The organism is Dokdonella sp. (genome assembly GCF_019634775.1).
In the GTDB taxonomy this organism is placed as follows: Bacteria; Pseudomonadota; Gammaproteobacteria; order Xanthomonadales; family Rhodanobacteraceae; genus Dokdonella.
Window position 1 is genome coordinate 115,344 of record NZ_JAHCAS010000003.1, and the last position, 57,671, is coordinate 173,014.

General features: G+C 67.2%; 51 protein-coding genes (2 of these 51 cut by a window edge). 20 read left to right on the forward strand and 31 right to left on the reverse strand.

The annotated features are described in order from the left end of the window. The 3 genes from KF907_RS14340 to KF907_RS14350 all read left to right on the forward strand — a co-directional run. Window positions 1-1,619 carry the 3' portion of an acyltransferase family protein gene (locus KF907_RS14340; RefSeq protein ID WP_291221451.1) on the forward strand. It extends 457 nt beyond the left edge of the window, so the window shows 1,619 of its 2,076 coding nt (coding positions 458-2,076); the start codon falls outside the window, past its left edge; it ends in the stop codon at window positions 1,617-1,619. Between the two features lie 176 nt (window positions 1,620-1,795). Further along, entirely contained in the window at window positions 1,796-2,713 is a 918-nt protein-coding gene (locus KF907_RS14345; protein WP_291221452.1) for an aldo/keto reductase, read from the forward strand. Between the two features lie 10 nt (window positions 2,714-2,723). Beyond that, complete coding sequence (locus KF907_RS14350; RefSeq protein ID WP_291221453.1) at window positions 2,724-4,028, forward strand: NTP/NDP exchange transporter; 1,305 nt, start codon at window positions 2,724-2,726, stop codon at window positions 4,026-4,028. 129 nt (window positions 4,029-4,157) lie between these two features. Here the strand turns inward: KF907_RS14350 and KF907_RS14355 are convergent, their stop codons facing one another. Together KF907_RS14355 and KF907_RS14360 are read right to left on the reverse strand one after the other, a co-directional pair. Next, entirely contained in the window at window positions 4,158-4,571 is a 414-nt protein-coding gene (locus KF907_RS14355; RefSeq protein WP_291221456.1) for an RNA-binding S4 domain-containing protein, read from the reverse strand. Next, a complete protein-coding gene (locus KF907_RS14360; RefSeq protein WP_291221458.1) occupies window positions 4,561-5,619 on the reverse strand; it encodes an NADH:flavin oxidoreductase/NADH oxidase in 1,059 nt (352 codons plus the stop codon). The genes KF907_RS14355 and KF907_RS14360 overlap by 11 nt, the downstream gene beginning before the upstream one ends. 137 nt (window positions 5,620-5,756) lie before the next feature. Here KF907_RS14360 and KF907_RS14365 point away from each other — a divergent pair, with 137 nt between their 5' ends. The 3 genes from KF907_RS14365 to KF907_RS14375 all read left to right on the forward strand — a co-directional run bounded on the left by KF907_RS14365 (window position 5,757) and on the right by KF907_RS14375 (window position 8,283). Beyond that, window positions 5,757-6,446 (forward strand): c-type cytochrome, encoded by a 690-nt coding sequence (locus tag KF907_RS14365; RefSeq protein ID WP_291221460.1) that lies wholly within the window; start codon window positions 5,757-5,759, stop codon window positions 6,444-6,446. Beyond that, entirely contained in the window at window positions 6,443-7,717 is a 1,275-nt protein-coding gene (locus KF907_RS14370) for a c-type cytochrome (protein WP_291221462.1), read from the forward strand. Before KF907_RS14365 ends, KF907_RS14370 begins: the two co-directional genes overlap by 4 nt. 266 nt (window positions 7,718-7,983) lie before the next feature. Then, entirely contained in the window at window positions 7,984-8,283 is a 300-nt protein-coding gene (locus KF907_RS14375) for a hypothetical protein (RefSeq protein WP_291221464.1), read from the forward strand. Window positions 8,284-8,404: 121 nt separating this feature from the next. On the opposite strand, the gene KF907_RS14380 is transcribed toward KF907_RS14375, so the two are convergent. Continuing rightward, entirely contained in the window at window positions 8,405-8,614 is a 210-nt protein-coding gene (locus tag KF907_RS14380) for a cold-shock protein (RefSeq protein WP_291221466.1), read from the reverse strand. A 235-nt stretch (window positions 8,615-8,849) separates the two neighbouring features. Then, the gene (locus KF907_RS14385) at window positions 8,850-9,185 is read right to left on the reverse strand and encodes a HesB/IscA family protein (protein ID WP_291221468.1); all 336 of its coding nucleotides are present in this window, start codon (window positions 9,183-9,185) and stop codon (window positions 8,850-8,852) included. Between the two features lie 165 nt (window positions 9,186-9,350). Between KF907_RS14385 and asnS the strand changes: the two genes are divergently transcribed. From asnS to KF907_RS14405, 4 genes are read left to right on the forward strand one after another with little or no spacing between them, the layout of a single operon-like run. Then, the gene (gene asnS, locus KF907_RS14390; RefSeq protein ID WP_291221470.1) at window positions 9,351-10,751 is read left to right on the forward strand and encodes an asparagine--tRNA ligase; all 1,401 of its coding nucleotides are present in this window, start codon (window positions 9,351-9,353) and stop codon (window positions 10,749-10,751) included. Continuing rightward, window positions 10,751-11,059 (forward strand): hypothetical protein, encoded by a 309-nt coding sequence (locus KF907_RS14395; RefSeq protein ID WP_291221472.1) that lies wholly within the window; start codon window positions 10,751-10,753, stop codon window positions 11,057-11,059. The genes asnS and KF907_RS14395 overlap by 1 nt, the downstream gene beginning before the upstream one ends. Continuing rightward, entirely contained in the window at window positions 11,056-11,397 is a 342-nt protein-coding gene (locus KF907_RS14400) for a hypothetical protein (protein ID WP_291221474.1), read from the forward strand. The genes KF907_RS14395 and KF907_RS14400 overlap by 4 nt, the downstream gene beginning before the upstream one ends. Window positions 11,398-11,428: 31 nt before the next feature. Further along, window positions 11,429-12,214 (forward strand): SDR family oxidoreductase, encoded by a 786-nt coding sequence (locus KF907_RS14405; protein ID WP_291221476.1) that lies wholly within the window; start codon window positions 11,429-11,431, stop codon window positions 12,212-12,214. A gap of 329 nt (window positions 12,215-12,543) precedes the next feature. Here KF907_RS14405 and KF907_RS14410 read toward each other — a convergent pair whose 3' ends face one another. Continuing rightward, complete coding sequence (locus tag KF907_RS14410) at window positions 12,544-13,341, reverse strand: gamma-glutamyl-gamma-aminobutyrate hydrolase family protein (RefSeq protein WP_291221478.1); 798 nt, start codon at window positions 13,339-13,341, stop codon at window positions 12,544-12,546. Window positions 13,342-13,405: 64 nt separating this feature from the next. Next, window positions 13,406-14,311, reverse strand: coding sequence for a DUF2785 domain-containing protein (locus KF907_RS14415; protein WP_291221480.1), 906 nt, complete (start codon window positions 14,309-14,311; stop codon window positions 13,406-13,408). 264 nt (window positions 14,312-14,575) lie between these two features. Here KF907_RS14415 and KF907_RS14420 point away from each other — a divergent pair, with 264 nt between their 5' ends. Beyond that, window positions 14,576-17,161 (forward strand): NHL repeat-containing protein, encoded by a 2,586-nt coding sequence (locus tag KF907_RS14420; protein WP_291221482.1) that lies wholly within the window; start codon window positions 14,576-14,578, stop codon window positions 17,159-17,161. 207 nt (window positions 17,162-17,368) lie between these two features. Further along, complete coding sequence (locus tag KF907_RS14425; protein ID WP_291221483.1) at window positions 17,369-18,034, forward strand: PDZ domain-containing protein; 666 nt, start codon at window positions 17,369-17,371, stop codon at window positions 18,032-18,034. A 62-nt stretch (window positions 18,035-18,096) separates the two neighbouring features. Here the strand turns inward: KF907_RS14425 and ilvN are convergent, their stop codons facing one another. From ilvN to KF907_RS14495, 14 genes are all read right to left on the reverse strand, one after another. Beyond that, entirely contained in the window at window positions 18,097-18,606 is a 510-nt protein-coding gene (ilvN, locus tag KF907_RS14430) for an acetolactate synthase small subunit (RefSeq protein ID WP_291221486.1), read from the reverse strand. Then, window positions 18,606-20,471, reverse strand: coding sequence for a biosynthetic-type acetolactate synthase large subunit (gene ilvB, locus KF907_RS14435; RefSeq protein ID WP_291221488.1), 1,866 nt, complete (start codon window positions 20,469-20,471; stop codon window positions 18,606-18,608). The genes ilvN and ilvB overlap by 1 nt, the downstream gene beginning before the upstream one ends. A 138-nt stretch (window positions 20,472-20,609) precedes the next feature. Continuing rightward, window positions 20,610-21,593 carry a ketol-acid reductoisomerase gene (ilvC, locus tag KF907_RS14440; protein WP_291221489.1) on the reverse strand — a complete coding sequence of 328 codons (984 nt, stop codon included), beginning with the start codon at window positions 21,591-21,593 and terminating at the stop codon, window positions 20,610-20,612. 53 nt (window positions 21,594-21,646) lie between these two features. Beyond that, the gene (gene ilvD / locus KF907_RS14445; protein ID WP_291221490.1) at window positions 21,647-23,326 is read right to left on the reverse strand and encodes a dihydroxy-acid dehydratase; all 1,680 of its coding nucleotides are present in this window, start codon (window positions 23,324-23,326) and stop codon (window positions 21,647-21,649) included. Next, window positions 23,323-24,390, reverse strand: a complete 1,068-nt coding sequence (gene leuB, locus KF907_RS14450) for a 3-isopropylmalate dehydrogenase (RefSeq protein ID WP_291221492.1) — start codon at window positions 24,388-24,390, stop codon at window positions 23,323-23,325. Before leuB ends, ilvD begins: the two co-directional genes overlap by 4 nt. Next, window positions 24,387-24,986 (reverse strand): 3-isopropylmalate dehydratase small subunit, encoded by a 600-nt coding sequence (gene leuD, locus KF907_RS14455; RefSeq protein WP_291221494.1) that lies wholly within the window; start codon window positions 24,984-24,986, stop codon window positions 24,387-24,389. Before leuD ends, leuB begins: the two co-directional genes overlap by 4 nt. After that, the gene (gene leuC, locus KF907_RS14460; protein WP_291221496.1) at window positions 24,983-26,392 is read right to left on the reverse strand and encodes a 3-isopropylmalate dehydratase large subunit; all 1,410 of its coding nucleotides are present in this window, start codon (window positions 26,390-26,392) and stop codon (window positions 24,983-24,985) included. Before leuC ends, leuD begins: the two co-directional genes overlap by 4 nt. After that, a complete protein-coding gene (locus tag KF907_RS14465) occupies window positions 26,389-27,339 on the reverse strand; it encodes a branched-chain amino acid transaminase (RefSeq protein WP_291221499.1) in 951 nt (316 codons plus the stop codon). Before KF907_RS14465 ends, leuC begins: the two co-directional genes overlap by 4 nt. A gap of 8 nt (window positions 27,340-27,347) precedes the next feature. Then, window positions 27,348-28,946, reverse strand: a complete 1,599-nt coding sequence (locus tag KF907_RS14470; RefSeq protein ID WP_291221500.1) for a 2-isopropylmalate synthase — start codon at window positions 28,944-28,946, stop codon at window positions 27,348-27,350. Between the two features lie 391 nt (window positions 28,947-29,337). Next, on the reverse strand, window positions 29,338-30,336 hold the full coding sequence (lpxK, locus tag KF907_RS14475; protein WP_291221502.1) for a tetraacyldisaccharide 4'-kinase: 999 nt from the start codon (window positions 30,334-30,336) through the stop codon (window positions 29,338-29,340). Beyond that, window positions 30,333-32,099, reverse strand: a complete 1,767-nt coding sequence (gene msbA, locus KF907_RS14480) for a lipid A export permease/ATP-binding protein MsbA (RefSeq protein ID WP_291221504.1) — start codon at window positions 32,097-32,099, stop codon at window positions 30,333-30,335. The genes lpxK and msbA overlap by 4 nt, the downstream gene beginning before the upstream one ends. Window positions 32,100-32,136: 37 nt before the next feature. Beyond that, window positions 32,137-32,565: an ExbD/TolR family protein gene (locus KF907_RS14485; protein ID WP_291221506.1), complete on the reverse strand. Its 429-nt coding sequence runs from the start codon at window positions 32,563-32,565 to the stop codon at window positions 32,137-32,139. 10 nt (window positions 32,566-32,575) lie between these two features. Further along, the gene (locus KF907_RS14490) at window positions 32,576-33,199 is read right to left on the reverse strand and encodes a MotA/TolQ/ExbB proton channel family protein (protein WP_291221508.1); all 624 of its coding nucleotides are present in this window, start codon (window positions 33,197-33,199) and stop codon (window positions 32,576-32,578) included. Window positions 33,200-33,430: 231 nt separating this feature from the next. Continuing rightward, window positions 33,431-35,755, reverse strand: a complete 2,325-nt coding sequence (locus KF907_RS14495) for a DNA internalization-related competence protein ComEC/Rec2 (protein WP_291221510.1) — start codon at window positions 35,753-35,755, stop codon at window positions 33,431-33,433. Between the two features lie 173 nt (window positions 35,756-35,928). Between KF907_RS14495 and KF907_RS14500 the strand changes: the two genes are divergently transcribed. Together KF907_RS14500 and KF907_RS14505 are read left to right on the forward strand one after the other, a co-directional pair. After that, window positions 35,929-37,569 (forward strand): acetolactate synthase large subunit, encoded by a 1,641-nt coding sequence (locus KF907_RS14500; protein WP_291221512.1) that lies wholly within the window; start codon window positions 35,929-35,931, stop codon window positions 37,567-37,569. Between the two features lie 125 nt (window positions 37,570-37,694). Then, window positions 37,695-39,128 carry an aldehyde dehydrogenase family protein gene (locus KF907_RS14505; protein WP_291221513.1) on the forward strand — a complete coding sequence of 478 codons (1,434 nt, stop codon included), beginning with the start codon at window positions 37,695-37,697 and terminating at the stop codon, window positions 39,126-39,128. Between the two features lie 141 nt (window positions 39,129-39,269). Here the strand turns inward: KF907_RS14505 and KF907_RS14510 are convergent, their stop codons facing one another. Then, entirely contained in the window at window positions 39,270-41,609 is a 2,340-nt protein-coding gene (locus KF907_RS14510) for a tetratricopeptide repeat protein (protein WP_291221516.1), read from the reverse strand. Between the two features lie 187 nt (window positions 41,610-41,796). Further along, window positions 41,797-41,964 carry a hypothetical protein gene (locus KF907_RS14515; RefSeq protein WP_291221517.1) on the reverse strand — a complete coding sequence of 56 codons (168 nt, stop codon included), beginning with the start codon at window positions 41,962-41,964 and terminating at the stop codon, window positions 41,797-41,799. Between KF907_RS14515 and KF907_RS14520 the strand changes: the two genes are divergently transcribed. Genes KF907_RS14520 through KF907_RS14530 form a run of 3 tightly spaced genes read left to right on the forward strand, consistent with a single transcriptional unit; the run spans window position 41,963 to window position 45,969 of the window. Further along, complete coding sequence (locus KF907_RS14520; RefSeq protein ID WP_291221519.1) at window positions 41,963-43,894, forward strand: Calx-beta domain-containing protein; 1,932 nt, start codon at window positions 41,963-41,965, stop codon at window positions 43,892-43,894. The genes KF907_RS14515 and KF907_RS14520 overlap by 2 nt on opposite strands. A 3-nt stretch (window positions 43,895-43,897) precedes the next feature. Then, complete coding sequence (locus tag KF907_RS14525; RefSeq protein ID WP_291221521.1) at window positions 43,898-44,227, forward strand: hypothetical protein; 330 nt, start codon at window positions 43,898-43,900, stop codon at window positions 44,225-44,227. After that, a complete protein-coding gene (locus KF907_RS14530) occupies window positions 44,224-45,969 on the forward strand; it encodes a hypothetical protein (RefSeq protein ID WP_291221523.1) in 1,746 nt (581 codons plus the stop codon). Before KF907_RS14525 ends, KF907_RS14530 begins: the two co-directional genes overlap by 4 nt. Before the next feature lie 101 nt (window positions 45,970-46,070). On the opposite strand, the gene KF907_RS14535 is transcribed toward KF907_RS14530, so the two are convergent. Together KF907_RS14535 and KF907_RS14540 are read right to left on the reverse strand one after the other, a co-directional pair. Continuing rightward, window positions 46,071-47,318 (reverse strand): NAD(P)/FAD-dependent oxidoreductase, encoded by a 1,248-nt coding sequence (locus KF907_RS14535; RefSeq protein ID WP_343214763.1) that lies wholly within the window; start codon window positions 47,316-47,318, stop codon window positions 46,071-46,073. A gap of 23 nt (window positions 47,319-47,341) precedes the next feature. Continuing rightward, a complete protein-coding gene (locus KF907_RS14540) occupies window positions 47,342-49,303 on the reverse strand; it encodes a serine hydrolase domain-containing protein (protein WP_291221527.1) in 1,962 nt (653 codons plus the stop codon). Window positions 49,304-49,444: 141 nt separating this feature from the next. On the opposite strand from KF907_RS14540, the gene KF907_RS14545 reads away from it, so the two are divergent. After that, entirely contained in the window at window positions 49,445-49,747 is a 303-nt protein-coding gene (locus KF907_RS14545; protein WP_291221529.1) for a hypothetical protein, read from the forward strand. Between the two features lie 146 nt (window positions 49,748-49,893). Next, window positions 49,894-50,394, forward strand: a complete 501-nt coding sequence (locus tag KF907_RS14550) for a C40 family peptidase (RefSeq protein WP_291221531.1) — start codon at window positions 49,894-49,896, stop codon at window positions 50,392-50,394. 14 nt (window positions 50,395-50,408) lie between these two features. Here the strand turns inward: KF907_RS14550 and KF907_RS14555 are convergent, their stop codons facing one another. Then, window positions 50,409-50,897: an FKBP-type peptidyl-prolyl cis-trans isomerase gene (locus KF907_RS14555; RefSeq protein ID WP_291221533.1), complete on the reverse strand. Its 489-nt coding sequence runs from the start codon at window positions 50,895-50,897 to the stop codon at window positions 50,409-50,411. A gap of 41 nt (window positions 50,898-50,938) precedes the next feature. Continuing rightward, window positions 50,939-51,475: a YkvA family protein gene (locus KF907_RS14560; RefSeq protein ID WP_291221534.1), complete on the reverse strand. Its 537-nt coding sequence runs from the start codon at window positions 51,473-51,475 to the stop codon at window positions 50,939-50,941. Window positions 51,476-51,757: 282 nt separating this feature from the next. Between KF907_RS14560 and KF907_RS14565 the strand changes: the two genes are divergently transcribed. Then, window positions 51,758-53,074 (forward strand): DEAD/DEAH box helicase, encoded by a 1,317-nt coding sequence (locus tag KF907_RS14565; RefSeq protein ID WP_291221536.1) that lies wholly within the window; start codon window positions 51,758-51,760, stop codon window positions 53,072-53,074. An 82-nt stretch (window positions 53,075-53,156) separates the two neighbouring features. Here KF907_RS14565 and moeB read toward each other — a convergent pair whose 3' ends face one another. From moeB to bamB, 5 genes are all read right to left on the reverse strand, one after another. Next, window positions 53,157-54,293, reverse strand: a complete 1,137-nt coding sequence (gene moeB, locus KF907_RS14570) for a molybdopterin-synthase adenylyltransferase MoeB (RefSeq protein WP_291221538.1) — start codon at window positions 54,291-54,293, stop codon at window positions 53,157-53,159. Between the two features lie 4 nt (window positions 54,294-54,297). Continuing rightward, window positions 54,298-55,545: a molybdopterin molybdotransferase MoeA gene (locus KF907_RS14575; RefSeq protein ID WP_291221540.1), complete on the reverse strand. Its 1,248-nt coding sequence runs from the start codon at window positions 55,543-55,545 to the stop codon at window positions 54,298-54,300. Beyond that, complete coding sequence (mobA, locus tag KF907_RS14580; protein WP_291221542.1) at window positions 55,538-56,143, reverse strand: molybdenum cofactor guanylyltransferase MobA; 606 nt, start codon at window positions 56,141-56,143, stop codon at window positions 55,538-55,540. The genes KF907_RS14575 and mobA overlap by 8 nt, the downstream gene beginning before the upstream one ends. A 16-nt stretch (window positions 56,144-56,159) precedes the next feature. Beyond that, on the reverse strand, window positions 56,160-57,560 hold the full coding sequence (der, locus tag KF907_RS14585; RefSeq protein ID WP_291221543.1) for a ribosome biogenesis GTPase Der: 1,401 nt from the start codon (window positions 57,558-57,560) through the stop codon (window positions 56,160-56,162). Window positions 57,561-57,652: 92 nt separating this feature from the next. Beyond that, window positions 57,653-57,671: the 3' portion of an outer membrane protein assembly factor BamB gene (bamB, locus tag KF907_RS14590; protein ID WP_291221545.1), read on the reverse strand. It continues 1,148 nt past the right edge of the window; the window shows 19 of its 1,167 coding nt (coding positions 1,149-1,167); its start codon lies beyond the right edge, outside the window; its stop codon occupies window positions 57,653-57,655.

Sequence of the window (57,671 nt, forward strand, 5' to 3'; positions counted from 1 at the left end):
TGCATACCTGGTCGCTCGGCGTCGAGGAGCAGTTCTACCTGTTGTTCCCACTGCTGTTCTTCGCCTGGCTGCGCGGCGGGCGGTGGCGTCTGCTGTCCGTGGCAGCCTTCGCCGTCGTCTTCGCTGGTTCGCTCGCCGACGCCTGCTGGCGTTCGGCCCGCGATGCGAACGCGGCGTTCTATCTCACCACTTCACGTCTGTGGGAAATCGCAGCCGGCGTACTGCTCCATCAGGGCGCCAGGCGGCTGCGCTGGAAGCGAGGAGCGTGGGGCGCGTTTGCCGAAACGGGGGCCTGGCTGGCCTTGATCGCGCTCGTCGCGGTTTTGTGGTTGCCATCACGTGGCGTCGCCTCGATCGTCCCGCTCGTCGCGGCTGCAGTGGTGCTGCTGGTGACCCTGCATGGACGCGACGCGCAATCGCCCCTCGCACGCCTGCTCGGGTTGCCACCGCTGCTCGCACTCGGCCGTCGTTCGTACTCGCTGTATCTGTGGCATTGGCCGGTCTTCGTGCTGATGCGTTGGACGATCGGGCTCGAAGGACCGACGCGGATGGTCCTGGCCGTGCTGCTGACCGCCATGCTCGCCGAGGCCTCATGGCGATGGATCGAGCAACCATTGCGCCACTCGACGCCATTGCGACGTGCACCGGCATGGCGCGTCGTGGCAGGCGGCATCCTCGCCTTGTTCATGGCGGCGATCCTCGGCTACGGCGTGCGCAAATCGGCACCCTGGGCGTCGCTCAGCACGGTCACGCGCGATCGCATGGACTGGCAGGTGAGCGAACACGTCGGCTTGGCCGACGAGCCAGACTGCCGCCTGTCGATGCGTTCGCTCAACGATCCATCGCGTGGCGAGTATGCCGCCCGTGGATGCCAGGGGCGCACGCACGAAGGCCGCACATTGTTCGTGTTCGGTGATTCGCACGCGATGGCCTATACCGGCATGGTCACCGAATACGTCCTGCGCAACGGGGCCAAGGGCGTGCTCTATCGCAACCCGGGCTGCTCGTTCGCCTCGTTGCGCCCGGACGGCATGGGCGACGCCTGCCGCGGCCAGGCTGAACGCGTGCTCGCCGACATCACCGCTCGAGCGCGACGTGGCGACATCCTGCTGCTCGCCTCATTGCGTGTTCAGCGCCTGGGCGACCAGTGGGCACGTTTCGACGTTGGCATCGGCAGCGACCGCGACGATCCTGCGCGACGCGAAGTCGAAGCCGATCTCGTGCGCCGGCTCGCGCCGCTTGCCGCACGCGGCATCCATCTGGTCTTCGATGCACCGAAACCCGTGTTCCGTGCACCGGCGTTTCGCTGCAGCGATGCTTTCAACGTGATGAATCCCGTCTGCGCCGGCGGCCTTTCGATTTCCCGAGCCGATGTGGAGCGGCATCGCGCGGTGGCCCTCGCCAGCCTGGAGCGCGTGGCAGCCGCCCTGCCCGGCGCGGACATCTTCGATGCGACACCTCTGCTCTGCGATGTCGTTCTTTGCGAGGCCGTACGCGACGGTCGTCCGCTGTTTTTCGACGGCGACCACCTAAGCGGCCATGCCAACACGGTGCTCTATCCGGCCTTCGTCGCGCACCTCGAAGGCGGCGCGCGGGCGCACGACGACCGAACGCGGTAGCCGGAAAGCGGCTGCACCGGCACCACCCGGCGGCTGCCCGCGCGCGATCCGGGCATGCCTTTGGCAACTTCCCTGCGGCCATGCGCTCGTGCTTGCATGCGAACACGGCCGCCGCCGCACCCGCCAGCATCCCAGCGCCGAAGCCGTGCACTTCGTCTGCCCAGAGGAGAACTCCGATGTTGAACCGACGCCAGTTCCTCGCCACCGGCCTCACCGCCGCCGGCATCAGCCTGGTCGCCAGCCGCGGCCTGTTGGCCGCCTCGCCGTCGCCGATGCTGACCCGGCCGATCCCATCGACCGGCGAGCGCATTCCGGTCATCGGCGCCGGCACATCGGGCAGCTTCGAGGCCATACCCGGCAGCGGGAAATACGAGCAACTCAAGGACGTGCTCAAGGTGTTCTTCGAAGGCGGTGGCAGCGTGATCGACACCTCACCGAACTATTCCGGCGCCGACGAGGTGCTCGGCACCCTGCTCGCCGACGGCGGCTGGCGCGCGAAGACCTTCCTCGCCACCAAGATCGCCGCTGACTCACGCGCCGACGCCGAAGCGCAGTGGGCCGGGTCGCTGCGGCGTCTGCGTACCGACAAGGTCGAACTGCTGCAGGTTCACAACCTGCGCGAGTGGAAAACCCAGTTGCCGTATGCGCGCGAGCTCAAGGAGCAGGGCAAGACCCGCTACGTCGGCATCACCCACTACGTCGACCGTGGCCTGCCCGAACTCGAACAGCTCATGCGCAACGAGAAGCTCGACTTCATCCAGATCCACTACTCGGTGAACGCAGCGAACGCCGCGAAAACCGTGCTGCCGCTCGCCCAGGACAAGGGCATCGCCGTGCTGGTCAACCGCGCTTTCGATGACGGCAGGCTGTTCGCCAGGGTGAAGGAGCGTCCGCTGCCCGGCTGGGCGGCGGAAATCGGCGTGACTTCGTGGTCACAGATGTTCCTCAAGTTCGCGATCAGCCACCCGGCGGTCACCGCGGTCATTCCGGCGACCAGCAAGCCCGAGCGTCAGGCCGACCAGCTCAAGGCCGGGCATGGCCCATTGCTGAGTTCGGCCTGGCAGCGCGAACTCGTCGACACCTTCGCCTCCTGAGGTCTTGCCCATGCCGGCCGCGACGGCGTTCGCGCGTGCAATGTCGCGCCTGTTCGGCACCCGACCAGGCGAGGCGCCTGCGGTTGCCGCTGGTCTCGCCCTGTTCTTCCTCCTGTTCGCCGGTTACTTCATGCTGCGACCGGTGCGCGAGACGATGGGCATCGCCGGCGGCATCGACAAGCTGCAATGGCTGTTCACCGGAACCTTCCTCGCCACGCTCGCCGCAGTTCCGCTGTTCGGCTGGATCGCCTCGAAGGTCCCGCGACGCCGGATTCTGGCCTGGACCTATGGGTTCTTCACCCTGAACCTCCTTGCCTTCGCCGCGGGCCTCGCCCTGCGTCCGGGTGATCTCACCGTCGCACGCACGTTCTACATCTGGCTGTCGGTGTTCAACCTGCTGACGATCTCGCTGGCCTGGAGCACGCTTGCCGACGTCTTCGCGACCGCGCAGGCCAGGCGCCTGTTCGCGCTGATGGCCGGCGGCGCCAGCCTCGGCGGGCTCGTCGGCCCCGTGCTCGGCACCCTCCTGGTCGCTCCGCTCGGTCATGCCGGCCTGCTCGTGCTCTCAGCCATCTTCCTCGCCGCGGCCATCGCGGCGGCGGCAGTCATGCACCGTTGGCGCGACGGCCAGCCGGCCCCTGCACGAAGCGATGTCGACGCGGACCGTTCGCGTGCGCTCGGCGGCAATCCATTCGCCGGCGCAACCGCGGTGCTGCGTTCTCCGTACCTGCTCGGCATCGGCCTGTTCGTGATCCTGCTTGCCACGGCCAACACCTTTCTCTATTTCGAGCAGGCGCGCCTCGTCGCCGAAACCTTCCCGGATCGCACGCGCCAGACCCAGGTCTTCGGCATGATCGATGCGGTGGTCCAGACACTGGCGATCCTGACCCAGGCATTCCTGACCGGACACATCGCCCGCCGCCTCGGGGTTGGCGTGCTGCTCGTCGCCGTGCCGCTGGTTGTCGCCGGTGGCTTCCTCTGGCTGGCGCTGGCACCGGTGTTCGGCGTGTTCGTGGTGGTCATGGTGATTCGTCGCGCCGGCGAATACGCCCTCGCCCGCCCGGGTCGCGAGATGCTCTACACGGTCGTTCCGGCCGAGCAGAAGTACAAGGCGAAAAACTTCATCGACACCGTTTTCTACCGTGGGGGTGACGCGGTCAGCGCTTGGGCCAAGCACGGCCTCGCCCAGCTCGGTGAGCACCCCTCACTGGCCATGCTCATCGGCGCGATGCTTGCGCTGCTCTGGGCGGCAACCGGCGGCTGGCTGGCTCGGCACTATCGGCTACACGAGCGGCCACCGATAAATGTTAGTTAAAACAATGTGTTGAATGATTTTATTGATGTCATATCGAGGCCGTGCTTCCGCTTGGGATGTTCCGATCAATCGAGATTGATCGGAGCATTGCTTGGTCCAGAGCTGAAACGCCCGGCTTTCCACCATTCCCTATTCCCCATTCCCCGCTTCTTCCTTCAACGCACGCAACAGACGCCGGGCATGCTTGCCGGGCCGTGCGGGGGGATGGTCGAAGGCGGCACCAGTCAGCCGGTGCCGTTCCGCAATCTGCGCGCGCGCGGCGAGGCTGGCGGCGGTTTCGACGTATAGCGTGCGCGCCACCGGCGCCGGCCCGCGCTGTTCCGACAGTGCAGCGACATGCACGATGTAGCGCTCGTCACCGCGCCGGATCGCCAGTTCGTCGCCGACATGGATCGCCTTCGCCGGCTTCGCGCCGGCGCCATTGACGTCGACCTTGCCGCCGTCGATGGCCTGGCGCGCAAGGCTGCGCGTCTTGAAGAACCGCGCCGCCCACAACCAGATGTCAAGGCGAACGCTGCCCGTGGTTTCGCGCTCACCACGCACGCGCGTACTGCTCCGGCACGGCAATGTCCGCACCCAGTTCGCGTGCCGCACGCCGCGGCCAATACGGGTCGCGCAGCAACTCGCGGCCGAGCAGGACGAGGTCGGCCTCACCGCGGGCAAGGATCGCCTCGGCCTGCGCAGGCTCGGTGATCAGGCCGACCGCGCCGGTGGCGATGCCGGCTTCGGCACGAATACGTGCCGCGAACGGCACCTGATACCCGGGAGCGACCCGCAATTGCTGATGTGTGACCAGCCCACCACTCGACACATCGACCAGGTCGACGCCTTCGCCGGCGAGCACCCGCGAGAGCGCGATGCTCTGCTCGAGGTCCCAGCCACCATCGGCCCAGTCGGTGGCCGACAGGCGCACGAACAAGGGCAGGCGTTCCGGCCATACCGCGCGTACCGCTGCAACGACCGCGCGGGTCAGGCGGATGCGATTGTCGAACGTGCCGCCAAAGGCATCCTCGCGCCGGTTGGTCAGCGGCGACAGGAATTCGTGCAGCAGGTAACCGTGTGCGGCATGTACTTCGAGCAGTTCGAAACCGGCATCGAGCGCACGCTGCGCAGCATCGGCAAAGGCCCGCACGATCGCTTCGATGCCGGCCTCGTCGAGCGCCATCGGTGCTGGCTCACCCTGTGCGTAGGCGAGCGCCGACGGTGCCACCGGCATCCAGCCACCGGCACCGGCTTCGAGGCGCGCGCCGCCCCGCCAGGGCACGTCGACACTGGCCTTGCGTCCGGCATGCGCAAGCTGGATGCCGGCGACCGCGCCCTGTTCGTGGATGAAACGCGAGATCGGCAGCCAGGCTTCCACGTGCGCGTCGTTCCACAGGCCGGTGTCGGCCGGCGAGATGCGCCCGCGCGCTTCGATCGCCGTGGCCTCGGCGATGACGAGGGCGGCGCCGCCAACCGCACGCGAGCCGAGATGGACCAGATGCCACGATTGCGGCACGCCATCGACGGCTGAGTATTCGCACATCGGCGAAACCGCAATGCGATTGCGCAGGGTGATGCCGCGAAGGCGCAGCGGTTCGAACAGGCTCATGGGCGGGCTCCTTGCTCAGTGGGCGCGTACATGAGGTCGGCATCATCAGCCGGCAAGGCTTGCCGGGGCACATCGCCATCGAACTGTTCGCCGCCACGCATCCGCCTTATCCTGCCCGCATGATTCGATTCCCCTGGATGCACCTCGCCGCCTGCCTCGCCAGCGCCACGGCGATGGCCAGCGAACCGGCACCTCCCGACCTGCACGAACGCCTCGCCGCCTGTGCCGCCTGCCACGGCGACCAAGGCCAGGGCATGACCGGCAACGAGTACTACCCGCACCTGGCCGGCAAGCCGGCAGGCTACCTGTTGGCGCAGTTGCGGGCATTCCGCGATGGACGACGGGCATACGCGTCGATGAATTGGCTGATGCGCAACATGGACGACGCCTACCTCGCGCGCATCGCCGAGCACTACGCACGACTGCCGCCACGCTCGTCAGCGATCCCCATGCCGATCAGCGACGCCGACGCGACCCGCGCACGCCGGCTCGTCGAGAATGGTGATCCGGTACGCGGCGTTCCGGCGTGCACGGCCTGCCATGGCGAGAACCTTGCCGGCCAGGAACCAGGCATCCCGGCCCTGATCGGACTTCCACCCGACTACATCGTCGCCCAACTCGGCGCCTGGCGGACCGGCGCGCGCCATGCGACCGCACCGGACTGCATGGCCAATGTGGCCAAGGCGCTTGATCCGCGCGATCTGCGCCGCCTCGGCGACTGGCTGGCCACACGCGGTGCCGACCATTCGATTGCCGCAGCCCCAGCCGGAAGCTTCGATCTGCCGATTGCCTGCGGCTCGATGCCGGTTGCCGGGGGCTCGCGATGATCCGTCGCCTGTTCGTGGTCATGGCTGCCCTGTTGCTGCCTCTGATACTTGCCCTTGTCGCCGCAATCGCCGTCCTGCTGCCGCGTCAGGGTGGACTCGCGCCATTCCGGGTGCCCATGACCGGGTCGATTCCGGCGAGTTCGCCCGCCCTGATCGAACACGGCCGCTATCTCGCCACCGTCGGCAACTGCGCGGGCTGCCACACTGCACCCGACGGTGAATCACTGGCTGGGGGGCGCGCGTTCAACACGCGCTACGGCGTCGTCTACAGCAGCAACATCACGCCGGATCCGGAGCACGGAATCGGCGACTGGTCCAGCGAGGAATTCCGTCACGCCATGCGCCACGGCATCAGCCGCAACGGCGTACTGTCGCCGGCGTTCCCGTACACGAGTTTCCGGCGCCTGGATGACGGCGATCTCGATGCCCTGCTCGCCTGGCTGCGCAGCAGGCCGCCGTCCACGGCGGCACGACGTCCGCCGGTCTATGCATTCCCGGCCAACCTGCCGGGCGCAATGATTGCGTGGCGCCTGATTTACCTGCGCCGCGCACCGGAAATGCACTGGAGCGACGCACACGTGGCGCGTGGCGCGTATCTGGTCGAAGGCATCGGCCATTGCGCTGTCTGCCACGGCTCACGCGGCACCTTCGCGTCCCAATCCACCGGCCCGCAGTTGTGGGGCGCGCGCAATGCGGGCTGGTTCGCCCCGGCTCTGCACGGCACGGCGCTGGCACGTTTTGCCGACGGCGACCTCGCCCGCTACCTGAAGGGCGGCGCACCGGATGCCATCGCGAGCTACGGGTTGATGGCCAACGTGATCGCCGGCAACCTGCAATACCTCACGGATGACGACGCAGGTGCGATCGAAGCCTATCTGCGCCTGCTTCCCGCACCACCAGCCGAACCCGAGCCGCCGATGCGCGTGCGCGCCAATGATGAATCACTGGCCCTCGGCAGAAAGGTGTATGCCGAGCGCTGCGCGGACTGCCATGGCGAGCGCGGTGAAGGGGTCGCCGGCAAGTATCCGCCGCTGCAGGGCTCGAGCGCGATCGCCGCGCCGGATCCGGTCAACCTGGTGAAACTCGTCGCACTCGGCGCCATCGCCCCGAGCACGCCCACCCATCCGATGCCCTACACCATGCCGCCCTTCGCCCATTCGTTGAGCGCGCGGGACATCGCCGGCGTCGTCAACTTCCTGCGCGCACAGGAAAACCGCGACGCCGTGCCGGTGTCGGAGGAGGATGTGGGCGTTATGGGCGGGGTCGAGTAGGCGGTTTGATTCAGGTTTTCGGAACCCTGGAGGCTCCATGCGAATGACCTCACGCATCCTTTCGTTCGATGGAACCACATTCCGCTCGGAACCCGTCGGTTCGATGTACAAGGGATGCTCTGATCAATCCCGTTCGGGATTGGTCAGAGCATCCCAAGGAAGCGGCAGTCGAGTCTTCATGCGAGCGCCTCAAGCAGAATGAATCCATCGATTCAAACCGACGCCGCCCAGCAATACGGTTCGACCCGAATATCGGGCAAGCCAGGATGAACCCCGTCATCGAGCTCAACCTTTCGCTGATCCTGCTGCTGCCGTGGTATCTGGTGCTCGGCTGGCTCTACTGGCGCGTGACCGCGCGGGGCCGCGGTGCACGACGGAGCGCGCTGGCGCTTGGCGTGCTGGCTGCCGCCATCGCGGCGGCGACATGGGCCGGCGCCTGGGCGTTCGCTCATGCCGACCCGGCGGCCGCTGCGATCTGGAAGCAGGTGCTCGCTTCGGCGCTCGGCTATGGCGCGTTCCTTGGCGTGCTTGCGATCGGTTTCCTGGTCACACGTCTGAAGCGGTGACGCCGCCTTCATCGGACAATCCCCTCGTGTCGGAGGATGATTCGGCAGCGTCGGAAAGCCGCAAACGAAAAGGCCGCGGCTTGCGCCGCGGCCCCGGGTGTTTTCGCGAGCCGGATCGGGATCAGGCCGAGGTGACGTCTTCGGCCTGCAGGCCCTTCTGTCCCTGAACGACCTTGAAACTGACCTTCTGCCCTTCCTGCAGCGTGCGGAATCCCGTGCCGTTGATGGCGCGGAAATGCACGAAGACATCGGGGCCGCCCTCGCGGCTGATGAAGCCGAAACCCTTGCTCTCGTTGAACCACTTGACGGTGCCGACCTGACGATCCGACATTGAAACTCTCCGCAACTTGACTTGATACGCCCATACCCCGTGAAGGGCCTCCCAGTGCCATGCGTGCGTCGGAAGGGGGGCGAGCAAGCGGATCGCAATGGATCGTCCGGCATCGGCCCACGACCGCAACGACCGCGCAGGCATGACGGCCGCGAGTCTATATCAAAAAAATCAACCTTGCGACAGGGCCGAAAGTACCGGATTGCGGAGGTGCGTCAACCGATCCCGTGGCGACTCAGACAGCCGGTTCGACCGTGAAACTCTCGCCACAACCGCACTCGCCGGTCGCGTTCGGGTTGTGGAACACGAAGGCGGCGTTGAGGCCCTGGCGGCGGAAGTCGATCTCGGTACCGTCGACGAACGGCAGGGCCTTGGCGTCGACAAGCACACGCACGCCGTCCTGGTCGAATACGGTGTCGTTGTCGGCGACGCGGTCGGCGACGTCGACGGTGTAGGCGAAACCCGAGCAGCCGGTGCGCTTGATGCCGAAACGGACGCCCACGGCATCGGGCGCGCGGGCGAGAAAGTCCTGCATGCGCTTGAGGGCAGCGGCGGTGAGCTGGATGGCCATGGGGCGGTTCCCGGGATGACAGGGCGATGTTACATCGTAGCCAGCCGAGATCGTGGCGGCGTGCGCGGATTCAAGCCATCCGCACGCGTGGCGCGCGGCGCTTCCGCTATCATGTGCGGCTCCGCGCAACCATCCCGCTCCACATCGTCCCTGGAGTCCTCCCGCATGTCCGTCGTCAGTGTCAAACAGGCCCTTTCCGGCAGCATCGCCGCCGGCTCCCGCATTCGCGTGCGCGGTTGGGTGCGCACGCGCCGCGATTCAAAAGCCGGCCTGTCCTTCGTCAACGTCAGCGACGGCTCGTGCTTCGACGCGATCCAGGTGGTCGCCCCGGAATCGCTGCCGAACTACGCGAGCGAGGTGCTGCACCTGAGCGCCGGCTGCTCGGTCATCGCCGAGGGCGAACTGGTGCCTTCACAGGGCAAGGGCCAGGGCTTCGAACTGGCCGCCACGCACATCGAGGTGGTCGGCTTCGTCGACGATCCGGAAACCTACCCGATCCAGCCGAAGCCGCATTCGCTCGAGTTCCTGCGCGAAGTCGCACACCTGCGTCCTCGCACGAACCTGTTCGGCGCGGTCACGCGTGTGCGCCATACGCTCGCCGCTGCCGTGCACCGGTTCTTCCACGAACACGGTTACTACTGGGTCAATACCCCGATCATCACGACCTCGGACGCCGAAGGGGCCGGACAGATGTTCCGCGTCTCCACGCTGGACCTCATGAACCTGCCGCGCACCGACAAGGGCGGTATCGACTACCGCAAGGATTTCTTCGGCAAGGAAGCGTTCCTGACCGTCTCCGGCCAGCTCAATGTCGAGGCCTATTGCCTGGCCCTGAGCAAGGTCTACACCTTCGGCCCGACCTTCCGCGCCGAGAACTCGCATACCGCGCGTCACCTCGCCGAGTTCTGGATGATCGAGCCGGAGATCGCCTTCGCCGATCTCGACGAGGATGCGCGCGTGGCCGAGGCACTGCTCAAGTACGTGTTCAAGGCCGTGCTCGACGAGCGTGCCGACGACATGGCCTTCTTCGCCGAGCGCGTCGAGAAAACCGCGATCTCTCGCCTCGAAAACCTGGTCGATGCGCCATTCGAGCGCGTCGACTACACCGATGCGGTCGAGATCCTGAAGAAGTCGGGCAGGAAGTTCGAGTACGCGGTGGATTGGGGTGCCGACCTGCAGACCGAACATGAGCGCTTCCTCACCGAGGAACACATCGGTCGCCCGGTCGTGGTGACGAATTACCCGGAGAAGATCAAGGCGTTCTACATGCGCCTCAACGACGATGGCCGCACGGTCGCCGCGATGGACGTGCTCGCGCCGGGCATCGGCGAGATCATCGGCGGCTCGCAGCGCGAGGAACGCCTCGACGTGCTCGATGCGCGCATGCAGCAGTTCGGCCTCGATCCCGTCCACTACGGCTGGTACCGCGATTTCCGCCGTTACGGCACGGTGCCGCATGCCGGCTTCGGGCTCGGCTTCGAGCGCCTGGTCGTCTACGTCTGTGGCCTGGCCAACATCCGCGACGCGATTCCCTACCCGCGCGCGCCCGGACAGGCCGAGTTCTGATGCTCGCCACGCGCGAATTCCTGCTCGTCATGGGCCTTGGCTTCATCGTCGCCGGGCTTTCGACCTACATCATGACCTGGGTGCTGGTGACCGTGCACCTGCGCGACAAGCACCCGGCCGAGCGCGCACGCATCGGCGCCTTCCTGTTCACGCCGCGCGCCTTCGGCTGGTACCTGTGGCGGCGCTACCGCCGGCTCGGCGACCGTCTGCTCGACGGCATCGCACGCATGGGTTTCGCCGGCGCCTGGGGCATCGTTTTCGGCGCCGCCGCCACCTTCGTTTCCAACGCGCTCGGATGGCTTCCATGAGCGACGAAACCCTTTCCGCCGACGACGAAGCGGGTGCCGTCATCGAAACGCAATGGTGGTGTGTCGCCGTTGGCGACCTGCTGGTTTGGGCGCGCCTGCAGGTGTTCGGGTCGGGGCTGGCCGAGGTGCTCGATTCGAGTGGCGGCTACCTGCGCTATGACGATGCGACAGCCGCGCGCATGGCCCTGCTGGACGCCGAGTTCCGCGCATTCGACGGCCTCGACGAGGACGATGCTGCCGCCTTCGGCTTCGACCTAGGCAGCGTCGAGCCGCCCCGTGCCGGCAGCGACGAAGACCTGCTGCCGTTGATGACACTCAAGCTGTTGCGCCTGCAGTAGGCTGCATCGGCCACTACCCGAGGACTGCACGATGGATCTCGACCTGACCGGCAAGCATGCCCTCGTGCTCGGCGCCTCGCAGGGCATCGGCCGTGCCGCCGCGCATGAACTGGCCACGCTCGGCGCCGATGTCACCGTGCTCGCACGCTCGAATGACGCGCTCGAAGCCATCGTCGCGGCATTGCCACGACGCAGCGGGCAGAACCACGGCTTCGTTGCGGCCGACATGAACGAGCACGCGGCGCTGCGCGCCCGTGTCGAGGCGTTGGTCAACGTCACGCCGGTGCAGATCCTGGTAAACAATACGGGCGGCCCACCCGGCGGGCCGGCGCACACGGCCACGCTCGATGAGTTCCGCATCGCCTTCAATCAGCACCTGATGGCTGCACAGATCGTCGTGCAGGCCATCCTGCCCGGCATGCGCGCAGCGGGCTACGGACGCATCATCAACGTGATCTCGACTTCGGTGAAGGAACCGATCCGCAACCTCGGCGTGTCGAACTCGATCCGCGGTGCGGTGGCCAGCTGGGCGAAGACGCTGGCCGGCGAACTCGGCCCGGCCGGGATCACCGTCAACAACGTTCTGCCCGGCTACACGAAGACCCAACGGCTCGAACAGATCCTTGCCGACCGCGCGCAGGCGAGTGGCGAGAGCAAGGAGACCGTCAGCGCACGCATGCTCGCCAGTGTTCCGCTCGATCGATTCGCCGAGCCCCACGAAGTCGCTGCCGCAATCGCCTTCCTCGCCTCCCCCGCAGCGGCTTATGTCAATGGCATCAACCTGCCCGTCGATGGGGGGCGGACGTTGTCGCTTTGACCGCGCGCTTGCGCGAATCGCAGGCAAGGGATGCTCTGATCGATCCCGCAATGGCGTCATCACATCCACAAGATTCGCAGCGGGGTGGGCGTGGCGAAGTGCAGGCTGGTTGCCTGGGCGAGCCGCGCCCGCACAGGACGGTGACGCCGTCGCGGGATTGATCAGAGCATCCCAAAGGGTCCAAACACCCGCCGCACCACCGCCAACGATGCCGGCATGCGCCGCACATGCCGTGGATCGCCACACGCGACGCTGACACCGTTGAGGGATGGTTGGGAGCGCCCCGGACTTCGCGCGAGCGACGAAAGTCGCCCATGCATCGACGCAGATCACCCGCGGTTCGCACGCCGTGCCCGCGCGGCATCCAGAAACGCCCGCATCAGCGGATCGGCTGCCAGCAAGCCGGGGTCACGGCCGTCGTGGAATTCAGGGTGCCATTGCACGCCGACGATGAAACCCGCGCCCTCGCCACGGATAGCCTCGATCACGCCATCATCGGACCAGGCATCGACACGCAGACCTGCACCGAGGCGCTTGATGCCCTGGTGGTGGATCGAGTTGACGCGCGCGGCACGGATCCCAGGATGGACCGCCGCCAGCAGGCCGTCTTCGGCGAAGCGCAGGCCATGGCCGTGCTCGTCGTAGGCCTCGGCCTGCACGTGCCGTTCACGGGTGGCACCATCGGCGCACAGATCCTGATACAGGGTTCCACCGAAGGCGACATTGATGAGCTGGTGGCCGCGGCAAATGCCGAACACCGGCTTGCCGGCGCCGGCAAAGCCGCGCACGAGCTCGAGTTCGAAACGGTCGCGCACGGCATCGATTGCGCCGAGCGTGTGCGTCGGCTCCTCGCCATAGCTGCGTGGATCGATGTCGGCACCCCCCTGCAGGATCAGGCCATCGAGCGAGGCGACGATGTCATGCATGTCGATGTGGGCAGGCCGGATGAGGCTCTCGCGCTCGACCGTCGGCAGCATGACCACCATGGCCCCAAGCGACATCACCCAATGCGCGACCGATTGCTCCAGGTACTGCAGGGTCTTGCCACGGAAGCCGAGTTCGGTCGGCACCTGACGCAGGATGCGCGGCGACACGCCGATCAACAGTTTCGAAGTCTCGTCGCTCATGGGTTCAGGATCGCCGCGAGCCGATCCATGATCGGCGGATGCAACTCGTTCAATGACACCCGGATCACTGCAGGCTGCGCAAGGCCTCGAGCACCGCCGGTCGCAATGTCGCCCGCAGCGCTTCGTCTTGCGATTCGCTCGCATTGACGTAGAGCACAAGCAGCAAAGCCTGCAGATTGTGCCGGCGCGCGAGGGTGATCCGTGAGCCAAACAGATTGCCGTCCTCGGGCAGGGCAGCGATGCCGGCGAACCAGTCACGCCATTGCTCGGTGGTGTATCGATGGTGTCCGGCGATGTAGAGCAGCGGCAGCGCCAGACGTTCCGGCTCACCGTAGACATAGAAGTGACCGCTTGCCGGCGCGACCTGGCTGGCGAGCGCATCGACGATGCGGTCGATGCCGTCTGCGGAAACGTGAGGATGCACGGCCAGTTGCGCCAGCAGGTCGGCACCGTGCGCAACCGCATGGCGCCAACCGGCGCGTGCATCGAAGCCGCGGTAGTCGCGGATCGACTCGAACCAGTCTGCGGTGGTATCGACGAGGCCACTGATCGCGGCAGCGTCGAGCAACGGCTTGTGTCGATCCGAACCAACCAGTGCGGCGAGCACGAGGGCCGAAAACGAGGCGCGAAAACCGACCGTGTCGGCCGGTGTGGGCGACAGCTCGCGGGTCAGGCGCGCGAGCAGAGACGTGCGCGTCTCGGCACCGAGCCGAGCATCGCGCAGCCAAGTACTGATCGCCTCGTAGGCGATCGCGTCACGCAGTCGAGGATCTGGATTGCCGAGGCAATCGACGAGTTCGAGGGCAAGCGCATCGCGCTCATCGGCATCCTCGAGCGCGAAGCCCGCTTCGGCGAGCGTCGTCAGAGTCGCCCTGGTCGTGCCGGCAGGCGGACACGCTGCCTGGAGATTCCCTGCCTGGGTCGATGCCAACAGGGCAACCAGGACCAGCCACGGATTGATCGGACGCATGAACCCTCCTGTCCGGGCCAACGGATGTCAGATGATACGCATGCGGACGCCCGCGGCAGCGTGAACGGGATCCACCATGCCGCCCCCTGGTCGCACCGCGGGGCCTTGGAGGATCACTCGTGCGGTCGCGGCGACAGGACACATACTGCAGCGCATGTAGATGCACTCGCCTTTCTGTGTGATAGTCGCTCTAGGGCGACGGCGCATCCAGGCCGGGTGCGTACCGGCGCCGCACGGTGTACCACCAGAATGGGGAGTTGAATCATGCGAACGTTATCGATAACGGCATCCCTGCTGACTGCTTTCGCGAGCTGCGCATATGCACAGGAAGTACTCGACTGTGCCAAGCTTTCCAACAGTGCGCTGGCGGAACCGCAGGACTATGCCATCCAGTGTGCGGCCGCCATCGAAGCCGCTCCGGCACCGTTGGCGCCACTGCTGCCGAACGCGCCGTCGGACACGGGCTATGCCTACAACATGCGCGGCGTCACCGGCAGCGCTCAAGGCCTCTATTCCTTCACGCTGAGCACGTTCGGCACGCAAGCCTTCGTCGGCGATCCGGGCGCATCGTTCTACGCCTTGGACTTCGACCCGACCGGCACCACGCTTTATGCCATCCAGTCCGTCACCGGCAATCCATCGGTGTTCGGTACGGTGAACACCGCAACCGGCGCGTTCACGTCCCTCGCCCCGGTGAGCGGCCTCACGGGCACTGACGCGCCAACCGGCCTCAGCATCGATCCGGTCACCGGTGACGCCTTCCTGTCGACCGCGACCAACATCTACTCGTTCAACCTCGGCACCGGCGCGGCGACGCTCATCGGCTCGACCGGCGTCGCGAGCGGAATCATGATCGACATCGCGATCAACTGTGATGGCGACATGTACGGTCACGATATCAGCACCGATTCGCTCTACTCGATCAACCGCGCGACCGGCGCGGCCACGCTGATCGGCGGGCACGGGCTGGCGGCGAATTTCGCCCAGGGCATGGACTTCGACAACAATGACGGCACGCTCTACGCCGCGATCTACACCGGCGGCGGCACCTACACTTATGGCTCGTTCAACCTGACCACCGGCGCGATCTCGCCGCTGCACACGAATACGCCATCGGGTGAATGGGAACTCGCCATCCCGACCACCTGCGGTCCGGTCGTGCCACCGAGCGAAACGGAGCCCAACGACTCGAAGGCGGAGGCCAACACGCTGCAGCTTCCGGGTTCGAACCGCACCGCGGTCATGACCGGCAACTCGACCGCTGCGACGGGCAGCGGCATCGACACCTTCCTCGCCAAGACCTCCGCGCAGGCCCCCGGCTTCTATCGCCATCGCTTGATCGTGCAGAGCACCACCCCGGGACACACGATCTCGATCCGTGGCCTCTCCCAGTCTGGCGGCGTGATCAATCCGAACTCCGATATCGCCGTGCAGACGAGCAGCACGACGACGACTCCGGCGAGGTTCATCCAGTGGTACACCAGCGGCGCACCAGCCGATCTTTACGTGCGCGTGACCGGCACCGCGTCGACGACCGATGACTACAGCCTCGACTATGAGGTCGAAGCGGTCACGCCGGTGACGGGACCGAGCGGCATCGCGGTCGGAGAGGTGACGATCACGACCGTCGGCCAGACCTCCGTCGATACCGACATGTGGATCCACGATGGGGCGCGCTTGGCAATCCCCGACTACGGCAACGACGACGAGCCCGCACCGGGATCGTCGTCTCAGTCGCGCGTGAGCGAGACGTTCGATCCGGGTGTCTACTACGCCGCCGTATCCACCTTCAACCTCGCGAACAACCTGGCCAGTCCGGCCACTGACAGGTATCGCAGCGGCTCGGTCGTCGACTTCCCCGGCGTGACCGTCAACAGCAGTACTTCGAGCTCAACCGATCTTGATGTCTCGATCGGCGGTACGCCCGTGACGGTGGTCCGCGACGGCGTATTCGGCGTGCAGTTCGTGCGCTTCGTGGTCGGCGCCTACGAGATCGAAGGCAACGACGACAAAGCCACGGCGAACACGCTCGTGCTGCCTCCGAACGACGCCACCAGCGTCTTTTCGGGCAACTCGACCTCGTCGACCGGCACAGGGCTCGATTACGTCCGCGTGACCACGGCTGCGCAGGCTGCCGATGGCTTCTACCGCCACCGCCTGATCGTCACCAGTGACACGCCCGGGCACACACTGACCATCCGTGGCCTCAGCCAGAGCGCAGGTGCGGCCAACCCGACGTCCGACATCACCGTGCAAGCGAGTTCGGCGACGACCACGCCGGCGCGCTTCATCCAGTGGTACACCACCGAAGCGCCAGCCGACATCTATGTGCGGGTGGCGGGCACCGCCGCGACCACGGCCGACTACTCGCTCGACTACACCATCGAGGCGGTCGTGCCGGTCGCCGGACCGGACCTCACCGAACCGACGGTGACGATCACCACGATCGGCCAGACGACGACCGATACCGACTTCTGGGTCTACGACGGCGATCGCCTGGCAATCCCGGACTACGGCAACGACGATGCCATCGGCACGTCGGTGTTCCAGTCGAATCTGGTCCGCGCGTATGCCGATGGCACCTACACGCTGGCGATCTCCAACTGGCAGTTCGCAAACGACCAGACCGCACCCATCGACGACGGCTACCGCTCGGGCTCCCTGCTCGACTTCCCAGGCGCGATCGCCAACACAAGCACGACGCTCAACGCGGCCCTCAACCCGAGCATCGGTGGCACCAGCGTTCCGCTCACGCGCGCCGGCCCGTTCGACGTCGGCTTCGTGACGTTCTCGGTGTCCGGGGACACGATCTTCAAGGACGGCTTCGACGAAGCAGAACCGATGCCGTAGACCGTCGATGGCTTGATCGACCCGCGAAGCGGCATGGCTGCTTCGCGGGTCTTTTTTTTCAGGATGTTCCAGCGCGCCGGCCTCCTTCGCACGCCGCAGAGGCGCGCATGCACGCGTTCCATTCCGCCCTGGCGTATGCTCGGCACCATGAACAGGAATCTGCGGACGTGTGCATTCGGCAGCGTGCTCGCCTGCCTGACCGGCTGCATGACCCGATCGGTCGTAGTCGAAGCACCGGCACAACCAGACCATATTGCGCCCGCTGCCGAAGCGCGTTTCGAGACCGTCGAGGGTCGCGGACCGGACGAGATCGTCGCTCTGCGTGCAGCGCCGGCACCGGCGCGACCGCAACTCGTCGAAGGCACGACACCGCTTGCCGATCGACGCGCGCAGGCTGCCGATGGCCACGCGCATGTGGGCAGCATCCGTTTCGCCGCCGATGATCCCCGCGCCGAAGACAAGGCCTACGCTGCAGCAAGCCGCGTCGGCGCCGACCGCATGCTCGTCTATCGCCACCACGTGCCGGCAGAAGGCGCAGGCGAGGAATACCTCGCGATGTACTACGTGCGCTTAAAGCTGTTGTTCGGCGCGACATTCCGCAACCTCACCGCGGCCGAGCGTGCAGGCGTCGACAACCGCAACGGCGTGCAGATCGGCTCGGTCATCACCGGCACGCCGGCTTCGGATGCGAACCTCATGCCGGGCGACTTCGTGCTCGCCTTAGACGGCCGCCCGTTACGCGACCGCGTCGAGTTCCAGTCGCTGCTGCGCGATGCAGCCGGCAGGCCGGTGACGCTGACCGTCCGCCGCGGCGAGGTCACGCTCGAACGTGTCGTGCGCCTCGGCGCGTTGCCGCAAGCCGGAGACCCGTAGGAGCCCCTTCAGGGGCGACGCTGTTCGTGGTGGTATCGAAGAGCACCGCCCCGAAGGGGCTCCTACGACCCTTGTCCCGGCAGCGCCAGCACCGCCTCGCCACGTTCCAGCGCCGCGGTGCCGCTGCGCGCGATTTCCAGCACGTCGGCAACTGCACCGAGGTCGGCGAGCACCGCGCTGACGTGAGCCGCATCCCCGGCGAACTGCAGTGTACGGGTACATCCGCTCGCGTCGAGCACACTGCCGCCGCGGGCTTGGGTGAAGTCGGCAATCGCGGCCTGGTTGTGCGGCGTCGCCACCACCTTGACGATCAACAACTCCGATTCGAGATGCCCACGGCTGGTCAAGTCGGCGATCTCGAGCACGTCGACGAGCTTGCGTGACTGGTTGATGATCTGCGCTATCACTGCATCGTCGCCGGCCGTCACCAGGGTCAGACGCGAGACCTCCGGATGATGGGTCGCAGCCACGGTCAACGATTCGATGTTGTAGCCGCGTGCGGAGAACATCGCGGCCACGCGCGACAGTGCGCCGGCTTCGTTCTGCAGCAGGATCGAAATGATGTGACGCATCAGAACATCTCCGAAGGCCCAGCCTCGCGCGACTGCATTGCAGAACGCGACGGAATGTGATCGCCGGTGATCATCTGCGCATAGGTCATGCCTGGACCGACCATCGGGTAGACGCCGGCATCGGGATCGATCATCACCTCGAGAAAGGCGGGACCGTCAAAAGCGATGAAGTCCGCAACCATGGCGTCCACCTCGGCGGGATTCTCGAGGCGTCTTGCCCAGGCAAAACCGTCTGCCGCAGCGGCCTTGATGAAATCCTTCTTGTGCAGGCTCTTGTCGGTCGCCGAGAAGCGTCCCTTGAAGAACAGCTTCTGCCACTGACGCACCATGCCATCGCCGCAGTTGTTGAGCACGACGACCTTGACCGGCAGTCCGTAGGTAGTGACGGTCTCGAGTTCACCGAGGTTCATGCGGATACTGGCATCGCCGTCGATGTCGATCACGACCATGTCGCGGCGCGCGAACTGCGCACCGATCGCCGCCGGCAGGCCGAAGCCCATCGTGCCCATCGAGCCTGAGGTCAGCCAGCGACGGGGCGCGGTGAAGTCGAAGTACTGCGCCGCCCACATCTGGTGCTGACCGACCCCAGTGGCGATGATCGCGTTGCCTCGGGTGATCCGGTTGATCGCCTCAATCACCGCGTACGGCTGGATCAGCGCGTTGCCACGGTCGTAGTTCATTGCATAGGTACGCTTGAGCGCAGCGATGTGCGCATGCCACGGCGCATGGCGACCCTGACCGAGCGGATCGATACCACGCGCATCGGCAAACACGCGCAGTGTGTCCAGCGCATCGGCAAGGTCACCGAGATGGTGCCAGTTGACGCGCTTGACCTTGTCGATTTCGGCCGGATCGACGTCGAAGTGGGCGATGAACTTCGCCCCGGCGGCAAACTGGTCAGGCACGGCAGCGACGCGGTCGTCGAAACGCGCACCGACCGCAATGACGAAATCGCAGTCCTCGACCGCGTAGTTGGCAAACGCGGTGCCATGCATACCGAGCATGTGCAGCGACAGTGCTTCAGTGGTGTCCGCCGCACCAAGCCCCATCAGCGTGGTCGTCACCGGCACGCCGAAGCGCTTGGCGAACGCACGCAGTGATGCCGTCGCTTCGGCGGCGATGACGCCACCGCCAACATACAAGAGCGGCCGTTCGGCACGCTCGAACGCATCGAAGAAGCGCGCGCACGCGGTTTCGCCAAGCCGCCTGCTGGCGATTGCCTGCAGGCGCGCGCGATAACCAGGCACTGGCAGCGTACCGCTGCCGGCAAACACCAATGCGGCGTTCTGCACGTCCTTGGGAATGTCGATGACGACCGGGCCGGGCCGACCCGTGCGCGCGATCTCGAATGCGGTGCGCAATGTGGCCTCGAGCCGGGCCGCATCGGTGACCAGGAACACATGCTTCGCGCAGGAACCCATGATGCTGCTGATCGGCGCCTCCTGGAACGCATCGGTACCGATCGCTGCGGTAGGTATCTGACCGCAGATGACGACGATCGGCACCGAGTCGGCCATCGCGTCGCGCACCGGCGTGACCGTATTGGTCGCACCCGGCCCGGAGGTGACGAGGGCCACGCCGACCTTGCCCGAGGCGCGCGCGTAACCCTGCGCCATGAAACCTGCCCCCTGCTCGTTCGCCGGCACGATCAGCGGCAGCGGCTCGCTGCCGTCCGCTCGCGGATGCTCGCGGTTGTAACGGAACACCGCGTCGTAGACCGGCAGGATCGCTCCACCGGAATAGCCGAACACGACATCGACACCTTCGTCCGCCAGCACCTGCACGACGATGTCGGCACCGCTCATCGGCGTGCCGGCAAGCGCATGGGTGTCACAGGATGGTCCGGGTTGCAGCATTGCGTTCATGACATCGTCTCTCTGCTGTTCTGCTTCTCCGCGGGGGAACTGCGAAAAGTCCTGCCCTGCTCGTCATCCGGGCGAAAGCCGGGATGACGGTGTTGAGAGTTCTCGGAAGCTCCAACCAGCGGGTATGAAAAGAGGTCCTCACCTCTGTTCGTTCAGCCAGGTCATCTTGCTGCGCAACTCGGCACCGACCTTCTCGATAGGGTGATCAAGGTCGGCCTGCTTGAGGCGCTGGTAGTTCGGCAAGCCAGCGGCGTACTCGGCGGTCCAGTTCCGGGCGAAGGTGCCGTCCTGGATGTCGCGCAGCACGTCCTTCATGCGCTCCTTGGTGGCGGCATCGACGATGCGCGGGCCACTGACGTAGTCGCCATACTGCGCGGTCTCGGAGACATAGGTCAGCATCTTGGTGATGCCGCCCTGATAAAGCAGGTCGACGATCAGTTTCAGCTCGTGCAGCACTTCGTAGTAGGCGATCTCGGGACGATAGCCGGCTTCGACGAGAGTCTCGAAACCCTTGATGACGAGTTCGCTGGCGCCACCGCAGAGCACGGCCTGCTCACCGAACAGGTCGGTCTCGGTCTCCTCCTTGAAGTCGGTTTCGATCAACAGGGCGCGCGCTCCGCCGAGGCCTGCCGCATAGGCCTTGGCCAGGTCCGCCGACTTGCCGCTGACGTCCTGGTAGACCGCATACAGGCAGGGCACACCGCGACCGATCTCGTATTCGGTACGCACCAGATGACCCGGCCCCTTCGGCGCGACCAGGATCACGTCGATGTCCTTGCGTGGCACGATCGTCTTGAAGTGCACGTTGAAACCGTGTGCGAACAGCAACGCGGCGCCGGGCTTGAGGTTCGGCTCGATGACTTCGCGATACAGCGCCGGTTGCACCATGTCCGGGGTCAGTACGGCGACGAGATCGGCGTCCTTGACCGCATCGGCCGGGGCCACGACGGTGAAGCCATCGGCGCTCGCCTTCGCCGCGGTCGGGCCGCCCGGGCGCAGGCCAACGACAACATCGAGGCCGGAATCGCGCAGGTTGAGCGCATGGGCACGACCTTGGCTGCCGTAACCGAGCACGGCAATGCGGGCGCCCTCGAGAGCGGCGGTGGTGACGGTGGAATTCATCGTGTTGGTCTCCAGGGAAGGCATGACGGGGTTTCTGAATTCGTTGGGGGAAGTCAAGCGTCGGTGACCGCGCCGCGCGCGGCGGAGCCGACCAGACGCACATACTTGGCGAGCACGCCACGTTCGACCTTCGGCGGCGGCGCGATCCATTCGGCACGGCGTGATTCGAGGTCGGCGTCGGTATCGATGACTCGGCGGGTGGCATCGATGACGATGCGATCGCCGTCGCGCAGCAGGGCGATCGGTCCACCGAGCGCCGCTTCGGGCGCGATGTGACCGACCATGAAGCCGTGCGTGGCACCGCTGAAGCGACCGTCGGTCATCAAGGCGACATCGTCACCGAGGCCACGGCCGACCAGGGCAGCCGTGACCGCCAGCATCTCGCGCATCCCGGGGCCGCCGACCGGGCCTTCATGGCGGATCACGACGACGTCGCCGGCCATGATCAAGCCGGCCTGCACGGCCTTGAACGCAGCCTCTTCGCCGTCGAACACGCGCGCCCTGCCCTCGAAATGCAGGCGGCCCTTGCCGGCGAGCTTGAGGATGCAGCCTTCCGGTGCGAGCTTGCCGTAGAGGATCGAATAGCCGCCGCGCGGCTTGAATGCCCTGTCGACCGGAACGACGACTTCCTGCCCGGACGGCGCCGGTGGTGCCGCTTCGATCTCGGCGAACAGGCTGCGGCCGGTGATCGTCGGCGTATCGTAGACCAGGTCGGCTGCACGCAGCTCGCGCAGCACCGTGGTGAGGCCGCCGGCCGCACTCATCTCGATCGCCGTATAACGACCACCGGGCATGAGGTCGGCGATGACAGGCGTCGCCACCGAGGCCGCCTCGAAGTCTTCGAGTTCGAGTTCGACACCCGCCTCGTGGGCAATGGCGAGCAGGTGCAGTACCGCGTTGGTCGAACCCGCGGTGGCTGCCGCCATGCGCGCGGCATTGCGGAACGCCTCGCGGGTCAACAGGCTGCGCGGACGGCGCTGCGCGTGCAGCGCCTCGACGGCCAGTTCACCGCAGCGTCGCGCGACATCGCGCTTGGCCGGATCGGTCGCCGGCACATCGTTGAAGCCGAGCGGACTCAAGCCCAGCGTGGTCAGTACCATCGCCATGGTGTTGGCGGTGAACTGGCCCCCACAGGCTCCGGCGCCCGGACAAGCCTTCTGCTCGATCGCGGTGAGGCGCGCGTCGTCGATGCGACCTGCACCATGCGCGCCGACCGCCTCGAACACCTGCTGCACGGTGATCGGCTGACCGTCGAGCGTGCCGTGCGCGATGCTGCCGCCGTACAAGGCGACGCCCGGAATGTCGAGCCGCGCCAATGCCATCGCCGCAGCCGGAATGGTCTTGTCACACCCGCACAGCACGACCATCGCATCAAGGCTGTGCCCATCGACGGCCAGCTCGATCGAATCGGCGATGACCTCACGACTGACCAGCGAGGCGCGCATGCCCGGCGTGCCCATGGCAATGCCGTCGGTGACCGCGATGGTGTTGAACTCGATCGGTGTCGCGCCGGCCGCACGCACGCCTTCGGCGGCAGCCTCGGCCAGCTCGCGCAGGTTGAGGTTGCACGGCGAGATGTTCGACCAGGAGTGCACGATGGCAACCATCGGTCGACGCACGGCGTCCTCGTCGAGGCCTGTCGCGTACAGCATCGCCCGTGCCGGCGCACGGTCCGGGCCGGCCTTCATCACGTCACTGCGTAGCGGGATGCGCTTCCAGTCCTTTGTCTTCATGCGGCCACCCTGCACTTCCCGGCAAGACGACTGAGCACGGCGGCGGTGACCTGCTGCGTGCTCGCCTTGCCGCCGAGGTCGCGGGTCAGCTCATCGTGCTCGAACACGGCATCGACCGCCGCCTCGAGCGCATCGGCCTCGGCATCGAGCCCGAGCGAGTGGCGCAGCAACAGGGCGGCACTGAGGATGGCGCCGATCGGATTGGCCACACCCTGCCCGGCGATGTCCGGTGCCGAGCCGTGGATCGGTTCGTACAGGCCACGCGGTCCATCGCCCAGCGAAGCCGACGGCGACACACCGAGCGACCCGGCGAGAGCGGCGGCTTCATCGGTCAGGATGTCACCGAACAGATTTTCAGTGACGATGACGTCGTAGGCCGAAGGCCGCGTAAGCAGCAGCATCGCCATCGAATCGACGAGTTGGTGTTCGAGGGCTATGTCGGAGTATTCGCCAGCTACGCGTGTCGTCGTGGCACGCCACAGGCGCGAGGTCTCGAGCACATTGGCCTTGTCGACCGAGGTCAGGCGGCGGCGCCGTCGACGCGCCAGCCCGCAGGCACGACGCACCACGCGCTCGACCTCGCCAACCGTGTAGCGGCATTCATCGATCGCGGCGTCGTCCTCGCGCTGCTTGCGGCCGAAGTAGGCACCGCCGGTCAGCTCGCGCACGAACAACAGGTCGATGCCGGCGAGGTTCTCGGGCTTCAGCGGTGAATGCGCGGCCAAGCGCGGATGCACGCGCAGCGGCCGCAGGTTCGCGTACACGCCGAGTTTCGCGCGCAACGCGAGCAGACCCTGCTCCGGGCGGACCGTGGCCTGCGGGTCCGACCATTTCGGGCCGCCCACCGCACCGAGCAGGACGGCATCAGAAGCGAGACAGGCGTCGATCGTCGCCTGCGGCAATGGTTCACCGGTTTCGTCCATGGCGATACCGCCAATGTGGTGCTCGCTGAACTCGACGACATGCCCTGCTTGCGTGGCGACCTCACGCAGCACGGCCACCGCCGCGGCGCTGACTTCCGGACCGATGCCGTCACCCGGCAAGACCGCGATGTGGGCTCTCATGCAATTGTCTCCGTTGGGATATCCGCGCGGGTACGCTCCCACGCCGCGATGTCGGCTTCGGCATCGAGCAGGAACCCGAGCTGGTCGATGCCGTTGAGCAGGCAATGGCGCGCGAAGCCGTCGAGGGCGAAGGCGAACACGCGCCCGTCCGGCAGCGTGAGCGTGCGTGCGGCGACGTCGATGGCAAGTTCGAGGCCCGGGCTGTCCAGCAGCACGCGATGCTCGGCCTCGGCCAGCACGATCGCGAGCAGACCGTTCTTCAGCGCATTGCTGCGGAAGATGTCTGCGATCTCCGAGGAGATCACCGCCTGCACGCCGTAGTCGAGCAGCGCCCATGGCGCATGCTCGCGCGAGGAGCCGCAACCGAAGTTGCGCCCGGCGACCAGGATCGCGCAGCCCTTGGCCTCGGCGCGGTTGAGCGGGAACTCCGGGTTGTCGCTGCCATCGGCCGCGTAGCGCCAGTCGTTGAAGGCATGGCGGCCGAGACCGGCGCGTTCGGTGGTGGTGAGGAAACGCGCCGGGATGATGCGGTCGGTGTCGATGTTCTCGAACGGCAGCACGGCCGTGCGCGAACGCACTTCCTTGACGGGTTTCATGCGGCGTGCTCCAGGAAGGCGTCGGGGTCGGTGATGCAGCCGCTGACCGCGGCGACTGCGGCCACCAGCGGGCTGGCCAGCACGGTACGCGCGCCGGGCCCCTGCCGCCCCTCGAAGTTGCGGTTACTGGTCGAAACGACGAGTTGGCCGGGCTGGGCGATGTCGCCATTCATGCCGATGCACATCGAACAGCCGGCGTCACGCCACTCCGCACCGGCGTCGGTGAACACGGCGTCGAGTCCCTCGGCCTCGGCCTCGCGCTTGATGCGCACCGAACCGGGCACGACCAGCATGCGCACGCCGGCGGCAACCTTGCGGCCGCGCAGCACCGCGGCCGCCTCGCGCAGATCGGACAGGCGCGAATTCGTGCAACTGCCGATGAAGACCACGTCGACCTTTTCGCCGGTGAGCGGCCGGCCACCTGCGAAACGCATGTAGGCCAAGGCCTTGGCTTCCTGGGCATCGCGTGCACTCGGGATCGGCGCGGCGATCGGCGTGACCATGCCCGGATGCGTGCCCCAGGTGATGGTGCGACCGATCTCGGCGGCATCGATGCGCACCTCGCGGTCGTAGCGCGCGCCGTCGTCGCTGCGCAGGCCTCGCCAGCCTGCGACGGCGCGGTTCCAGTCCGCGCCTTGCGGCACGCGCGCGCGTCCGGCCAGCCAGGCAAAGGTGGTTTCGTCAGGGGCGATCAGGCCGGCACGCGCGCCCGCCTCGATCGACATGTTGCACACGGTCATGCGCTCCTCCATCGACAGCGCCTCGATCGCGCTGCCGCGATACTCGAGCACGTGACCGGTGCCGCCGCCGACCCCGATCACGCCGATCACGTGCAGGATCAGGTCCTTGGCACCGACGCCGGGACGCAGGTGACCGTCGACGTGGATCGCAAAGGTTTTCGGTTTGCGCTGCAGCAGGCATTGCGTGGCCAGCACGTGGCCGACTTCGGTCGTACCGATGCCGAAGGCGAGTGCACCGAAGGCGCCGTGCGTGGCGGTGTGGCTGTCGCCGCAGACGATGGTCATGCCGGGCTGGGTCGCGCCGAGCTCGGGGCCCATCACGTGCACGATGCCGCGATTCTCGCTGTCCCAGCCATTCAGCTCGATGCCGAATTCGCGACAGTTCGCCTCCAGCTGGCGCACCTGGTTCTCCGCTTCCACACTGGCATAGGCACGTCGGCCGTTGGCATCCGCGGGCGTGGTCGGGGTCGAATGGTCGAGCGTGGCGAGGACGCGTTCGGGGCGACGTACGCCGCAACCGCGCGACCGCAGTTCGCTGAAGGCCTGTGGCGAGGTCACCTCGTGGATCAGGTGCAGATCGATATAGAGGATGCCCGGCGTATCCGTCGTTTCGGCACGCACGACATGCGCATCCCAGATCTTGTCGATGATCGTGCGCGCGCTCATGCGGCGATGACCTCGTCGGCGCGCACCGGCGCCGCGGCATGCACCAGGGTCAGCCAGCCACGTTCGTCACGTGTACGCCCGTCGAACAGACCGAAGAAGGCCTGCTGCAGCGCACGCGTGATCGGGCCGGGCCTGCCGGTGCCGACCGGCTTGCGGTCGACCGAGCGCACCGGCGTGATCTCCGCGGCGGTGCCGGTCATGAAGATCTCGTCAGCCGTGTACAGCGCCTCGCGCGGCAGGTCGCGCTCCTCGACCCGGTAGCCGAGGTCACCGGCCAGCGCGATCACGCTGTCACGCGTGATGCCGGCGAGGATGCCTGCGCTGGTCGGCGGCGTGAGGATGAGACCGCGTTTGACCAGGAACAGGTTCTCGCCCGCGCCCTCGCTGAGCAGGCCGTTGTGGCCGAGCGCGATGCCTTCGGCATAGCCACCACGCTGCGCCTCGAACGCGATCAGTTGGCTTGAAAGATAGTTGCCGCCCGCCTTCGCCCAGGCTGGAAACGTGTTCGGTGCCGGCCGGTTCCACGACGACACGCACACATCGGCACCGTGTTCGAGCGCGTCGCCGAGGTAAGCGCCCCAATCGAGCGCCATGATCGACACGTCGACCGGTGAACCGGCCTTGGGCAGCACGCCGAGACCGCCCGCGCCACGGAACACGATCGGCCGCACATAGGCCGACTTGAGGCCGTTCGCCGCAATCAGTTCGAGGCAGGCCGCATTGATCTCGTCCTCGTCATAGCCGATCTCGATCTCGTAGATGCGCGCCGACTCGAACAGGCGGCGCGTGTGGTCGGCCAGGCGGAAATACGCAGGCCCCTGCGGCGTCGCATAGACGCGCTCACCCTCGAACACCGAGGAGCCGTAATGCAGCGCATGCGCGCTGACGTGCACCGTGGCCTCATGCCATGGCTTGAGCTTTCCGTTGTGCCAGATCAGGTTCGACATGGGTTTCCTCACGCGGTAGCGGCAATGGCGGCAGGTGAACGTGCATGCATGCGTTCGATGCGATTGGCCACCTCGAGCGCGGCCAGTGCGGCGGCTTCGACGATGTCGGTCGACACCGCCTGGCCACGCAGTTCGCGGCCTTCGTGCAGGGCGATGATCGCGGCCTGCCCCTGCGCATCTCCGCCTTCGCTGAGCGCACGGATGTTGAACTCGTGGATCGTGAAGTCGTGGCCGACGGCACGCGATACGGCGCGCAGCACCGCATCGACCGGACCGTCGCCGAGTGCCGCCTCACTGACCTCGCGACCATCCTCGTGGCTGAGCTTCACCGAGGCCGACGCCTTGGCGCCGACGTGGCTGGTCGCATGCAGGTGGCTCAGCGTCCACGGTCCCGAGGCTTCCGGATCGTGGCCGAGCGCGATCGCCTCGATGTCAGCGTCGAACACCTCGCGCTTGCGGTCGGCGAGCACCTTGAAGCTGGCGAAAGCCACGTCGAGCGCGGCATCGTCGAGCACGTGCCCGAGTGATTCGAGACGCTCGCGCAGGGCGTGGCGGCCACTGTGCTTGCCGAGCACGAGCTGGGTCCTGGCGACGCCGACATCCTCGGCGCGCATGATTTCGTAGGTGCCGCGATGCTTGAGCATGCCGTGCTGATGAATGCCTGATTCATGGGCAAAGGCGTTCTCGCCGATGATCGCCTTGTTGCGCGGAATCGGCTGACCGGTGATCTGCGAGAGCAGGCGCGCGGTCGAGTGCAGGCGCTGCGTACGGATGCCTGTCTCCAGCCCACCGAAGCATTCGGAACGCACGCGCAGGGCCATCACCAGCTCTTCCAGCGCGGCATTGCCAGCGCGCTCACCGATGCCGCCAATCGTGCATTCGACCTGGCGCGCGCCGGCCGCCACGGCGGCGAGGCTGTTGGCTACGGCCATGCCGAGATCGTCATGGCAGTGCGAACTGAACACCACGCGCTCGGCGCCCTTCACGTTCGCACGCAACCAGGCGAAACGTTCGGCGATTTCAGCCGGCGTGGTGTAGCCGACCGTGTCGGGCACGTTGACCGTGCGTGCGCCCGCCTCGATCACGGCTGAAAACACCTCGGCGAGGAATTCAGGTTCGGTGCGGATCGCATCCTCGGCCGAAAACTCGACGTCCTCGCACAGCGTGAGCGCGCGGCGCACGCCGGCAACCGCCGTGTCGACGACCTGTTGCTTCGACATCTGCAGCTTGAACTGGCGATGCAAGGGACTGGTGGCAAGAAAGGTGTGGATGCGTGCCTTCGGCGCATGCGCGAGTGCGCGGCCGGCGCTGTCGATGTCACCAGCCTGGCAGCGCGCGAGTGCGCAGATGCGTGGGCCGCGCACGCTCCTGGCTATCGCCTCCACCGAAGCGAAATCGTCGGGCGAGGCATGCGGAAATCCTGCTTCGAGGATGTCAACGCCGAGGTCAGCCAGCGCCGAGGCCATGCGCAGCTTCTGCGCGCGGCTCATCGAGAAGCCGGGTGCCTGCTCACCATCACGCAGGGTCGTGTCGAAGATCAGCACATGCCCGGCACTGCCCGTGCTGCGTACGTCATCCACTGCATCTGTCGCTGCATCGTTGTTCATCGCTGACTCCCGGCGGCCGGGCCGGCATGCGTGAAGGCAACAAAAAACCCCGCTTCGTTGCCGAGTGCGGGGTTTCAGGGTGTTGCTGCCGCTGTCACGCGTACCCTAGCCCGCACCTCCGCAGGTAATGAGAAGTACGCTCGCAAGAAGAACCGGCACGCCGCCAACAGCCGCCCCCGAACGACCCGGACGACACACCGTCGAAACAATCCCAAGGTGGCTGCTGCAGCGCGACATGGATCGCACGCTAACCGAGGCTTTGCAGCGCTGTCAAGCACGGATTCACTGGTTGCGACTGCAACAATTCAGACCCGCGTTCGGACGTCTGGATGTCCATGCCCAGACGCATGTGCCAGGCCACCGTCGTCGCCCGCAGCGGCGCGCGATCGCTTCAGGGGCTGCGCGCCGCTCCCTTGCGCTGGCGCACCTGCTCGACCACGCGTTCGAGGAAGGCCTGCGGCAGATCCGCGCGCACCGGTACGCACCACCAGTCCGCACGCGCCCAATGCGCGCACTTGACCGCGTCCTTCTCGGTCATCAGCACCGGAAGGGCTTCGCCGAAGGCGAAGTCGGCCTCCGTCAGGGCGTGGTGGTCCGGCAAGGCATGCTCGACCACGACCACGCCGTGCGCGCGCAGTTGGGCGAAAAAACGCGCCGGATGACCAATACCGGCGACCGCGTGCACACGCTGCGCGGCGAAAGCAGCGAGGGGGCGCGAAGGTTCTGCACCGGCCAATGCCACGGCGATGTCGCCCTCGAGGCGCATCGGCACTTCGCCGGCAGCGGCCGGGCCACCATTGCAGACCACGAACGCCATTTCGGCCAGCCGTGCCACCGACTCGCGCAATGGGCCGGCCGGCAGCAGACGGCCGTTGCCGAAGCGGCGCTCGCCGTCGATCACGCAGATCTCGAGGTCACGCGCGAGCGAGAGGTTCTGCAGGCCATCATCGGCAATGACGACATCGACGCCTTGGGCGAGCAACAGGCGCGCAGCCCGGCCGCGGTCGCGCCCCACCGCCACCGGCACGCGCGTACGCCGCCGCAGGAGACTCGGTTCGTCGCCGACTTCGGCCGGATCGGGACGATCATCGAGCAGCAGCGGGGAACGCACGCGACCACCATAACCACGACTGACCACGCCCGGGCGGAAACCCTGCGCGCGCAGGGCCTCGACCAGGGCAATGACCAACGGCGTCTTGCCGGTACCGCCAACCGTGAGATTGCCGACGACAATGACCGGTACCGGCAGGCGCGTCACCCGCCGCAGGCCGAGCGTCCACGGCGCACGATCGAGCAGGCGCAGCCCTTGGTAGACCGGCACCAGCACGCGCAGCCACCATGGCACTGGTTCATGGCCGTACCAGATGCGTTCGATGCGCACCGCGTTCACGGATCAACGCCGGCGATCGCCGCTTCGCCGTCCTCGAAACGCACACGATGCAAGGCCGCGTAGCGCCCATCGCGCGCGATCAGCTCGGCGTGCGTGCCGCGCTCGACGACGAGTCCATCGTCGAGCACGACGATCTGGTCGGCATGCTCGACCGTCGACAGGCGGTGGGCGATGACGAGCACGGTGCGTTCGCGCATCAGGCGCGTCAGCGCATCCTGTACGAGACGTTCGGATTCGGTGTCGAGCGCGCTGGTCGCCTCGTCGAGAATCAGGACCGGCGCATCCTTGAGCAGGGCGCGCGCGATGGCGATGCGCTGGCGCTGCCCCCCCGAGAGCAGCGCCCCGCCCTCGCCGGCCTGCGCGTCGAGCCCGCCGGGCAGCCGCTCGATGAACTCCATTGCGTTCGCCGCACGCGCTGCAGCCTCGATCGCCTCGCGAGATGCGCCGGCCAGCGCGCCGTAGGCAATGTTGTTGGCGATGGTGTCGTTGAACAGCACCACGCGCTGCCCGACCCAGGCGATCTGCCGGCGCAGGCTGTCGAGCCGGTGATGCGCGAGTGGCACGCCGTCGAGCAGGACTTCGCCGGCATCGGCGTCGTAGAAGCGCGGGATCAGGCTGGCAAGGCTCGACTTGCCACTGCCGGAACGGCCGACCAAGGCAGTCACCGAACCCGGCGCACAACGCAGGCTGACTCCGCGCAGCGCCGGCTCGTCACGCCCTGGATAGCGCATGACCACGTCGCGCAGTTCGATCTCGCCGCGCACGCGCCCGACGTCGAGCGTGCCCTCGTCACGCTCGGGCGCGGCATCGATGATGGCGAACAGGTTCTGCGCAGCGGCGACGCCCCGCTGCATCATCGCCTGCACCGTGGTCAGGCGCTTGAGCGAAGGCAGCATGGTCAGCATGGCCGTGATCAGGGCCATGAATGCGCCCGGCGTCATCGTGTCGATCATCGACGGCCGCGTGGCAAAGAAAATGACCAGAGCGAGTGCACTGGCAGCAACGATCTGCACAACCGAGGTCGACAGCGCATTGGTCGCCGACACCTTGAGATTAAGGCGGCGGTTGCGCTCGTTGATCTCGCCGAAACGGCGGCGTTCGCCGTCCTGGCCGAGATAGACCTTGACCTCGCGATGGCCCTCGATGGCCTCGTCGACGATGCCGGTGACCGAACCGACCGAATGCTGGATCTTTCGGCTGATGCGCCGATAGCGGCGCCCGACCAGCCAGGCGACCGCGGCGATCAGCGGCGCCATGACGAACAGCAGCAGGGTGAGGCGGGCGCTGTACCAGAGCATGACACCGATCATGCCGAGCACGGTCAGGCTGTCGAGCACGAACACCTTGACCGCGTTCGTGCTCGCCTGTGCGACCTGTTCGACTGTGTAGGTCAGGCGCGCGATCATCTGTCCGGACGGCTCGCTGTCGTAATGGCTGGCCGGCAGATCGAGGTAGCGCGAGAACACTTCGCCGCGCAGGGTCTCGACCACCTCGCGTCCTATGCGCGCCAGACTGTAGTCGGCACAGAAGGTGGCGATACCGCGCACGACGAACAAGCCGACGATGATCAGCGGCATCCAGAAGATCGTGCGCGCATCGCGGTCGATGAACAGATGATCGAGCATTGGCTGGATCAGCCAGGCGAACAGCGCGGCGACGCCGGCATCGAACACCATGCCGGCAATGCCGGCGAACGCATACAGGCGATGGCGCGCGGCATAGCCGAGCAGGCGCCGGTAAGTGGCGAAGGCGCCGGCCGCCATCGCGCTCAGTCCACCCGCGCCGGAGTGGTCAGCACCGTCATCGGCTTCCCTGCGCCTTGGCCGGCGTGGTTGCGATGGTCAGCCGCTCGAAGCCAAGTTGACCGAGCGCATCCATCGCCGTGACCACGGCCTGATGTGGCGTCATCGCATCGGCACGCAACACGACCTGGCGCGCGCGATCATCACCGGCCACGCGCATGAGCGCTTCCTTGAGCGTCTCGACCGACGGACTCAACACCTCGTTGTTGTCGATGAAGTAGCGCCCCTCGGTATCCACGAGGATCGTCAACACACGGCTGTCCTGGTTACCCGCGTTGGCCGAGGCTTCGGGCAGGGTCACCTTCATGGCCGAGTGCTGCACGAAGGTCGTGGTCATGACGAAGAACATGAGCAGGGTCAGAAGGACATCGATCAACGGGATCACGTTGATCTCGAAGTCTTCCTCGCGGCGGCCGGCAATGCGCATCGTCGTGGCTTCAGCCGGCCGCGCGGGCTTCGCCGGCGATCGTCAATTCGTCGGTCAGCGCGAACACCTGCTTTTCCATGTCCACGACCAACCCGGACACGTGGCCGCGGAAGTAGCGATGGAAGAAGTACGCCGGGATCGCCACGCACAGGCCGCTGGCCGTGCATACCAGCGCCTCGCCGATACCGCCGGCCATCTTCAACGGATCGCCGACGCCACTGACCATGACCGCGAAAAACATGCGGATCATGCCGAACACGGTGCCGAGCAGGCCAAGCAATGGAGTGATCAACGCGATCGTGCCGAGCGTGTTGAGGAAGCGCTCCAGCCGATGCATGACGTGACGGCCGGCGTCCTCGACACGCTCCTTGATGACCTCGCGTGGGCGATTGCGCACATCGAGCGCAGCGGCGAGCAGTTCACCGAGCGGTGAATTGCGGCGCAGGGCATCGATGTGCTGCGGATCGAGCTTGCGCGTTCGCGCCCAGCTCAATACCTGCTCGCCGAGTTCGGGCGGCACGACCGACTTGCGCCGCAGGGTCCAGAACCGCTCGAGGATGATCGCCAGGGCCACCGCCGAACAGATCAGGATCGGGATCATTGCCCAACCGCCGGCTATCAGGATTTCAAGCACTTGCAACCACTCCATGCAGGAAACGGACGCCGCGCCCGGTATCGACCCGGCGCGGCCGCAGGATGATAGCAGGCGAGTCGGGGATGGCTTGTGGCAGGGGACCACATTCGTGGCGTGGACCCCAGTGACGTCATGCCGGCGCAGGCTGGCATCCGGCTCCTGCGGCATTGGTTCTCCGGACGAAAAACCAACGCAACAATCGCATTCCGACCGCCAGCAGCACGCCCAATCTCATTCGAACCTCCACCACGCCCCGCGCATCTCCCGACAACGCCGCACTCCTCCTCCATCCCGCGCAAAGCGACGTTCCAGGCAACCCGAAAATGCGGTGCTCTCCAGCCTGATGCCGCGCTCGCGATAGCGCGCGACGACGTCGGCGTGCGGATGGCCGAAACGGTTGCGATGGCCGGCGGAGATCCAGGCTTCGTCCGGCTTCAGCGCGTCGAGGAACGCGGCCGACGAGGCCGTGCGGCTGCCGTGGTGCGGCACGCTGGCGAGCAGGGGGCGCGGGACCGTGCCGACGTCGGCAGCGATGGCCGGCTCGATGCGCGCCGAGATGTCCCCGGTCAACAACAGCGATCCATGCGGCCCCGATACCAGCAACACGCAGGAGCGGTCGTTGCCCTTGCCGGCCGCGGACGGCGGCGGCAGCAGGTGGAAGCCGACATCGTTCCATGACCACGTCTCACGTTCACTGCAAGGCTCGGCCGGCAGGCGCAGGCGTGCAGGCTCGCCGGCCGTGATGGCTGCACGCGGAAACGCGAGGTGCACGGCTTCGACGCCGCCGGCGTGGTCGTTGTCGCCGTGGCTGACCACGATGCGTTCAAGTGCATGCACGCCGAGCGCGCGCAAGGACGGCACGACGATCGCCTCGCCGACATCAAAGCCACCCGGATGGCGCGCGCCGGTGTCGTAGACCAGGGCATGGTCCTGCGTGCGCACGAGCACGGCCAGCCCCTGTCCGACATCGAGCATCGTCACCGAGAAGTCCCCCGTTGCCAGCGGTGCACGCGCCGGCAACAGCATCGGCAGCACGAGGATGACGCCGCACCCGCGCAGCGGCACGCCACGCGGCAACGCCAGCCAGGCGAGGCCGACGAGGGCCAACGCGAACGACCACGCCGGCGCGTCGGGAAACCCGGATTGCGCGAACGGCCAGTCGGCCATTGTCTTCATCAGCCACCAGCACGGACGCAGCGACAGTTCGGCCAGGTGCAGCAAGGGCACGCCAAGCGCCGGCGCGATCATCAGCAACAGGCTCGCCGCGACCGTCACCGGCACGACGATGAAACTGATCCAGGGTACCGCCACGAGATTGGCCAGTGGCCCGACCAGGGAGGCCTGACCGAAGAACCACACGCTCAATGGCAACAGACTCAGGCTCAGCCACAATTGCGCGCGCGGCATGTCGCGCCACGCCGGTCGCTCGTCGCCGACCGGCGTGGTCACCGCGAGCAGGATCGCCACACCGGCGAACGACAGCCAGAACCCCGCCGACAGTACCGCCAGCGGATCCCAGGCGACGACCGCCAGCGCGGCAAGCCCGAGAGCCTGCGGCACACTGCTGCCGCGCCGGGCGAATCGCGCCACCAGGGCGATCGCGATCATGAGCAGGGTGCGCAGAGTCGGCAGCCCCATGCCGGCGAGCAGGCCATAGCCGAAGGCGCAGAGCAACGCGACCGGCGCCTCGACCAGCGGCCCCGGCAGGCGCGTGACCAGGCGCGGCCAGCATTTCCATGCGCGCCGCGCGAGCCAGGCACCGAACGCAGCGAACATGCCGACGTGCAGACCCGAGATCGCGATCAGGTGGCCGATGCCGGTTGCACGCAGGACGCGCCAGTCAGCCTCGACGATACCCGACTGGTCGCCAACCGCGAGCGCACGCAGCAGCGTGGCCGCAGTGCCCATATCGAGTTCGCGATCGATCGCCGCGACGATGTGCGCGCGTGTGCGGTCGATGCAGTTCGCGGCGCCATCGTCGAGCTTCGCGTTCACGTTCGAACGCCGCACATAGCCAACCGCAACGCGACCGCGCTGCGCGGCATTGCGTTCGCTGTCGCCGTGGCCAGGGTTGACCAGGCCGCGCGGCGGACGCAAGCGCAGCACGAGCCGCCAGCGCGAACAGGCCTCGAGCACGGGCGCATCGTCGTACCAGGCCAAGCGTGCCGGCCCGCCAAGGGCGATCGGTTCGCCGTCGAGTTCGGCCCGCTCGATTCGGAACTCGAAACGCGTGCCGTCGGCACCGACGCGCGGCAGGTCGCCGATCGTTCCGGTGACGACGAAATCGCGGCCATGCAGTGACACCGGCAGACGCGCATCGAGCCAACCGTCGGCGCGCACGATGGTCCAGGCGAAGCCGAGCACGAACCACAACGGCACCCGATCGCCGTATCGATGACAGATGGCAACGCACGCGGCAATGACCAGCAACGGCATCACCGTCGGCACCGGCAGGAACGGCAGCGCCTGCACGGCCACCGCACCAGCCAGGGCGGCAGCTGCGCGCGATGGCGTCAACGCCGGCAGACGCCAACCGTGGGGGATTCCGAGTCGCATCCCTGCGTGCATCACGCCTCCTTCCTGGAGCGGTCCGCCGACGGCGGGTGTCCGATTGTGAACCAGCCTGCAGGCAGATGCGAGCCACGCGGCGCTCGGCGTGCACTGCCCCTTCCCTTGTCCACGCTCGCTGCGACGCCCACAATGCCGCAAGCCGCGAAGGAGCCATCTGCATGAAAGCCTCCGATCTGTTCGTCAAGGCACTCGAAGCCGAAGGCGTGCAATACGTGTTCGGCATTCCCGGCGAGGAAAACCTCGATCTGCTCGAATCGCTGCGCAATTCATCGATCAGGTTGATCCTCACCCGCCACGAACAGGCCGCCGGCTTCATGGCCGCAACCTACGGTCGCCTGACCGGCAAGGCCGGCGTCTGTCTCGCCACACTCGGCCCCGGCGCGACCAACTTCGTGACCTCTGCCGCCTACGCCCAACTCGGCGGCATGCCGATGCTCATGCTCACCGGGCAGAAACCAGTGAAGCTGTCCAAGCAGGGACATTTTCAGATCGTCGACGTGGTCGACATGATGCGCCCACTGTCCAAGTACACGCGCCAGATCGTTTCCGCCGACAATATCCCGGCTCGCGTACGTGAGGCTTTCCGCCGCGCCGAGGACGAACGCCCCGGTGCCGCGCACCTGGAACTGCCCGAGGACATCGCACGCGACCCGACCGATGCGATCCTGATCCCGGCCAGTTACAGCCGCCGCCCGGTGGCCGACGAAAAAGCCGTCGATCGCGCGATCGCGGCGATCCGCGAGTCGAAACGCCCGCTGCTGATGATCGGCGCGGGTGCGAACCGCAAGACCAGCAGCCGCATGCTGCGCGATTTCGTCGACTACACCGGCATTCCGTTCTTCACCACGCAAATGGGCAAGGGCGTGCTCGACGAGAACCATCCGCTGTGGCTCGGCAATGCCGCGCTGTCGGATGGCGACTTCGTGCACCGCGCGATCGAACATGCCGACTGCATCATCAACGTCGGCCACGACGTCATCGAGAAGCCACCGTTCTTCATGCGCCGCGGCCTGCGCACGGTCATCCACGTCAACTACCTCGGCGCCGAGGTCGACACCGTGTACTTCCCGCAGATCGAAGTCGTCGGCGACATCGCCAACACGATCTGGCGCCTGCGCGAAGGCATCGACCCGCAGTCGCACTGGGACTTCTCCTACTGCGACACCGTGCGCAGCCACCTTGAGGCGCATCTCGCCAAGGGCCGCGACGACGCGCGTTTCCCGATGTACCCGGTGCGCATCGTCGACGACGTGCGCAAGGTCATGCCAGACGACGGCATCCTCTGCCTCGACAACGGCATGTACAAGCTATGGTTCGCACGCTACTACCGATGCAGCCTGCCGAACACCCTGCTGCTCGACAATGCACTGGCGACGATGGGCGCCGGCCTGCCATCCGCGATCGGCGCGAAGATCGTCCATCCGAATCGCAAGATCGTCGCCGTCGCCGGCGACGGCGGCTTCATGATGAACTCGCAGGAGATCGAGACCGCGGTGCGCCTCGGCCTCGACCTCGTCGTGCTGCTGCTGCGCGACGATGCCTACGGCATGATCAAGTGGAAGCAGGCGCACATGCATTTCCCGAACTTCGGCATGGACATGGGCAACCCGGATTTCATCGCCTACGCCGAGAGCTACGGCGCGCACGGCCACCGTCCGCAGAGCGCGGACGAATTCGCCCCGCTGCTCGCGCGCTGCCTCAACACGCCGGGCGTGCACCTGATCGACCTGCCGATCGACTACTCCGACAACGACCGCGTACTCAATCGCGAGATCAAGGAACTGAGCGCGGCGATCTGACGCCTCCTCCACTACTCCGCAGGTGCCCGTTCACGGGCTCCTGCAAGGAGCGATTCGAGCCGCGGCGTTTCCACATCATCCACCCGGATTCCGCGAACCGGGCGACGTGCCACCAGGAGCGCGAGATGCTCAAACCCGCCTACCCCTACTACCTCGCCAACGCAGCGGTACACGCCAACACCGATCTCGAAGTCACCGACAAGTACACCGGTGAGGTCGCCACGCGCGTGGCCATGGCCGATGCGAAGGCGATCGACGCCGGCATCGCCGCAGCGGTCGGGGCAACCGAACCCATGCGCCGCTTCACGCCGTACCAGCGCCAGGCCGTGCTCGAGCACTGCGTCGCGCGCTTCCGCGAGCGGTTCGAGGAAATGGCGATGGCGCTGTGCATCGAGGCCGGCAAGCCGATCAGGGACGCGCGCGGCGAAGTCACGCGCCTGATCGACACCTTCAAGGTCGCCGCCGAGGAAGCCGTGCGCATCGACGGCGAGACGATCAACCTCGAGATTTCGCCACGCGCCAAGGGTTACCGCGGCTTCACGAAGAGGGTTCCGATCGGACCATGCTCGTTCATCTCGCCATTCAATTTCCCGCTCAATCTCGCCGCGCACAAGATTGCGCCGGGCATCGCCGCCGGCTGCCCGTTCGTGCTCAAGCCGGCCAGCCGCACGCCGATCGGTGCACTGATCATCGGTGAGATCCTTGCCGAAACGGACCTTCCGAAAGGCGCGTTCTCGATCCTGCCCGCGCATCGGGACGGCGCGGATCTGTTCACCACGGACGATCGCCTCAAGCTGCTCTCGTTCACCGGCTCACCCTCGGTCGGCTGGGACCTCAAGGCACGCGCCGGCAAGAAGAAGGTCGTGCTCGAACTCGGCGGCAATGCGGCCTGCATCGTCGACGCCGACCAGCGCGCACGTCTCGACCTGGTGGTCGAGCGCCTGGTGTTCGGCGCGTTCTACCAGTCCGGGCAGAGCTGCATCGGCGTGCAGCGCATCCTCGTGCAGGAAGACCTCTATCCCGAACTGCGCGAGCGCCTCGTCGCGGCGACCAGAAATCTCGTTGCCGGCGACCCCAAGGACGAAAACACCTTCGTCGGCCCGATGATCGACGAGAAGGAAGCCAAGCGTCTCGACGACTGGATCCAACAGGCTGTCGCCGCCGGCGCGAACCTGCTCTGCGGCGGCACACGCCACGGCACGATGCTCGAGGCGACCCTGCTCGAGAACGTCGACCCCGCTCAATCCATCAGCTGCATGGAAGCCTTCGGCCCGGTCGCCGTGCTGCAGCCATATCGCGACTTCGACGAGGCGATCCGCATCGTCAACGACAGCACGTTCGGCCTGCAGGCCGGCCTGTTCACCAACGACATCAACAAGGCCATGCACGCCTGGGACGAACTCGATGTCGGCGGCGTGCTGATCGGCGACGTGCCGAGCTTCCGCGTCGACAACATGCCCTATGGCGGCGTCAAGGATTCCGGCCTCGGTCGCGAGGGCATCCGCTATGCGATCGAGGACATGACCGAATTGCGCCTGCTCGTCATCCGCGACCGATAGGGATGCCCTGATCAATCCCACAACGGCGTTCCCGTCCTGGGCGGTGCCGGCCCAAGCAGGTGTGGCCACGCGGGACTCACCGCACGGTCCATCCCGCTTCGCGGGGAGCAGGCCGCTGGCGGACGCCGGTAGATGGATGCCTCAGTGGCGTGCCGGGCCGGTCGATGATGTACCGACGAGATCCCGCCACAGCGCCTCGTCATCCGGGCGCCAGAATTCGCCGGCCAGGTCGCGTTGCTGGCGCAGCCAGTACGTGGCGCGCTCGCGATCGTTGCGCGCCAGGGCGTGGCGCACCAGGGCGTGGCGCGCCATGGCGGCAGCGGCATGAGTCCGCTTGCCGGCTCGTTCACAGTCAGCCAAGGCCTGCACCGCTTCGTCGCCATCACCGACACCGTCCGCGACACCGATCCGCGCGCATTGGGCACGCGCGAGCAGTTCGACATCGTTGAGCTCTCTTGCCAGCGCCAGCGCGCGGTCCAGGCCGGTCGGCACCGATTGTGCGGCTGAATCGGGCAGGCTCGCCTGGATCAGGAGTGCTTCGGCCTCCAGCGCACGGTCGCCCTGCTCGCCGGCTGCCGCCAGCGCTGCGGCTACCGCAGCGAGGGCAGCGTCGGGATCGCCGTGCATGGCGGCCAATTGGGCACGCTCCAGATCGACACGAATCAGGCCACGATGGTCGTTGGCCGCGTGACACGAACGTGCGGCATCGTCGAGGTCACGGCGTGCCCCATCGGGATCGCCGCGCAAGCGCGCGATCCATGTCAACTTGAGGTGGGCCAAACAAAGGGCGGCGGCATTGTCGGCGCTGCGTGCCGCGGCCAGGCTGCGACTGATCGCGGCCTGCGCGTCGGTCAGCCGGCCCTGCGCGACCAGCGCATTGCCCAGTCGCGCCAAGGTGTCGGATTCGAGCAGCGGGTCGCGATGAAGCTCGAAGATGGCCGCAGCGCGCGCATAGCTCGCCTGAGCGGCGACCGGACGGTCACGCGCCATGTCGATGCTCGCCATGGCCGCCAGACTCTGGGCGAGATCGTGTTCCTGGCCCAGCGCCTGACGGATTTCCAGGCTGCGCGTGATCCATGCCGCGGCCTCGTCGTGGCGACCACGGTCCAGGGCGAGAATGCCCAGATTCTTGCTGACGCGGGCGATCTCGGCCTGTTGCCCTGCCTGTTCGAAAGCCGAAAGCGAGCGGCGCAGCGCAGCTTCGGCGTCATCGAAGTTGCCACGCAGCGCCGCAAGACTGCCCAGGTTCCCCTCCACGGCGGCACGGCGCAGGCCGTCGTTGTCACCATTGAACAGCGCCGCTGCCGAAGTGATCAGTGCCTGAGCGTCGTCCAGGCGGCCCTCACGCCAGGCGAGGATGCCTTGCCCCACCAGCGCTTGTCCCTCGTACAGGCGATCGCCACGCGCCCGAGCGAGCTGCGCCAGCTCGTCCAGCGTCGCGCGCCATTCGTCGTTGCGGCGCAAGACCTGCAAGGCAAGACTCAGCTGGTAGCGGCTGGCCAGCAGCTGCGGGTCGGCGGCGATGGCCGCCTGCAGGTGATGTCGCGCGGTTTCGGCGTCCCCCCCCAGGCGCGCATCGACGCCGCGTGCGTGCGCCTCGTTGGCGAAGGCGATGCTCGACAAAGGAGCCGAATGGCTCGTGCCGTTGTCCGGCAGGAGGTGGCGGGTTGCATGTGCGGTGGCAGCCAGCGCCAGCGTCGCCGGGTGCTCGCCGGCCAGGTGGATGGTGTTGCTGGCGCCATTGCCGAGCACCACCAGTTCCACCTGCAGGCCATCGTCGGCCCGCAGCAGGCGACCGGCGAAGACCTGGCTGGCACCAGCAGCGCTGCCCAGATACTCCGCCTGGGCGCGGGTGTCGGTGAGATCGGGGCGGGCGTCGAGCAGGCTGCGGATGCTGGCTGGCGACAGGGGCTCGATGTGGCGGTCACTGGCGATGGCATCGGCGACCAGGCCTTGCAAGCCACGTCGCGCCCAGTCCAGCCCGTTGTCGCCACTGTCGTTGCGCCAGGGCAGCACCGCGATGCGCAAGGGATCGCGAGCCGCCTCGCGTTGCTGCCAGATCATGCCCATGCCGATGCCGGCCAGCAGCAGCAGTGCCGCGCCAGCCAGACGGCCCCAGCGTCGCCGCGACAATGATGTCGGTGTCACGGCCGCGGCATGCTCTGCCTCGACCGGCAATACCGGCTCAACCGGTCCGATGTAGCGGTAGCCGGTACCGCGGACAACGTCGATCCAGGCCGGGTCACCGCCACCGGCGGCCAGCGCCCGACGCGCCTTGGACACAGCCTGGGCGATGACCGAATCGGAAGCGATGTCGCGACCCCAGACCGAGACCAGCAGATCATCCTTGCTGACCACGCGCTCGCGCTCGGCAACCAGGCACGCCAGCACATCGAAGGCCTTGCGCTCGAGTGGCACCGGCTGCCCGTCGCTGCCATACAAACGCAGTTCGCGCAGGCTCAGACGCAGCGCGGCGAGCATAAATCCGTCCGTCCGGTTGCTGGATCTGCCTTCGCTATTGACCATGCCGCCCGTCTCCGTGCCTGTCCCTGAGCGCCCCCACGACCACATGCCGGCGGTCCTGCACCGGCGAGACCCGGTGGCAAGGCTACATCGGCACGGCCGTCCGGGCGACCGTTGAGCTGGCAAGGCGAACGATGGGGGCTGGTCATGGCACCCGCAGCATCACGGCGAACGGGTGCTCCTGCTTGATGCTGGATTGAAGAATGTTCTCGCCGCCCGAGAACGATTCTTCAAGCAAGTTCATCACGGCTTCAAGCAACACGATACGCGCAAGCGCAGCCTGAGCGGCACATCCACTTGGGGATATCGGCATGACCCACGCATCCGTCCTCTCCGCCTCGCGTGCCCGCGACCGCGGATCATCACGTGCGCCCTTGCAGCAAACGCTGGCCTTGCTGGCGGCGCTGATCGCCGCGCCGCTGTCGGCGGCCACCCATACCGTCATCAACGCCAACGACGCCGGCCCCGGCAGCCTGCGTCAGGCCATTCTCGATGCCAACGCCAACCCCGGTGCCGACAGCATCGTGTTCGCCATCCCCGGCAGCGGCACCCACACCATCGCCTTGCAGACCGCCCTGCCGGCGATCACCGACACCGTGCTCATCGACGGCTGGAGCCAGCCCGGCGCCAGCAGCAACAGCCTCGTCAATGGCTGGAATGCGCAGACCCGGATCGAACTGGACGGCATGGCCCTGCCCAGCAGCTTGCGGGGCCTGCAGCTGGCCAGCGGCGACGGCAGCCAGGTGCGCGGCCTGTCGTTGTACAACTTCGCTGCCGTCACCATCGGCATCGAAGCCAACGACGCCGTGATCATCGGCAACCTGGTCGGCATCCGCGCCGACGCCCGCACGCACGGCAGCCGTGGCTACGCTGGCCTGCTCGGCAGCCAAGGTGCCATCGAGGCCTATCGCTCCGCGCCCAATCGCGGGCACAACATCCGCATCGGAGGCCCGGCGCCTTCCGACCGCAACCTGGTCGGTGGTGTCACCCATGGCATCAGCGCGTCCTATGGCGCCGGCAACATCGAAAACACGGTAATCGAAAACAACTGGATCGGCCTCGACGGCACCGGCCTGGGCGTGATATCGACCAGAGCCGGCATCTTCGTCATCGGTGGTACCGGTACGGTAATCCGCGACAACGTGGTGGTGGTGACGAATCTCGGACCGTTCAATGGTTCGGGCCTGGGCATCAACCTGCACTGGAACACGACCGGAGCGGTGGTCCAGGGCAACCGCCTGGGTGTCGACCCGGTCGGTGACGGCATCGTCGTCGGTCTGATCCCGATCGGCATTTCCACTTACGGCATCCACGTCAGCCACAACAGCGTCCAGGACGTTCTGATCGGCGCCGAGGACGATCCGACCGCGGCCAACCTGATCGCGCACACCGGCAACAAAGCGATTGTCGTCGAAGGCACGCCGAAGCGGATCCGGATGGCCGGCAACCGCATTCCGGAAGTGGAAGGTCTGGTCCGGTTCGCCATCGACCTGTTGTTGCCCAGCGGCCCGAACAGCAACGATCCGCTGGACGCCGACACCGGTGCCAACGAACTGCAGAACCACCCCGAGCTGGTTTCGGCGACCACCGCCGGCAGTACCACCCAAGTGCTGGGCACCCTGCATTCCGCGCCCCAGACCACGTTCCGCGTCGAACTGTTCGAGGCCACCGCGTGCAGCGCCTATGGGCGCGGCCTGGCGGCGCGGATGGTGACCGCGCAGGACGTGACCACCAACGCTGCCGGCGATGCCAACATAGCCGTGCTGGTGCCGGCGATTGCCGCTGGTCGCTTCCTCAGCGCCACCGCCACCGACCCGGACGGCAATACCTCGGAGCTGGGGCCATGCCTGGCGGTGAGTGGCGGGCCGGCTCCAGGTGCGCTGCGTTTCAGTGCCGGCCGCTACCCGGTGGCGGAGAACCACGGACCGGTACTGCTCACCGTCGAGCGCGTCAACGGCAGCGATGGCGCGGTCAGCGTGCGCGTCGCCAGCGAGGACGCGACCGCGCAGGCCGGCGCCGACTATCAGGGCATCGACACCGTGCTGAGCTGGGCCGATGGCGAATCAGGCCCGCGCACGCTGGCGATGGACATCGCCTTCGACCTGGTCGAGGAACCGACCGAACACTTCGCCGTGCGCCTGCGCGAACCGACCGGCGGCGCAGCGCTGGGCACGTTCAGTGGCACGGTGGTGGTGATCGCCAACGTGCCCGACGTGATTCTCTTCGACGGCTTCGAGGGCTGACCCATGCGCCTGCCCCATTGGCTTGCACTGGCGGCGATCGCCGCACCTGCCGCCAGTTTCGCCAGCGGCACCGATGGTCAAAGCGGTACGAACGCCAACGTCCAGATTCCGTGGTCCAGCGCCGATGCCGGCGCCGCGGTACTGGAAAGTGGCGGTCTGCGCCTGTCCGCCACCATCGGCCAGCCCGATGCGCCCACGATCACCGTGGTGCAGGGCGGTCCGCTGCGCCTGCGTGCCGGCTACTGGCTGACACCCGGCGAACACACGGATCTGATCTTCGCCAACGGCTTCGAAACGTACCTGCCCAACGTCGAACAAGGAGAGACGCCATGAACCGCCTGATCCCGCACATCGCATGGCTGCTGCTGTCGGCGCTGGCCGCCACCGCCCATGCCGACGATGCCTTGGTCGTCAGCTACGAGGAGCTGATGGCGACACGCGGCGAGCTGCCGACCGACACCTTCAGCTACCAGGGCGAGCTGGTCGCCGACGGTGTGCCGGTCAACGGGCCGACCACCTTCACGTTCAGCTACTGGGATGCGTCCAGCGGCGGATCGGTCTTCGGTGCGCCGTTGACGATCACCAACGTACCGGTCCTGGCCGGACGCTTCTCGCTGGCCCTGCCGGTGATGTTTCCCACTGGCACTCAGCTCGTCTACATGCAGGTGGCGGTCGAACACGGCGATCCGCCGCAGAGCGTCGTGATGGGTCGTCAGCCGGTCATGGCCTCGCCGTTTGCGACCTACGCCCACCAGGCTGGCCAGGCCAATTCGGCGCAGAATGCGGTCAATGCGCAGAATGCGGTTAATGCGCAGAACGCAGTCAATGCGCAGAACGCAGTCAATGCGCAGAACGCAGTCAATGCGCAGACGGCCGCGTCGGCAAACCTGGCGTATAGCGCCGTCGACGCGCTCTTCGCCCAGGCGCCATGGCGGACCGATGACAACGGGTTGCACTACAACGGCGGACGTGTCGGTATCGGCACCAGTGTACCCGCGGCCCGCATGGACCTGCTTTTGGCGCCGTCGGTGACCGATACGATCGGCTTGCAGGTGCGTCACCACGGACCGGTCAACACCTCCGGTATCCGGGCCGAAGTGGTCGGCACCGGCAGCGGTGGCGCAGCAGCCACCGCGGTGGCTGCCATCGCCAGCGCCACCAGTGGCAGCACCATCGGCGTGCACGCCAACAACGCCAGCAGTGGCGGACTGGGTGTTTTCGCCTACGCCCAGGCCACCAGCGGCAACACCATCGGCGTGCTGGGTCGCAGCGCCAGCCCCGCCGGCACCGCCGTGCGTGCGTGGAGTTCGGCGACCAGCGGCAACGCCAACTACGCGCTGAGCGCACGCAACGACAGTGCGGACGGCTTCGCTGGTCATTTCGTCGGCGGTCGCAACTATTTCCAGGGCCGCACCGGCATCGGCCTGGACAATCCGTCCGACCGCCTGCACGTCGCGGCGCCGGCCGGGGAGTCGGCGCTGCGGGTGCAGGTCGACGGCACCACGCGCCTGCGCGTGCATGCCAACGGTGGCGTGGCCGTGGGCGTCAACACAACCCCGCCACCTGCGGGCCTGTACGTCGAAGGACCGATCCAGACCGCGCCGGTGACGCGTTGGCTCAGCATCGATGGGCGCACGTTCACAGTGAACAATGACCGCTGGATCGCTAGCGACACAGGTGGACGCGGCGGCCCTGCGCAATACATCCGTCTGGTCGCCGCCGCACGCAGCGTGAATTCCAGTGCGCCCGTACAGTTGCCCCACGGCGCGGTGATCACCGGTCTGCATGCCTGGGTAAACGACAGTTCCCCCGATCACGATGTCACTGTCCGCCTGTTGCGACGCAGCCATGCGAGCGGCGCCGCGGTGCAGATGGCCTCAGTCAACAGTACCGGCGTTCAGGCTGGCGTCATCCCCTTGCAGGTCGTCAGCATCGGCAACGCAACCGTGGATAACCAGAACCACGCCTACTACCTGCACGCCGAGTGGGGCGCCGAGCAGACGCTCGCGCTGGCGGAGCGCACGGCGCTGTTGTCGGTACGGATCACCTACACGGTGAGTTCACCGACGCCATGAACGCGGCCAGCCCGACCGGAGCGATGCCACGACTGCCTGAAGCCGTTTCCTGCCACGGGTACGTCGGTGAAAGCGGACTAAGGCGACCGCCGGCAGCACCATCACCCGAACCGCGCCAACCGGTATGCCGTGGGATCGATCGAGGTCGGCTGACCGGACAACAGCTCGCCGACCAGCTTGCCGGTCAGCGCCGACATGGTCACGCCGAGCATGCCATGGCCGGTGGCGAGACAGAGGTTGTCGATGCCGGGAGTCACGCCGACGATCGGCAGGTCGTCCGGCGTCATCGGCCGCCATCCATACCAGTCTTCCTGGCGTTGCGCGCCTTCCGGTTCGCGGAGATAGCGCTCCGCGCCGTGGCGCAACGCGTCGAGGCGAGTGCGGTTGAGCGAGCTGTCGTAGCCGGCGAACTCCATCGTGCTGCCAAGGCGGTAGCCGTCGGCCCAGGTCGTGACGCAGACGCTGGCTTCGCGCAGGACGATCGGCAGGTGCGGCGCGAGCGTTGGACGCGAGTACGTGATCGAGTAGCCCTTGCCAGGCTGGATCGGCAGGTGCAGGCCCAGTTTGCGCGCGAGCAGCGGCGACCAGGCACCGAGCGCGAACACGACATCGCGCGGACGATACGCAAAACCATCGCCGATGACCGCCGTGATGCGCGCACCGGCACGCTCGAAGCCGGTGACGCGGGCGTTCTCGACCAGATGGCCACCACGTGCACGGACACTGGCGGCAAGGCCGGCAACGTAGCGATCCGGGCGCAGGCTGGCATCGCCAGGGAAGAAATAGCCCCCGGCCACACCCGGCTTCAATGCCGGTTCGCGCGCTTCGATTTCGGCACCATCGAGCACGTCGACGGAAATGCCGACATCACCGAGCGCGCGCGGCAGCCATTGCGATCGTGCGTACTCGCGGGCGTCGCGGTAGACATACAGCGTGCCATCGGCGCGGAAACCGCAATCGATGCCTTGGTCACGCACGAGCGCCTCGATCAACTGGCGCGACTGCACGAGGAACGGCGCCTTGGCCGCGGTGATGCGCACGAAGTCGCGCCAGTTGCACAGGCGTGCGCTGCGCGTAAACCAGCGCCAAAGTGCCGGATCGAAGCGCGGAACTACGCGCAGCGGAGCATCGGCCTTGAACATCCAGCGCAGCGCGTGACCGATCGTGCCCGGCATGGCCAGCGGCGTGGCATGGCTCGGCGTCAGCGTGCCGCAGTTGCCGTACGAACTGCCGCCACCGATGCGGCCCTGCTCGAGAACAGTGACCGCACGTCCGCCAGCAAGCAGGTAGTGTGCGCAGGCCAAGCCGATCACGCCACCGCCAAGGATCAGCACATCGCAATCGCGCATCGTCATCGCTCGATTGTAGTCCGTCATTCGCCCAGCAGGAGCGGCGCGAACAGCAGCTTCCAACGCAAGCCCAAGGCGATCACGCCAAGAAACACGAGCACGACGAAAACGTGGCGCAGGCGGCGACCGGCACTCCAACCACGCGCGCGCCAGGCCGCCGGCACGGCCAGTGCGCAGAACAGGCTCATCACCGCGACGATGTGCAGGGCGATGCTGGCTACCCCAAGGGCTGGTGTCGGATGACGCACGACGATCTCGCCGCCGGCTGCGAGCATGCCGGCCACGGCGGCAGCGAGCAGGACCAGGGCGATCAGCCAGCCGGCTGCCGTCGCGATCAATACGAAGGCAACCGCGCGGCCGTCGCGGATGCGCGCCCGCTCCGGCAGCGCACCGCGCCGCCAAGCGCAGAGCAGGACCCCGAGTGCGGTCAGCGCGAGCACGCCAAGTGCCGCCAGAAAAGTCGATGGCTTGTCGATGAAGCCGACCCGCTCGAACACGGTGTGGCCATAGCTGCCGGCATAGCCGCCAATGGAGCCATCTGCCATTCGCTGGAAGGCAATGCGCTGGCCGCTGTCGACGGCGCGGAATACCAGTGGCGACTCCTCAACGTAGCGTGTGGACGCGGCTGCGCCGTCGATCACCAACGCATTGCCATCGACGCGCACGCTCATCGCCCCATCGAGCAGCACGGCCATCTTTTCGAATGTCGAAAAGTTGCGTCGCGCCGACAGGTAGGTGCCAACAAAACCGGTTGCGCGCCCGGCGAAGTCCGATGGCTCCGCAGGCGGTGGCGACGGACGTGCGTCGGCGAGCAGAAACTCGAGGATGTGCCGTGGCAGTTCGCGCGCGAGCCGGCGCCCGCTGGCGGTATTGGTCGAAACGAACACGCCGAGCCCGGCATCCGGCAGGACGACGAGGTTGCTGTGGAACCACAACGTAGCACCGCCATGCTCGAGGCTTTCATGCCGGCCATGGCGTTCGCGGAAGAAGCCGTTGGCGATACCACCCACGGCATCGGCATTGCGCACATCCACCCCCGAGAGCTCGGCAAATGTCGCCGCACCGAGCACGCGCACGCCATCGAGTTCGCCGCCACCGAGCAGCATGCGCAGGTAGCGCGCCATGTCGGCGCCCGTACTCGAGGCCGAGCCAGCCGGCGCGAGCGGGGCTATGATCTCGAACGGCTGGGCGAGGTGGTGGCCGTTTCGGCGCACGAAACCCTGCGACCACGCGCCGGCCTCGGCCTCGGTCGCCGGTTCCGAGAAGCGCGTCGCCTGCATGCCCAGCGGTACGAACAGGCTGGCGGCAACATGGGCCTCGAACGGCTTTGCGACCACGCGCGCGACGATCGCGCCGAGCAGACCGACCGAATAGTTGGAGTAAACCGCCGCCTGCCCCGGAGCACGCACGCGACGCGGGCGATAGGTAGCGAGGTAGTTCTCGAGGCTGCGCGCATGCTCCGCGTCGAAGCGGAACAGGTGGCCGAGCGCGCTGTCCTCGAAACCAGCCGTGTGGGTGAGCAGATGATGCACGCGCACCGCCGGCCAGCCCTCGTCCGGCAGCTGCAGGGCAGCCGGCAGGTAGCGGTTCACCTCGGCCTGCAGGTCGAGCCGCCCCTGCTCGGCCAGTTGCATCGCCGCCAGGTAGGTGAAGGTCTTCGATACCGATCCGAGCCGGAACAGCGTCGTTTCGGGATCGACCGTACGGGCAGGCGCGAACCCGGCATGGCCATAGCCGCGCAGCAGGCGTGTGCGCGAGCGGTCGACGACGGCGACGACGGCACCCGCGATGCCCTCGTCCTCGAGCGCGGTCGCCATCGCGCCGTCGACGAAGGCCGCCAGTTCCGCATCACCGGGGCCGACCGGCCCGGTCACGGCTGATGGTTCCCCGGCTTCCAGCGGCGGCAGGATGGACTCGGGCGCCTGCGCCATCGCGGTCAACGCCAGCAGCAACCCTGCGCCAAGAACGGCAAATCGTGTCGACATGTGACCAAACCCCGTTCATCCGACCCGGGGCTCGGTCCCGGTTGTGCGCGAAAGGCTAGTCCAATGCGCGATTCCTTGCCGCGCAGCAGTTGGCACGAACACTGCTTCATGTCAGATGTCCACCCGCCAAGAGGCCCAACGATGAACGCGCCGACCAACGAACTCCTGCTCGCCCTCCGTGCCCCCACCTCGGGCTGGCTGGCAGCGGTCATCTGCGCCCTCGACGAAGCCCTGCTCGACCACGATTTCAGCCCGGCGCACCGCGAACTGCTGCGCAACCTGCTCGATGCCGGCGAGGTTCCGACCGTCGTTGCCAACGCCGCCCAGGATCGCCTGCAGCGTTTCGAGGAAGCCGTGCAGACCCTGCACGAGGCCCTGATCGGAAGTCCCGAGCCGGTTGCCGAATCCGCCCCCGCGCGTCGTCACCTGACGCTCTGCGCCTGATCAGCGGGAACACTCCCGAAATCGTTCAACCGCGGCTGAAGCCGCCCCCACGAATCAATGCCCTGTGGGAGCCGCTTCAGCCGCAAACAATCGATCAGCGCATCCAGGCCGTTGACCAGACGCCGAAGTTCGCGCAGTTTCGACCGATGCGACGCGCCTTCCTCCCGGCGATATTCCTCCTGATCCTGCTTTCCGCCTGCGGCCATGCGCCGCCACGCGACGATGCCCGCTCCCGCCCGGCATCCACGCCAGCCAACCGATCGGCCGGACACACCGCCAATGCGGTGCTGTTCCGGGCGCTGGCCCTGGTCGGCACGCCGTACCGCTACGGTGGCAACACGCCGGAAGGCGGCTTCGATTGCAGCGGCCTGGTCGGCTACGTGTTCCGCGACGCCGCCGGCATCGATCTGCCGCGCACCTCGGCCGCCATCGCCGCCCTGCCCTCGCCCCGGCTGGCCGCCGACGACCTGCGCAGCGGCGACCTGGTGCTGTTCGGCAACCGCCGCACCATCACCCACGTCGGCATCTACGTCGGCGAGCGCCGCTTCGTGCATGCCCCGAACAGTGGCGGCACCGTGCGCCTCGACAGTCTGGACACACGTGGCTGGCGCGAAACCTTCCGCCACGGCCAACGCATCATCCGCTGACGCGATCGCGCGCGTCAGTGCGCGTGACCACCCGCCGAATGCACGTGACCATGGGCGATTTCGCTCTCGTCGCCATCACGCACGCCGATGATCTCGATGTCGAAGCGCAGATCGCGGCCGGCGAGAGGATGGTTGAGATCGACATCGACGACACTTGAGCCGACCTTGACCACGGTGACCATGCGCTGCCCGCCCTGCTTCATCGCCAGCGTGGTCAGCATCCCGGGCTTGAGGCGTGCGGCGTCGCGGAAGTATTTCTTCGGCACACGCTGCAGGTTGCCGGGCTGGCGTTCGCCATAACCGTCCGCCGCGCTCACATCCACCGTGAAGCGCTCGCCGGCGGCACGGCCGAGCAGGGCCTTCTCGATCCCGGGAATGATGCCGCGATGGCCAACCAGCACTTCGATTGGGGTACCGGCGGCACGCGAATCCTCGATGGCCTCACCGTCCGTGCCGGTCACGCTGTAGTGCATCGTGACGACCTTGTTGTTCTCGATCTGCATGCCGCGCTCCGCCACCGGTTCGAAAAAGGGCGGCGAGGCTATCACTTCACGCCACTGATTGCAGCGGAACGGCGCCGCCGCGCGCGCATCACGGCGAGGATCCGCGCGCGCTCGTCACCGATCCGGCGCGAACGCTCGACCCGTTCCGGCACCACGGCGCCGTTGTCGAGCCCCTCCCTGAAAACGCGGAAACGTTCCCAGGCCTCGAGCACGTGACGCATGCGCCGGGCAAGCAGTTCGAGCATGACCGCATCATCGAGCAGGCCAATACCGGCCATGTGATCGGGGATGAGGTCATCCGGGTCGCTGAAATAGGCCAGCACGGCAAGCGCGTCACCGCGCTCGGGCTCGGGCAGCGCCCATTCGTCGTCTTCGAACATCAGCAACAGGCGCTGCACGTGGACGAGGCGCCGGCGCACATAGGTCGGCACGCCGTCCAGGCTGAGCGAGTCCAGCGCCTGTTTTGCTGCATCGACGATGTCGATCTCGTCGGCTGCGGCGGCGAGTCGCCGCGCGCGCTCGAAGGCGTCGTGGAATCGCCTGAGATCGGCGGAGTCGAGTTCGAAGGTGATGCGCATGGCGCGGCAGGCTACGCACGGTGTCGCCTGCGGTCAAAGGACACAGGTCATGTCTGTGCTGGCCCGCTTGGTCGCGTTGCGCTAAGATGCGCGCGTTTTTGCAGCGTTGCCCTCCGACTTCCCTCAAGGCCCGCGCCCCGCACCAGCGGCTCCGCGCGATGCTTCCCCGTTCGGTCTTCGACGCCAGCAACCGGCACGCACCCGTCCTGGGTCGCGGCCGCCATTTCATTTCCCGCTGCGCGGTTCACAGGGACGCTCCGGGTACACATAAGGAAGTTTTCCATGAGTTTCGACACCCTCGGGCTGTCGCCCGCCCTGCTGCGCGCGATCGCCGAACAGCAGTACACCGAACCGACCCCGGTCCAGGCCGCCGCGATCCCAGTGGTGCTCGCCGGCCGCGACGTCATGGCCGGCGCACAAACCGGCACCGGCAAGACCGCCGCCTTCACCCTGCCCCTGCTCGAACACCTCTACATGCGCCATGCGCGCGCCACCGGCGCGCCACGCAGACCACGCGCACTGATCCTGACGCCGACGCGTGAACTCGCCGCCCAGGTACAGGACAGCGTGCGCACCTACGGCAAGCACGTCGGCGCGAAATCGCTGACGATCTTCGGCGGCGTCGGCATGAATCCGCAGATCGACGCACTGCGCCGTGGCGTCGACATCGTCGTCGCCACCCCGGGTCGGCTGCTCGACCACATGCAGCAACGCAGCGTCGACCTGTCCGCGATCGAGGTGCTCGTCCTCGACGAGGCCGACCGCATGCTCGACATGGGCTTCCTGCCGCAGATGAAGCGCGTGCTGGCGGCCCTGCCCGCGCAGCGCCAGACCCTGCTGTTCTCGGCGACGTTCTCGACCGAGATCAAGGCGCTGGCTGCGCAGTTCATGCATGCCCCCGACGAGATCCAGGTGGCCAGGCCGAACAGCGTCGCCGCCACTGTCAGCCATCGCGTGCATCCGGTCGATGCCGAGGCCAAGCGCGACCTGCTGCTGTACCTGCTCGAAGCGGACGCCGCCCAGACCCTCGTGTTCTGCCGCACCAAGCACGGCTCCGACAAACTGGCCAAGCAGCTCGACAAAGCCGGCCTGCGCGCAGCCGCGATCCACGGCAACAAGAGCCAGAACCAGCGCACGCGCGCGCTCGCCGACTTCAAGAGCGGCAGGGTCGGCATCCTCGTTGCCACCGACATCGCCGCACGCGGTCTCGACATCGACCAGTTGCCGCGTGTGATCAACTTCGACCTGCCGATGGTCGCCGAGGACTACGTGCACCGCATCGGCCGCACCGGCCGCGCCGGCGCCGAGGGCCTGGCCGTGTCCCTGGTCAGCCACGCCGAGGAAGGCCTGCTGCGCGACATCCGCAAGTTGCTCAAACAGGACATCGCCATCGAGGATGTGCCCGGCTTTGAACCGGCACGACCGCTGCGCCTCGACGGTCCAGGTGGCAGTGGTGGCCCACGTCAGCCGCGCAACGGTTCGCCGCAGGCTCGACGCCCGCACGCCCAGCAATCGCGCAACAATGGCGGCGAACACGCCGCAGGCAACCAGAAGCGCCGGCGGCGGCGTAGTGGTCGCCCGGCGGCGGTCAAGAGCTGATCATCGCCGCGCCACGTTCCGCTGACTGCGTCGCGCGCTCGCGGCAGGGAAATCTGGCCAGGCGTCACGCCCGGGATTGCCCCTACGGTTCGGCCCTGCAGCGCGCCGCAAGATCGACGTAGCCGTCGAACACGGCATCGGGGCCGCAGCCCGGGCAGGCCGGATCGCGCGGCAAGGCGAGCTCGTGAAAGCCCGCGGCAAGCGCGTCGTAGCACAGCAAGCGGCCGACCAGCGTTCGCCCCTGACCGAGGATCAGCTTGATGGCCTCGGTGGCCTGCAGCAGGCCGATGGTGCCGGGCAGGACGCCAAGCACGCCGGCTTCGCTACAGTTCGGCGCTTCCGCCGCAGAGGGCGCTTCGGGAAACAGGCAGCGGTAGCACGGCGAGTCGTCGCGGCGCGCGTCGAACACGCTGACCTGGCCGCTGAAACGATGCACGGCGCCGTAGACGAGCGGGATGCGCAGGCGACGGCAGGCGGCATCGAGCAGGTAGCGCGTCGGGAAGTTGTCGGCGCCGTCGATGACGACTTCGTGGCCCGCGATGAGCGCTTCGACGTTCGCGGCCGACAGGCGTGTCTCGTGGGTGTCGATGTGTACCTGCGGATTCAGCGCGGCCAGCGTCTGTCGCGCCGACTCGACCTTGGCCATGCCGACGCGCGCATCGGCATGCACGATCTGGCGTTGCAGATTCGAGCGCTCGACGTGATCGTCGTCGATCAGGCTGATGTGACCGATACCGGCGGCGACCAGATAGAGCGAAGCCGGTGAGCCGAGCCCACCGGCGCCGACCATGGCGATGCGCGCCTGCGCGAGTCGGCGCTGACCTGCGACACCGACCTCCGGCAGGAGCAGATGACGCGCATAGCGCTCGGCCGAGTCGGAATCGAACGCGCCGTCCGCCTGCGGCAGGCCTTCCGCGCGCCAGCGCGTGAAACCGCCGCGCACCGAGGCGACGTCGCGATAGCCGAGCGCGAGCAGGTCATCGCGCGCGAGCAGCGAGCGACGTCCGCTGGCGCAGATCAACAGGACCGGCGTCGTGCGGTTGGCGAGCGCGTCGATGCGTTCCGGCAGCTGCGCACGTGCGATGCCGTGCGCGCCGGCCGGCATGCCGGCCTCGCGCTCGCCATCCTCGCGCACGTCGATCAGCACGGTGCCGTCGCGCTGGCGCGTGAGCGCATCGATGGGGTCGATCTCGACGGGCAGTGGCAGGCGGTTTGGCATCGGCTCAGTATCCTGCAGGCAGGGCGATCACTTCGACCACATGGCCCGTGTCGAGCTCGCGGACATCCTCCGGCACGACCACCAATGCGTCCGCAACGACCACGCCGTGCAGCATGCCCGAGCCCTGCTTCGGCAGCACGCGTACGCCGAGCGTGCCATCGGCATGCGGTTCGAGGCGTGCGCGCATGAACTCGGCACGATCGTGGCGCTTGGCGATCGGTGCCGACAACCGCGCATGCAGGCGCGGTGAAGATGGCTCGGCGATGCCCTGCAGGGCGCGCAGCAGGGGCCGCACGAACAACAGGAAGGTGACGACGCCGGATACCGGGTTCCCAGGCAGGCCGACGACCACAGTACGGCCGAGCGTGCCACACAGGACCGGCATGCCGGGACGCATGCGCACCTTCCAGAACACGACCTCGCCGAGTTCTGCAAGCAGCGCAGGCAACAGGTCCTTCTCGCCGGCTGATACACCACCACTGGTGATGATGACATCGGCGTCGGCCGCGGCGGCAAGCAGGACTTCGCGCAGCACGCCCCGGTCATCCCGCACATGGCGGAACGGCAGCGGTGCATGGACCAGGCTGGCGCCGGCTTCGGCAGCGAGCGCGGCCAGACTGAAGCCATTGCTGTCATGGATCTGCGCGTGACCGAGCGGTCGCCCCGGCATGACCAGCTCGTCGCCGCTGCTCAACACGGCGGCACGCGGCTGGCGGGTGACTTCGACATGCGCACAACCGAGCGACGCGAGTACACCGAGACGCGCGGCGCCGATGACCTCGCCAGCGGCGAGCGCCCGCATGCCGCGCGCGATGTCCTCGCCGGCGGCGCGCACGTTGGCCCCGGCCTTCTCGCCGGCCGACACGACGAGGACATGACCCTCGACGCGCACGCGCTCCTTGATGACGACGGTGTCGGCGCCGCTCGGCAGCGGCGCACCGGTGGTGATGCGCAGGCACTCGCCGGGGCCGATCGCGGCAGTTTCCGGATCGCCGGCGTAACGCGTACCGGCAATGCGCAGGCACGTGTCGCCGTGGATGGACAGATCGGCACCACGCACGGCAAAGCCGTCCATTGCCGAGTTTGCGAACGGCGGCAGGTCGTGGCCGGCCATGACGTCGCGGGCAAGCACGCGACCAAGCGCTCGATGCAGATCGACGGTTTCCGTACCGGGGTGGCGCGAGGCGGCAAGCGCGAGCATGCGCGCGACGGCTTCATCGACCGTGATAGCCCCGGCGGGTGCATCAGCCATCGTGGTTCTTCCCTGCATGCGCAGCGAGTTCGGCCGGCGTGTTGAGATTGGCGAAATGCGCGCGCATGTCGGCGAAGTCAACCTCGCATGCGCCGATGCGCACCTGCCAGGCATGCACACCGAGGTTCGCGGCAAGCGCAGCGACCGCTTCGTCAGCGAGCGTCCGCCGGTACAGCGCGAACAGCGGCTGGCGGCGTTCGCCATCGTGCGCGACGAAGACCGCAGCGCCCGCGCCGCTGCGCGCAGCGGTGGCGAGGCGTGCGAACAGGTCCGGCGGCAGTGTCGGGCAATCCACCGGCACACTCAACAGCCACGGCGTCGCACAGACCGCGAGTGCAGCGGCAATGCCGGCAAGCGGGCCGCGGAAGGCCGGCCCGGCATCGGCGACGACCGGCGCGAGGCGCGCATATTCATCATGCGAGCGGTTGGCGACGATCAGCACATTGTCGATGCCCTGCCCGCGCAGCGCGGCAAGGACGCGTTCGGCGAGACGTTGACCATCGACTTCGAGCAGGCCCTTGTCGACGCCGCCCATGCGTTCGCCGCGACCGCCGGCGAGGATCGCCGCGGTGGTCGCCTGCACATCGACGGGATTCATGGTGCCGCACCTGGCTTCAGTGCTTGTTGCGCTTGGCGTGGCGGATCATGCGCTGGCGGCGCTTCTGCTGGCCTTCGCTCAGCACGTTCTTCTTGCCGGCGTAGGGGTTCTCGCTTTCGCTGAAGTCGATGCGGATCGGCGTGCCTTCGAGGCGGTAACGCTTGCGGAAGAAGTTCTCGAGGTAGCGCCGGTAGGACTCGGCCAGGTGCTTCGTGCGCGAACCGTGAATGACGATGGTCGGCGGATTCGATCCGCCTGGATGCGCGTACTTGAGCTTTGGCGCGTGGCCGCGCACGAGCGGCGGCTGGTAGGCGGCATAGGCCGCCTCCAGCGCGCGCGTGAGTTCCGACGAAGTGAGCTTGCGATTGGCTGCGGCGTAGGCGCGGTTGACCGCCTTCATGAGTTCGCCGATGCCGCTGCCGTGCAGCGCCGAGATCGTCACCTGCGGCGCCCACTCGACGAATACCAGCCGGCGCGCCAGCGAGACGCGGCATTGCTCGCGGTCGTACTTGGCCAGGCCATCCCACTTGTTGGCGGCGATCACCAGGGCACGGCCGGCATCGAGCACATGGCCGATGAGGGCCGCATCCTGGTCGGTCACACCCTCGCGCGCGTCGAGCACGACGACGACGACGTTGGCCGCCTCGACCGATTGCAGGGTCTTGATGACGCTGAATTTCTCGACCGCGTCGTCGATGCGGCCCTTGCGCCGGACGCCGGCGGTGTCGATCAGGGTGTAACGGCGACCGTCGCGTTCGAGTGGCACGCGGATCGAGTCGCGCGTGGTGCCGGCGACATCAGAGACGATCACCCGGTCCTCACCGAGCAGGCGGTTGACCAGGGTCGACTTGCCGACATTCGGGCGGCCGACGATGGCGACACGCATGCCGCCTTCGTCGGCGTTGCTCGGCTCGGTCTCGATCTCCGGCGGCAGACGCTCCGCTACCGCGGCCAGCAGCGGCACCACGCCGCGGCCATGCGAGGCGGCAAGCGGAATCGCCGCGGCCGAACCGAGGCGCGAAAACTCGGCGAGCGCAGCCGCTTCGTCGAGGCCGTCGGTCTTGTTGACGCCAAGCACGAGCGGTTTGCCGAGCTTGCGCAAGCGGACGAGGATCGCCTCGTCGCTCGGCAGCAGGCCGTCGCGCGCGTCGACGACGAAGACGACGACATCGGCCTCGCCGATGGCCAGCTCGACTTGGCGCGTGGTCAGGCCGGCCAGGCCTTCGTCGCTGTCGGCGATACCGCCGGTGTCGACGACGACGAAGCGGCGCGGTTCGAGCCGGCAGATGCCGTAGTGGCGGTCACGGGTGACGCCAGGCAGGTCGGCAACAAGGGCGTCGCGCGAACGCGTGAGGACGTTGAAGAGGGTCGACTTGCCGACGTTCGGGCGTCCGACCAGGGCGACGACGGGCAGCATCGCGGGCGCTCCGTTGCGGATGGATCAAGCGGTACGGGCCCCGCCCGCACCGGAACCGCCCGCGGCCTCGCGGCGCGCGGGCGCGATTGATGTCAGGGCGTACGCCAGGCG

Coding starts and splice junctions, on each gene's coding strand:
- KF907_RS14345 (WP_291221452.1), top strand. CDS start 1,796: ATGTTGAACCGACGCCAGTTCCTCGCCACCGGCCTCACCGCCGCCGGC.
- KF907_RS14350 (WP_291221453.1), top strand. CDS start 2,724: ATGCCGGCCGCGACGGCGTTCGCGCGTGCAATGTCGCGCCTGTTCGGC.
- KF907_RS14360 (WP_291221458.1), bottom strand. CDS start 5,619: ATGAGCCTGTTCGAACCGCTGCGCCTTCGCGGCATCACCCTGCGCAAT.
- KF907_RS14365 (WP_291221460.1), top strand. CDS start 5,757: ATGCACCTCGCCGCCTGCCTCGCCAGCGCCACGGCGATGGCCAGCGAA.
- KF907_RS14370 (WP_291221462.1), top strand. CDS start 6,443: ATGATCCGTCGCCTGTTCGTGGTCATGGCTGCCCTGTTGCTGCCTCTG.
- KF907_RS14375 (WP_291221464.1), top strand. CDS start 7,984: ATGAACCCCGTCATCGAGCTCAACCTTTCGCTGATCCTGCTGCTGCCG.
- KF907_RS14380 (WP_291221466.1), bottom strand. CDS start 8,614: ATGTCGGATCGTCAGGTCGGCACCGTCAAGTGGTTCAACGAGAGCAAG.
- KF907_RS14385 (WP_291221468.1), bottom strand. CDS start 9,185: ATGGCCATCCAGCTCACCGCCGCTGCCCTCAAGCGCATGCAGGACTTT.
- asnS (WP_291221470.1), top strand. CDS start 9,351: ATGTCCGTCGTCAGTGTCAAACAGGCCCTTTCCGGCAGCATCGCCGCC.
- KF907_RS14395 (WP_291221472.1), top strand. CDS start 10,751: ATGCTCGCCACGCGCGAATTCCTGCTCGTCATGGGCCTTGGCTTCATC.
- KF907_RS14400 (WP_291221474.1), top strand. CDS start 11,056: ATGAGCGACGAAACCCTTTCCGCCGACGACGAAGCGGGTGCCGTCATC.
- KF907_RS14405 (WP_291221476.1), top strand. CDS start 11,429: ATGGATCTCGACCTGACCGGCAAGCATGCCCTCGTGCTCGGCGCCTCG.
- KF907_RS14410 (WP_291221478.1), bottom strand. CDS start 13,341: ATGAGCGACGAGACTTCGAAACTGTTGATCGGCGTGTCGCCGCGCATC.
- KF907_RS14415 (WP_291221480.1), bottom strand. CDS start 14,311: ATGCGTCCGATCAATCCGTGGCTGGTCCTGGTTGCCCTGTTGGCATCG.
- KF907_RS14420 (WP_291221482.1), top strand. CDS start 14,576: ATGCGAACGTTATCGATAACGGCATCCCTGCTGACTGCTTTCGCGAGC.
- KF907_RS14425 (WP_291221483.1), top strand. CDS start 17,369: ATGACCCGATCGGTCGTAGTCGAAGCACCGGCACAACCAGACCATATT.
- ilvN (WP_291221486.1), bottom strand. CDS start 18,606: ATGCGTCACATCATTTCGATCCTGCTGCAGAACGAAGCCGGCGCACTG.
- ilvB (WP_291221488.1), bottom strand. CDS start 20,471: ATGAACGCAATGCTGCAACCCGGACCATCCTGTGACACCCATGCGCTT.
- ilvC (WP_291221489.1), bottom strand. CDS start 21,593: ATGAATTCCACCGTCACCACCGCCGCTCTCGAGGGCGCCCGCATTGCC.
- ilvD (WP_291221490.1), bottom strand. CDS start 23,326: ATGAAGACAAAGGACTGGAAGCGCATCCCGCTACGCAGTGACGTGATG.
- leuB (WP_291221492.1), bottom strand. CDS start 24,390: ATGAGAGCCCACATCGCGGTCTTGCCGGGTGACGGCATCGGTCCGGAA.
- leuD (WP_291221494.1), bottom strand. CDS start 24,986: ATGAAACCCGTCAAGGAAGTGCGTTCGCGCACGGCCGTGCTGCCGTTC.
- leuC (WP_291221496.1), bottom strand. CDS start 26,392: ATGAGCGCGCGCACGATCATCGACAAGATCTGGGATGCGCATGTCGTG.
- KF907_RS14465 (WP_291221499.1), bottom strand. CDS start 27,339: ATGTCGAACCTGATCTGGCACAACGGAAAGCTCAAGCCATGGCATGAG.
- KF907_RS14470 (WP_291221500.1), bottom strand. CDS start 28,946: ATGAACAACGATGCAGCGACAGATGCAGTGGATGACGTACGCAGCACG.
- msbA (WP_291221504.1), bottom strand. CDS start 32,099: ATGGCGGCCGGCGCCTTCGCCACTTACCGGCGCCTGCTCGGCTATGCC.
- KF907_RS14485 (WP_291221506.1), bottom strand. CDS start 32,565: ATGCGCATTGCCGGCCGCCGCGAGGAAGACTTCGAGATCAACGTGATC.
- KF907_RS14495 (WP_291221510.1), bottom strand. CDS start 35,755: ATGCGACTCGGAATCCCCCACGGTTGGCGTCTGCCGGCGTTGACGCCA.
- KF907_RS14500 (WP_291221512.1), top strand. CDS start 35,929: ATGAAAGCCTCCGATCTGTTCGTCAAGGCACTCGAAGCCGAAGGCGTG.
- KF907_RS14505 (WP_291221513.1), top strand. CDS start 37,695: ATGCTCAAACCCGCCTACCCCTACTACCTCGCCAACGCAGCGGTACAC.
- KF907_RS14510 (WP_291221516.1), bottom strand. CDS start 41,609: ATGCTCGCCGCGCTGCGTCTGAGCCTGCGCGAACTGCGTTTGTATGGC.
- KF907_RS14520 (WP_291221519.1), top strand. CDS start 41,963: ATGACCCACGCATCCGTCCTCTCCGCCTCGCGTGCCCGCGACCGCGGA.
- KF907_RS14515 (WP_291221517.1), bottom strand. CDS start 41,964: ATGCCGATATCCCCAAGTGGATGTGCCGCTCAGGCTGCGCTTGCGCGT.
- KF907_RS14525 (WP_291221521.1), top strand. CDS start 43,898: ATGCGCCTGCCCCATTGGCTTGCACTGGCGGCGATCGCCGCACCTGCC.
- KF907_RS14530 (WP_291221523.1), top strand. CDS start 44,224: ATGAACCGCCTGATCCCGCACATCGCATGGCTGCTGCTGTCGGCGCTG.
- KF907_RS14535 (WP_343214763.1), bottom strand. CDS start 47,318: ATGCGCGATTGCGATGTGCTGATCCTTGGCGGTGGCGTGATCGGCTTG.
- KF907_RS14540 (WP_291221527.1), bottom strand. CDS start 49,303: ATGTCGACACGATTTGCCGTTCTTGGCGCAGGGTTGCTGCTGGCGTTG.
- KF907_RS14545 (WP_291221529.1), top strand. CDS start 49,445: ATGAACGCGCCGACCAACGAACTCCTGCTCGCCCTCCGTGCCCCCACC.
- KF907_RS14550 (WP_291221531.1), top strand. CDS start 49,894: ATGCGACGCGCCTTCCTCCCGGCGATATTCCTCCTGATCCTGCTTTCC.
- KF907_RS14555 (WP_291221533.1), bottom strand. CDS start 50,897: ATGCAGATCGAGAACAACAAGGTCGTCACGATGCACTACAGCGTGACC.
- KF907_RS14560 (WP_291221534.1), bottom strand. CDS start 51,475: ATGCGCATCACCTTCGAACTCGACTCCGCCGATCTCAGGCGATTCCAC.
- KF907_RS14565 (WP_291221536.1), top strand. CDS start 51,758: ATGAGTTTCGACACCCTCGGGCTGTCGCCCGCCCTGCTGCGCGCGATC.
- moeB (WP_291221538.1), bottom strand. CDS start 54,293: ATGCCAAACCGCCTGCCACTGCCCGTCGAGATCGACCCCATCGATGCG.
- KF907_RS14575 (WP_291221540.1), bottom strand. CDS start 55,545: ATGGCTGATGCACCCGCCGGGGCTATCACGGTCGATGAAGCCGTCGCG.
- mobA (WP_291221542.1), bottom strand. CDS start 56,143: ATGAATCCCGTCGATGTGCAGGCGACCACCGCGGCGATCCTCGCCGGC.
- der (WP_291221543.1), bottom strand. CDS start 57,560: ATGCTGCCCGTCGTCGCCCTGGTCGGACGCCCGAACGTCGGCAAGTCG.